The sequence below is a fragment of the Pseudomonas sp. GW821-FHT10C09 genome, assembly GCF_059415465.1.
Genome location: NZ_JBWKNG010000012.1, coordinates 1 through 57,671 on the forward strand (window position 1 = coordinate 1; position 57,671 = coordinate 57,671).

51 protein-coding genes (1 of these 51 running past the window's edge) are annotated in these 57,671 nt (G+C 59.3%); 20 read left to right on the forward strand and 31 right to left on the reverse strand.

Translation table 11 applies throughout. The annotated features are described in order from the left end of the window. The coding region (locus AC07N8_RS13950; protein WP_493144095.1) for a transposase domain-containing protein at positions 1–226 on the reverse strand (226 nt) is incomplete at its 3' end. A 296-nt stretch (positions 227–522) separates the two neighbouring features. Between AC07N8_RS13950 and AC07N8_RS13955 the strand changes: the two genes are divergently transcribed. Both AC07N8_RS13955 and AC07N8_RS13960 read left to right on the forward strand, forming a co-directional pair. Beyond that, positions 523–717 (forward strand): hypothetical protein, encoded by a 195-nt coding sequence (locus AC07N8_RS13955; RefSeq protein WP_310269953.1) that lies wholly within the window; start codon positions 523–525, stop codon positions 715–717. A gap of 100 nt (positions 718–817) precedes the next feature. Then, positions 818–1,000, forward strand: a complete 183-nt coding sequence (locus AC07N8_RS13960; RefSeq protein ID WP_483842681.1) for a hypothetical protein — start codon at positions 818–820, stop codon at positions 998–1,000. Here AC07N8_RS13960 and AC07N8_RS13965 read toward each other — a convergent pair. Next, positions 997–2,058 (reverse strand): AI-2E family transporter, encoded by a 1,062-nt coding sequence (locus AC07N8_RS13965; RefSeq protein ID WP_483842680.1) that lies wholly within the window; start codon positions 2,056–2,058, stop codon positions 997–999. The genes AC07N8_RS13960 and AC07N8_RS13965 overlap by 4 nt on opposite strands. Positions 2,059–2,235: 177 nt before the next feature. Here AC07N8_RS13965 and trhP point away from each other — a divergent pair, with 177 nt between their 5' ends. Beyond that, positions 2,236–3,561: a prephenate-dependent tRNA uridine(34) hydroxylase TrhP gene (gene trhP, locus AC07N8_RS13970; protein WP_493144098.1), complete on the forward strand. Its 1,326-nt coding sequence runs from the start codon at positions 2,236–2,238 to the stop codon at positions 3,559–3,561. Between the two features lie 196 nt (positions 3,562–3,757). On the opposite strand, the gene AC07N8_RS13975 is transcribed toward trhP, so the two are convergent. Further along, the gene (locus tag AC07N8_RS13975) at positions 3,758–4,621 is read right to left on the reverse strand and encodes a LysR substrate-binding domain-containing protein (RefSeq protein ID WP_059182490.1); all 864 of its coding nucleotides are present in this window, start codon (positions 4,619–4,621) and stop codon (positions 3,758–3,760) included. 97 nt (positions 4,622–4,718) lie between these two features. Here AC07N8_RS13975 and AC07N8_RS13980 point away from each other — a divergent pair, with 97 nt between their 5' ends. Continuing rightward, positions 4,719–5,636, forward strand: coding sequence for a DMT family transporter (locus tag AC07N8_RS13980; RefSeq protein WP_493144100.1), 918 nt, complete (start codon positions 4,719–4,721; stop codon positions 5,634–5,636). Between the two features lie 86 nt (positions 5,637–5,722). Continuing rightward, the gene (locus AC07N8_RS13985; RefSeq protein ID WP_493144102.1) at positions 5,723–7,111 is read left to right on the forward strand and encodes a surface-adhesin E family protein; all 1,389 of its coding nucleotides are present in this window, start codon (positions 5,723–5,725) and stop codon (positions 7,109–7,111) included. Positions 7,112–7,114: 3 nt separating this feature from the next. On the opposite strand, the gene AC07N8_RS13990 is transcribed toward AC07N8_RS13985, so the two are convergent. Continuing rightward, positions 7,115–7,831, reverse strand: coding sequence for a FadR/GntR family transcriptional regulator (locus AC07N8_RS13990; protein ID WP_483842676.1), 717 nt, complete (start codon positions 7,829–7,831; stop codon positions 7,115–7,117). 271 nt (positions 7,832–8,102) lie between these two features. Here AC07N8_RS13990 and AC07N8_RS13995 point away from each other — a divergent pair, with 271 nt between their 5' ends. Together AC07N8_RS13995 and gudD are read left to right on the forward strand one after the other, a co-directional pair. Next, positions 8,103–9,449, forward strand: coding sequence for an MFS transporter (locus AC07N8_RS13995; protein WP_483842675.1), 1,347 nt, complete (start codon positions 8,103–8,105; stop codon positions 9,447–9,449). Positions 9,450–9,473: 24 nt separating this feature from the next. After that, the gene (gene gudD / locus AC07N8_RS14000) at positions 9,474–10,817 is read left to right on the forward strand and encodes a glucarate dehydratase (protein ID WP_493144105.1); all 1,344 of its coding nucleotides are present in this window, start codon (positions 9,474–9,476) and stop codon (positions 10,815–10,817) included. 669 nt (positions 10,818–11,486) lie between these two features. Here the strand turns inward: gudD and AC07N8_RS14005 are convergent. Continuing rightward, positions 11,487–12,365: a LysR family transcriptional regulator gene (locus AC07N8_RS14005; RefSeq protein WP_493144106.1), complete on the reverse strand. Its 879-nt coding sequence runs from the start codon at positions 12,363–12,365 to the stop codon at positions 11,487–11,489. 162 nt (positions 12,366–12,527) lie between these two features. Between AC07N8_RS14005 and ampC the strand changes: the two genes are divergently transcribed. After that, complete coding sequence (gene ampC, locus AC07N8_RS14010; RefSeq protein ID WP_493144108.1) at positions 12,528–13,694, forward strand: class C beta-lactamase; 1,167 nt, start codon at positions 12,528–12,530, stop codon at positions 13,692–13,694. A gap of 61 nt (positions 13,695–13,755) precedes the next feature. Here the strand turns inward: ampC and AC07N8_RS14015 are convergent, their stop codons facing one another. The 4 genes from AC07N8_RS14015 to AC07N8_RS14030 form a co-directional block, all read right to left on the reverse strand. Continuing rightward, positions 13,756–14,157: a DUF6124 family protein gene (locus tag AC07N8_RS14015; protein WP_483842671.1), complete on the reverse strand. Its 402-nt coding sequence runs from the start codon at positions 14,155–14,157 to the stop codon at positions 13,756–13,758. A 165-nt stretch (positions 14,158–14,322) separates the two neighbouring features. Continuing rightward, positions 14,323–14,586, reverse strand: a complete 264-nt coding sequence (locus AC07N8_RS14020) for a hypothetical protein (RefSeq protein WP_483842670.1) — start codon at positions 14,584–14,586, stop codon at positions 14,323–14,325. A gap of 15 nt (positions 14,587–14,601) precedes the next feature. Beyond that, a complete protein-coding gene (locus AC07N8_RS14025) occupies positions 14,602–14,970 on the reverse strand; it encodes a DUF6124 family protein (protein WP_493144110.1) in 369 nt (122 codons plus the stop codon). 475 nt (positions 14,971–15,445) lie between these two features. Next, the gene (locus AC07N8_RS14030) at positions 15,446–16,018 is read right to left on the reverse strand and encodes a DUF4174 domain-containing protein (protein ID WP_493144112.1); all 573 of its coding nucleotides are present in this window, start codon (positions 16,016–16,018) and stop codon (positions 15,446–15,448) included. A 180-nt stretch (positions 16,019–16,198) separates the two neighbouring features. On the opposite strand from AC07N8_RS14030, the gene AC07N8_RS14035 reads away from it, so the two are divergent. After that, positions 16,199–16,567: a VOC family protein gene (locus tag AC07N8_RS14035; protein WP_493144114.1), complete on the forward strand. Its 369-nt coding sequence runs from the start codon at positions 16,199–16,201 to the stop codon at positions 16,565–16,567. Here AC07N8_RS14035 and AC07N8_RS14040 read toward each other — a convergent pair. The 4 genes from AC07N8_RS14040 to AC07N8_RS14055 all read right to left on the reverse strand — a co-directional run bounded on the left by AC07N8_RS14040 (position 16,564) and on the right by AC07N8_RS14055 (position 21,263). Next, positions 16,564–18,798: an ATP-binding protein gene (locus AC07N8_RS14040; protein WP_493144116.1), complete on the reverse strand. Its 2,235-nt coding sequence runs from the start codon at positions 18,796–18,798 to the stop codon at positions 16,564–16,566. The genes AC07N8_RS14035 and AC07N8_RS14040 overlap by 4 nt on opposite strands. Continuing rightward, positions 18,795–19,394 (reverse strand): biliverdin-producing heme oxygenase, encoded by a 600-nt coding sequence (locus AC07N8_RS14045; RefSeq protein ID WP_493144117.1) that lies wholly within the window; start codon positions 19,392–19,394, stop codon positions 18,795–18,797. The genes AC07N8_RS14040 and AC07N8_RS14045 overlap by 4 nt, the downstream gene beginning before the upstream one ends. Positions 19,395–19,584: 190 nt before the next feature. Beyond that, positions 19,585–20,370, reverse strand: a complete 786-nt coding sequence (locus AC07N8_RS14050; RefSeq protein WP_483842664.1) for a sulfite exporter TauE/SafE family protein — start codon at positions 20,368–20,370, stop codon at positions 19,585–19,587. 143 nt (positions 20,371–20,513) lie between these two features. Continuing rightward, positions 20,514–21,263, reverse strand: a complete 750-nt coding sequence (locus tag AC07N8_RS14055) for a hypothetical protein (RefSeq protein WP_483842663.1) — start codon at positions 21,261–21,263, stop codon at positions 20,514–20,516. 232 nt (positions 21,264–21,495) lie between these two features. Here AC07N8_RS14055 and AC07N8_RS14060 point away from each other — a divergent pair, with 232 nt between their 5' ends. Both AC07N8_RS14060 and AC07N8_RS14065 read left to right on the forward strand, forming a co-directional pair. Next, positions 21,496–22,317, forward strand: a complete 822-nt coding sequence (locus AC07N8_RS14060; RefSeq protein WP_493144120.1) for an aldo/keto reductase — start codon at positions 21,496–21,498, stop codon at positions 22,315–22,317. A 30-nt stretch (positions 22,318–22,347) separates the two neighbouring features. Further along, positions 22,348–22,818, forward strand: coding sequence for a DUF1810 domain-containing protein (locus AC07N8_RS14065; RefSeq protein ID WP_483842661.1), 471 nt, complete (start codon positions 22,348–22,350; stop codon positions 22,816–22,818). Here the strand turns inward: AC07N8_RS14065 and AC07N8_RS14070 are convergent. Then, positions 22,783–25,143 (reverse strand): DNA polymerase II, encoded by a 2,361-nt coding sequence (locus AC07N8_RS14070; RefSeq protein ID WP_493144121.1) that lies wholly within the window; start codon positions 25,141–25,143, stop codon positions 22,783–22,785. The genes AC07N8_RS14065 and AC07N8_RS14070 overlap by 36 nt on opposite strands. Positions 25,144–25,332: 189 nt before the next feature. On the opposite strand from AC07N8_RS14070, the gene AC07N8_RS14075 reads away from it, so the two are divergent. Next, positions 25,333–28,035, forward strand: a complete 2,703-nt coding sequence (locus tag AC07N8_RS14075) for an RHS repeat-associated core domain-containing protein (RefSeq protein ID WP_493144123.1) — start codon at positions 25,333–25,335, stop codon at positions 28,033–28,035. 93 nt (positions 28,036–28,128) lie between these two features. On the opposite strand, the gene AC07N8_RS14080 is transcribed toward AC07N8_RS14075, so the two are convergent. Then, a complete protein-coding gene (locus AC07N8_RS14080; RefSeq protein ID WP_493144124.1) occupies positions 28,129–33,072 on the reverse strand; it encodes an NEL-type E3 ubiquitin ligase domain-containing protein in 4,944 nt (1,647 codons plus the stop codon). Between the two features lie 365 nt (positions 33,073–33,437). Here AC07N8_RS14080 and AC07N8_RS14085 point away from each other — a divergent pair, with 365 nt between their 5' ends. Next, entirely contained in the window at positions 33,438–33,878 is a 441-nt protein-coding gene (locus AC07N8_RS14085; RefSeq protein WP_007944798.1) for a CBS domain-containing protein, read from the forward strand. Positions 33,879–33,908: 30 nt separating this feature from the next. Here AC07N8_RS14085 and AC07N8_RS14090 read toward each other — a convergent pair whose 3' ends face one another. Continuing rightward, positions 33,909–34,532 carry a glutathione S-transferase N-terminal domain-containing protein gene (locus AC07N8_RS14090; protein ID WP_483842659.1) on the reverse strand — a complete coding sequence of 208 codons (624 nt, stop codon included), beginning with the start codon at positions 34,530–34,532 and terminating at the stop codon, positions 33,909–33,911. A gap of 261 nt (positions 34,533–34,793) precedes the next feature. Here AC07N8_RS14090 and AC07N8_RS14095 point away from each other — a divergent pair, with 261 nt between their 5' ends. Continuing rightward, positions 34,794–35,156, forward strand: coding sequence for a hypothetical protein (locus AC07N8_RS14095; protein WP_493144127.1), 363 nt, complete (start codon positions 34,794–34,796; stop codon positions 35,154–35,156). An 80-nt stretch (positions 35,157–35,236) separates the two neighbouring features. On the opposite strand, the gene AC07N8_RS14100 is transcribed toward AC07N8_RS14095, so the two are convergent. Further along, positions 35,237–36,331 carry a DUF1615 domain-containing protein gene (locus AC07N8_RS14100; RefSeq protein ID WP_493144128.1) on the reverse strand — a complete coding sequence of 365 codons (1,095 nt, stop codon included), beginning with the start codon at positions 36,329–36,331 and terminating at the stop codon, positions 35,237–35,239. A gap of 246 nt (positions 36,332–36,577) precedes the next feature. Here AC07N8_RS14100 and AC07N8_RS14105 point away from each other — a divergent pair, with 246 nt between their 5' ends. Beyond that, positions 36,578–38,797, forward strand: a complete 2,220-nt coding sequence (locus AC07N8_RS14105; RefSeq protein ID WP_493144129.1) for a TonB-dependent receptor — start codon at positions 36,578–36,580, stop codon at positions 38,795–38,797. Between the two features lie 127 nt (positions 38,798–38,924). Next, positions 38,925–40,460, forward strand: a complete 1,536-nt coding sequence (locus tag AC07N8_RS14110) for an FAD-dependent oxidoreductase (RefSeq protein ID WP_493144131.1) — start codon at positions 38,925–38,927, stop codon at positions 40,458–40,460. Between the two features lie 29 nt (positions 40,461–40,489). Here AC07N8_RS14110 and hemB read toward each other — a convergent pair whose 3' ends face one another. The 3 genes from hemB to AC07N8_RS14125 all read right to left on the reverse strand — a co-directional run bounded on the left by hemB (position 40,490) and on the right by AC07N8_RS14125 (position 43,286). Beyond that, on the reverse strand, positions 40,490–41,464 hold the full coding sequence (gene hemB / locus AC07N8_RS14115; RefSeq protein WP_483842654.1) for a porphobilinogen synthase: 975 nt from the start codon (positions 41,462–41,464) through the stop codon (positions 40,490–40,492). A 250-nt stretch (positions 41,465–41,714) separates the two neighbouring features. Further along, a complete protein-coding gene (locus AC07N8_RS14120) occupies positions 41,715–42,557 on the reverse strand; it encodes a PhzF family phenazine biosynthesis protein (protein WP_493144133.1) in 843 nt (280 codons plus the stop codon). Between the two features lie 24 nt (positions 42,558–42,581). Beyond that, positions 42,582–43,286: a glutathione S-transferase family protein gene (locus AC07N8_RS14125; RefSeq protein ID WP_123432445.1), complete on the reverse strand. Its 705-nt coding sequence runs from the start codon at positions 43,284–43,286 to the stop codon at positions 42,582–42,584. A gap of 373 nt (positions 43,287–43,659) precedes the next feature. On the opposite strand from AC07N8_RS14125, the gene AC07N8_RS14130 reads away from it, so the two are divergent. Then, on the forward strand, positions 43,660–44,331 hold the full coding sequence (locus AC07N8_RS14130; RefSeq protein ID WP_493144312.1) for a histidine phosphatase family protein: 672 nt from the start codon (positions 43,660–43,662) through the stop codon (positions 44,329–44,331). 181 nt (positions 44,332–44,512) lie between these two features. Here the strand turns inward: AC07N8_RS14130 and mnmH are convergent, their stop codons facing one another. The 5 genes from mnmH to AC07N8_RS14155 all read right to left on the reverse strand — a co-directional run bounded on the left by mnmH (position 44,513) and on the right by AC07N8_RS14155 (position 48,999). Continuing rightward, positions 44,513–45,616 carry a tRNA 2-selenouridine(34) synthase MnmH gene (mnmH, locus tag AC07N8_RS14135; RefSeq protein ID WP_493144135.1) on the reverse strand — a complete coding sequence of 368 codons (1,104 nt, stop codon included), beginning with the start codon at positions 45,614–45,616 and terminating at the stop codon, positions 44,513–44,515. Beyond that, positions 45,616–46,650 carry a selenide, water dikinase SelD gene (gene selD / locus AC07N8_RS14140; protein ID WP_027925430.1) on the reverse strand — a complete coding sequence of 345 codons (1,035 nt, stop codon included), beginning with the start codon at positions 46,648–46,650 and terminating at the stop codon, positions 45,616–45,618. Before selD ends, mnmH begins: the two co-directional genes overlap by 1 nt. A 191-nt stretch (positions 46,651–46,841) precedes the next feature. After that, the gene (locus AC07N8_RS14145; RefSeq protein ID WP_493144138.1) at positions 46,842–47,798 is read right to left on the reverse strand and encodes a quinone oxidoreductase family protein; all 957 of its coding nucleotides are present in this window, start codon (positions 47,796–47,798) and stop codon (positions 46,842–46,844) included. Positions 47,799–47,826: 28 nt separating this feature from the next. After that, positions 47,827–48,000: a DUF1427 family protein gene (locus tag AC07N8_RS14150; protein WP_081744004.1), complete on the reverse strand. Its 174-nt coding sequence runs from the start codon at positions 47,998–48,000 to the stop codon at positions 47,827–47,829. A gap of 219 nt (positions 48,001–48,219) precedes the next feature. Further along, positions 48,220–48,999, reverse strand: a complete 780-nt coding sequence (locus AC07N8_RS14155; protein ID WP_483842649.1) for an AraC family transcriptional regulator — start codon at positions 48,997–48,999, stop codon at positions 48,220–48,222. 146 nt (positions 49,000–49,145) lie between these two features. Between AC07N8_RS14155 and AC07N8_RS14160 the strand changes: the two genes are divergently transcribed. Further along, the gene (locus AC07N8_RS14160; protein WP_483842648.1) at positions 49,146–49,373 is read left to right on the forward strand and encodes a DUF6555 family protein; all 228 of its coding nucleotides are present in this window, start codon (positions 49,146–49,148) and stop codon (positions 49,371–49,373) included. A gap of 78 nt (positions 49,374–49,451) precedes the next feature. Here the strand turns inward: AC07N8_RS14160 and AC07N8_RS14165 are convergent, their stop codons facing one another. The 3 genes from AC07N8_RS14165 to AC07N8_RS14175 all read right to left on the reverse strand — a co-directional run bounded on the left by AC07N8_RS14165 (position 49,452) and on the right by AC07N8_RS14175 (position 50,632). Beyond that, positions 49,452–49,619, reverse strand: a complete 168-nt coding sequence (locus AC07N8_RS14165; protein WP_493144142.1) for a metallothionein — start codon at positions 49,617–49,619, stop codon at positions 49,452–49,454. Between the two features lie 72 nt (positions 49,620–49,691). Beyond that, the gene (locus AC07N8_RS14170; protein ID WP_493144145.1) at positions 49,692–50,147 is read right to left on the reverse strand and encodes a DMT family transporter; all 456 of its coding nucleotides are present in this window, start codon (positions 50,145–50,147) and stop codon (positions 49,692–49,694) included. After that, positions 50,147–50,632, reverse strand: a complete 486-nt coding sequence (locus AC07N8_RS14175; RefSeq protein ID WP_007945307.1) for a DMT family transporter — start codon at positions 50,630–50,632, stop codon at positions 50,147–50,149. Before AC07N8_RS14175 ends, AC07N8_RS14170 begins: the two co-directional genes overlap by 1 nt. A 112-nt stretch (positions 50,633–50,744) precedes the next feature. On the opposite strand from AC07N8_RS14175, the gene AC07N8_RS14180 reads away from it, so the two are divergent. Next, a complete protein-coding gene (locus AC07N8_RS14180; RefSeq protein WP_483842646.1) occupies positions 50,745–51,680 on the forward strand; it encodes a LysR family transcriptional regulator in 936 nt (311 codons plus the stop codon). Between the two features lie 129 nt (positions 51,681–51,809). Here AC07N8_RS14180 and ctpM read toward each other — a convergent pair whose 3' ends face one another. Both ctpM and AC07N8_RS14190 read right to left on the reverse strand, forming a co-directional pair. Further along, complete coding sequence (gene ctpM, locus AC07N8_RS14185; RefSeq protein ID WP_483842645.1) at positions 51,810–53,492, reverse strand: methyl-accepting chemotaxis protein CtpM; 1,683 nt, start codon at positions 53,490–53,492, stop codon at positions 51,810–51,812. Between the two features lie 199 nt (positions 53,493–53,691). Beyond that, positions 53,692–55,008, reverse strand: a complete 1,317-nt coding sequence (locus tag AC07N8_RS14190) for a Na+/H+ antiporter family protein (RefSeq protein WP_185044997.1) — start codon at positions 55,006–55,008, stop codon at positions 53,692–53,694. Between the two features lie 293 nt (positions 55,009–55,301). On the opposite strand from AC07N8_RS14190, the gene AC07N8_RS14195 reads away from it, so the two are divergent. Beyond that, the gene (locus AC07N8_RS14195) at positions 55,302–57,449 is read left to right on the forward strand and encodes a methyl-accepting chemotaxis protein (RefSeq protein WP_493144149.1); all 2,148 of its coding nucleotides are present in this window, start codon (positions 55,302–55,304) and stop codon (positions 57,447–57,449) included. Positions 57,450–57,598: 149 nt separating this feature from the next. Here the strand turns inward: AC07N8_RS14195 and AC07N8_RS14200 are convergent, their stop codons facing one another. Continuing rightward, positions 57,599–57,671: the final stretch of a sensor histidine kinase gene (locus AC07N8_RS14200; RefSeq protein ID WP_493144151.1), read on the reverse strand. Its footprint extends 1,241 nt past the window's final position; the window shows 73 of its 1,314 coding nt (coding positions 1,242–1,314); its start codon lies off the right edge, out of view; it ends in the stop codon at positions 57,599–57,601.

Consider the following 57,671-nt stretch of genomic DNA (forward strand, 5'->3'; position numbering starts at 1 on the left):
TCAAACGTCTGGCCACCTCGTGAACCGGCTCGTCACGAAACAGCGCCATGCCGAGTACCAGCCAAAGCACTTGATCAGCGGGCAGGCGACGCCGGCGAATGGTGGCCTGACTGGAAAGATCCAGCGCAGAGGCTACCCACTCTATGGGAATGTTTTGGGTGAAGGTGCTCAGATCGCAGAAGTTGAAAAGGTCGCCGAGGTCGAGCAGGTCCTGTTGAACAGACATAAAAAATCCGATGCCAGAGGTCTGGCATCGGATTTTCGATGAAGCCTTGCTGAGACTCAAATACTTAAGTGAACAGCATTACGCCTCAACAGCGGGGCTTTTTTGTGACCGTTCGTCGGCGAACGTCTGGATAAATCGCGTCAAGGTCGCTGTGGGGACAGCGTCGGCGGCGCAAATTGGCAAGATTGAGTCGACCCGCCCTCGCCTTGCGCCAAACGGTCATATTTATGTCATGTCAGGTCCGCAAGCTGGGATCTGTCCGCAAATAACAGGTTGATAACAACAAGGACGACCTTATGCCCACGCAAAACCCGCACCGCAATGTCGGTTTGTGCACTTCCAGCAAGGTGTACGACGCCTTGACCGAACTCAAGCACCTGGAAGGCCATCGCAGTGCCAAGTTCCTTTCGCTGTTGGCCGAAAACCTGGTGCGCAAAGGCCTGCTCAACGAGCAGGAAGTGATTCACATGCTGGATCTGGTCGTCGACTGAGGCAAATACTCATCGGCGTCAATGACGACTATCGAAAGCGTTGATTGTCCGTTTCAGCGCCGGGTCCGTAAGGTAGCCCCATCGATTGATGGAGGTACTTATGTCCCAGGTTCAGATCATGTCCGTTGTTGGCAGCGCCGTTCCCGCACCGCTCAGAGAGCTGGGATTGCTCGCCTGCTGGTACCTGATGCAGGACGGTGAAGCGATCAGCGGTCCGCTCACTTCGCTGCCGGCTGCTCAAGCCTTGTCGCAACGCATCGGCCAAGGTCGCCTCAGCGCCTAAGGCAACTGCACCTTCGGTTTGGTTTCAATGAAGATGGCCCAGCTCGACATGAACAGGGCCGCGATCAGCGGCCCGATGACGAAGCCGTTGAGGCCAAAGATCGCCAGACCGCCGAGGGTCGAGATGAGGATCAGGTAATCCGGCATCTTGGTGTCCTTGCCCACCAGGATCGGTCGCAGCACGTTATCCACCAGGCCGATCACAAAAACCCCGTACAACCCCAGCACCACGCCCTGCCACATCGCCCCGCTGAGCAAAAAAAACGCTGCCACCGGCGCCCAGATGATCCCCGCCCCCACGGCTGGCAACAGCGACAGAAACGCCATCAGCACCGCCCAGAGCAATGCGCTCGGAATGTCCAGAAACCAGAAAATCAAACCACCCAACGCGCCCTGCGTGATCGCCACCAGCAGGTTGCCCTTCACCGTCGCCCGCACCACGCGATTGAACTTGAGTTGCAGCCGACGTTTCTGGTGTTCCTCCAACGGCACGGCCGCGCGAACTTTGCGTGCCAGCTCGGCGCCGTCACGCAGAAAGAAATACAGCAGGTAGAGCATGATGAAAAAGCCCACCACAAAATCAAACGTGACCTGGCCGAAACTGAATACCTGGGTGGCGAAGTACTCATTGCCCGTTACCGCACTCTTGATGATTTTTTCCCGCAGCCCGTTCAGCTCCCCCACTCCGAACCGGTCGAGCAAATGCTGAAAGAACGGCGGCAGGCTGTGCTTGAAGTGCGACACATACCCCGCAATGTCCAGCTCTCCGCTTTCGATGCTTTTGTACAGCGTCGCTCCCTCCTGAACCAGGAAGAAACCGAGGACGATTACCGGCAGGATCGCAATCAGCAGGCAAATACTCAGCGTCAGCAACGACGTCAGGTTGCGTTCCCAGCCCAGCTTCAGTTGCAGTCGACGTTGCATCGGCGCAAAGAGGATCCCGAGGATCACCGCCCAGAACACCGCGCCGTAAAACGGCAACAAAATCCAGATAAACGCAGCAGTCACCAGCCCCAGCAAGACCACCAGTGATTTGTTTTTTACGGTTTCTTCGTTCATGTCCGATCCGTGTCAGTGCGCAGGGACTCAGACTCCTGAAATGAAGAGCCGTCCTTATTGCTTAGTCCGCCACGGTTCGCGCGAGTGCCATCCGTTTGTTCATCAAGCATAGATCCAGATCAATGAACGCCGCCGGCAACGCGCTTACCCTCCACGGTTTTTGCGACTGCCCCTGCCATGACTCTTCTTGCCCCCGAACTGCTCGCCCCTGCCGGCACCCTGAAAAACATGCGTTATGCCTTCGCTTACGGCGCCGATGCGGTGTACGCCGGCCAGCCGCGCTACAGCTTGCGGGTGCGCAATAACGAGTTCGATCACGCCAACCTCGCCCTCGGCATTCAGGAAGCCCAAGCCCAGGGCAAGCGTTTTTACGTGGTGGTGAACATCGCGCCGCACAACGCCAAGCTCAAGACCTTCCTCAAGGACCTGGCGCCGGTGATCGCCATGGCGCCAGACGCGCTGATCATGTCGGATCCGGGCTTGATCATGCTGGTGCGCCGGCACTTCCCGCAGGTGCCGATTCATCTGTCGGTGCAGGCCAACACCGTGAACTGGGCGAGTGTCGAGTTCTGGCAGCAACAGGGCTTGAGCCGGATCATCCTGTCGCGGGAACTGTCCCTGGAAGAAATCGGAGAAATCCGCCAGCAAGTGCCGGCCATGGAGCTGGAGGTGTTTGTCCACGGCGCGCTGTGCATGGCGTATTCCGGTCGCTGCCTGCTGTCGGGTTACATGAACAAACGCGATGCCAATCAAGGCAGCTGCACCAACGCCTGCCGCTGGAAATATTCGGCGCACGCGGCCACGGAAAACCAGCTGGGCGAGATCGTCCAGCAGTATCAGCCCGAACCGACCCTGGGTATTGGCGCGCCCACCGGCCAGGTGTTCCTGTTGCAGGAGGCCAATCGGCCGGATGAGCTGATGCCAGCCTTTGAGGACGAGCACGGCACTTACATCATGAATGCCAAGGATCTGCGCGCCGTGCAGCATGTCGAGCGCCTGACGCACATGGGCGTGCACTCGCTGAAGATCGAAGGCCGGACCAAATCCCATTTTTATTGCGCACGCACCACGCAGGTGTATCGCCGGGCGATTGACGATGCCGTCGCCGGGCGTGAATTCGACCGCAGCCTGATGACCGATCTGGAGTCGCTGGCGCAGCGTGGCTATACCGAAGGCTTTTTGCGCCGCCATGTGCATGACGAATACCAGAATTATCAGCACGGCAGCTCGGTGTCGGAGCGACAGCAGTTTGTCGGGGAGTTGACCGGTGAACGCCGTGAGCGACTGGCGGAGGTCAAGGTGAAGAACCGGTTTGCACTGGGGGATCATCTGGAATTGATGACGCCCAAGGGCAACTTTCATTTCGATTTGCATCAGTTGCAGAACAGCAAAGGCGAGCCGATTGAAGTGGCGCCGGGGGATGGGCATACGGTGTATGTGCCGATTCCGAATGCGGTGGATCTGAAATTCGGGTTGTTGATGCGTGATGTTTGCGCAGGTTGAAATCAATGAGCCTGCACACACCCCTGTGGCGAGGGAGCTTGCTCCCGCTGGGGTGCGAAGCGCCCCCAAAAACTGCCATCGCGATACATCAGGCAGATCGCATTCTGTGGATTACGACGGCTTCGCCGCCGAGCGGGAGCAAGCTCCCTCGCCACAAAAGCCACTTGCCACATAAGCAGCGGTGTCCCTCCGATAATCACGCGAACTCCTCACGCAACATCGCCACAAACGCTTCTCGCGCCGGGTGAACCCCGGCGTTTTCATGCCAGTAAAACAGATTGTCGATGGCCGTCAGTTCAGGAAACTCAAACCCTGCACACCCCGCCCCTTTCGCGTACTGATCAAACACCCCTTTAGGCACCAGCGCGACGCCGGCCCCCGCGCTGACGCACCCGACAATCGCGCCATAACTGGCCAGGCTGACAATCGGCAGCGCCTGCCCCTGACGCAGTAACCAATGTTCCAGCGCCGCTCGGTACGGACAGCCCTGGGGCCACATGAACACGGTCTTGTCCTGCAAGTCCGCGATGCCACGCACCGGCCCCAGCGATGTCGAGGCAATCAGCAACAGCTCTTCGCGGTACATCGGCGTGCGCTTGAGTTGGGAGCGTTCGACATCAACGGCGACAATCGCACCGTCGAGCCGATGGTTAAGCGTGTCATCCAGCAATTGGCCCCAGGTGCCCGTGGTCAGTTCCAGCGCCACCGCGGGATAGCGCTTGTGGAATTTCGCCAACAGGCGCGGCAGCCGGCCGGTGGCCGAGGATTCGATGGCGCCGATGCGCAGCGGCCCGGAGGGGTCGGCGGATGGGTCCAGCGCGCGTTTGGCTTCAACGGTCAGCGCCAAAATCTTCGAGGCGTAAGACAAAAACGTCTGGCCCGCCGGGCTGATGCGCAGCCCCCGGCCCTCACGCAAAAACAGCGCCACGCCCAACTCCGTCTCCAGCGCCTTGATCCGCGCCGTGATGTTGGACGGCACGCAATGCAGCAACTCTGCGGCCCGGGCGATGCTGCCGACGTCGGCGACTGTCTTGAACATGCGAATCTGCGCCAGCTCCATAATCATCACCAAAAGTGAACAGTTTACGCAGTATAAGTCAGTTGTGGTGAACTGTTCAGCTTCAGATACTCGGCACATACACCCAAGGTGCCCGACCATGAAACCACTCACCCGCCCCGCTCACTCACCGCTCAAAATCATTCTGGCGATGGCCTTTGTCATCGCCTGCTGGGGCTATTCGCCGACCGGCATTCATATCGGCTTGCAGGCCTACGACCCCGGCCATCTGGCCTTGCTGAGGTTTTTGATTGCCTCTGTGTTCATGGCTGTCATTGCCGCGTTCAAAGGTATCAGCCTGCCCAGGTTTCGCGACCTGCCGCTGCTGATGGTGCTCGGTTTTTTTGCGGTGAGCCTGCATCACGTTGTCCTGAACATCGGCCAACAGCATGTCAGCGCCGGCGCCTCCAGCGTGTTGGCGCAGTCGACGCCGTTGTTCAGCACATTGCTGGCGCGTTTTGTGTTCAAGGACCGGGTGAGCTTCTGGCGCTGGGGCTGCATCGTGGCGGGGCTGCTCGGCGTGGTGATTGTGGTGGCCGGTGATCGCGGACTGGGGAGCGTCGACGTTCACGGATTACTGATCCTGCTGGCGGCGCTGTCGTGGAGTTTTTACTTTGCCTTGCAGAAGCATCAAACCGGGCGCTACGACGGCCTGACACTGGTGTGTTACACGGTGTGGTCGGGCTCGGCGCTGCTGCTGATCTACCTGCCGGGACTGGCCAGCGAGGTCGTCAGCGCACCGGCTCATGTGCAGTGGGCGGTGTTGGCGTTAGGCGTGTTTCCCAGTGCGCTGGCGTATCTGGCCTGGGCGTTTGTACTGGCGCACGTGGACTTGAGCCGCGCCACCATGACGCTGTACCTGATCCCGCCGACGGCGATGGCCATGGCGGCCTATGCCTTGGGTGAACAGCCAACGCTGACGGTCGGCGTCGGTGCCCTCGTGGTGTTGATCAGTGTGCTGGCGCTGAATCTCGAACGCCGACCTGCAGTGATCGCGGTGCGGCCCGCCCAGCCATGAAGCCAAGCGAAATCGATTCAAGAATCGCCGTGCGATGCCGACCTCCTCTGTTCACATGAACGTGAAGCCATCGCCAGGAAGTACTCATGAACCGTTTTGCTGTGGCCTGCGCGCTAGGGATAGTGTCGGGCTGCGCCAGCCACCCCCAGCCAACGTATCAACCGCCGGCATTGACCGTGCAATTGGTGTTCAAACAGGCACCGCTGGAAAACTCGGTGATGCGCGATGGCGACATCATCAGCTATCAGGTGCATACCCCGCCGATGTTGGCCAATGGCTTGCCGAGCGTTGTTCAATTGCAAACCGATTGCAGCACCCCTGACGTGAAAATGCTGTTTCTCGACCGATACTTTTCCGACAGACCGGATTCAAGTCGCGTTCATCAGCAACTGACACCGGAAGTGCCCAAGGTGCTGGCGGCCGAACTGACGCAAAACCCCTCGTTCGGCGAAGCCTGCGTTCGCGTGGCAGCGTCTGACTGGCGCATCGTCCAACGAAGCGAAGACCAGCGCTGGTTGATGATCGACGTCAACAGCGTCAAGACCGAAGGTGGCGTCAGTCATTTCTGGGGCGCCATCGACGAGCCCGTATTGCTTTCAGACAAAAGCAACATGGAGCTTTACGGGCAGTCCCGCGAACGTTACGAAGTGGATTGCACTCGCCAGACCTACCGCGTTTTAAGCACATTCAAACTCGGCAAGACCCATCAGGTGGCGTTGGGTGAAGTGCTGAACAATCCGGGGCAACATGCCTTCGCACAGGCTGGCGCAGCAGTCAGGCTGTTGTTGAATGCAGCCTGTGGCTCAACCGCGCAGCGCTCGACATTGCCCGCCTACACCTCACGCATCAAGACGCCGCAAAGCTTCACAGCAGCCCCTGTCCCTGCGTCGGTGCTGAAGGCGATCAACGACCTCAAGCTTTCACCGCCCGCCCGCACACTCAAGCGCGTGGTGACCCGATCCAGCACGTATTCGGGATCGGGAATCACATTGCTCCTGGACACCGACCCGCAGAGCGGCCAGGTGCGCCAGCGATGGAAGGATGCGCCGGTCGATCGCTGGACGATCTCGTTCCGCGGGTTGATCACCCTGGCTCAGCAGACCCCGCTGGCCGACAACCGACGTTCGCTCCCCACCTCCGGGGCCACGGATACCGTGCAACTCGGCTTCACCGGCGACTGGCAAAAAATGCCGGTGGGCGCCGCTCTGGAAATACGCACGGAAAAACGCGAGCGCCATACGCTCGACGGCGAAGGAACGCTGTCCGAACGGCTTCTGTGCACCGTGGAACGGGTATTCGAGGCGAGTCAGGTCAATCAGCAACTGCACGGCGGCGCCAAGGAAATCAGCTGCCGATTCGACAACGATCCGGCCACCAGTCGCGGCAGCAAGTATTACTACCTTGAGGAGTACGGTTACTTTTTCCGGGCCGCTTACCCAAGCGGCGCGACAACGTTGCTCGAAGTCGAAGAATAAAGTTCAGGCGCCACCCGTGGAAAAACGGTCGCGGCTGTTGGTCAGGTGCAGCCACATCGCGGCCCGCGCCGCGTCCGGGTCCTGGCGCTTGATGGCGTTTAGAATCGCCTCGTGTTCGAGGTTGGCGAGCTGCCCCAGCTTGCTCAAATCCGCCGCCCCGCGCTCGGCGGCGTTGACGCGGGTGCGCGGGATCATCGCACTGCCCAGGTGCTGCATGATGTCGGTGAAACACACATTGCCGGTGGCTTCGGCGATCAACAGGTGGAAACGCTTGTCGGCCTCGACGCAACTGTCGTTGTTGGCCAGCAAGCTCTGATAATCGTCCAGCGCTTCACGCATCTGCGCCAGTTGAAGATCCGTACGACGCGTCGCCGCCAGCGCCGCGGCCTGGGTTTCCAGGCCCATGCGCAGCTCCAGAATGCTGCGCACCCCCAATGCAGTATCGACGTTCAGTCGCAAGCCCTGCTCCGGCGCGCGTTCGATGACGAACGTGCCGATGCCGTGACGGGTTTCCACCAGCCCCGACGCCTGCAATTTCGAGATCGCCTCGCGCACCACCGTGCGGCTGACGCCGTGTGCCTGAACGATAGAGTTTTCCGACGGCAACTTGTCCCCCGGCAGCATCTGGCCAAGCAGGATGCTCTGGGTCAGCTTGGCGACCAGATCGTGCGCGAGGTTGTGGCTGCGCCTTGGGGCTGGCGTGTCGAGGTCATGTTGCATGGCGATGATCCGGAAACGGGGCTGACGGAATCGTAGCACCGCGCGGGATTGGGATCTTCAGAAAACAGCGTTCAACTTGTATGACAACACTCAACAACTGAACCGAATTTTGATAAGAAGTCCGCCCATCACTGCCAACAAAAGCATAAAAAATCACTTAAACGTCACCATTTTGTTGGACAAACCCCCTTGCGCATTAAAAAAACGCAGTTGTATGATGTCTATCAACAACGCAGCACCCCGCATAAAAATAATCAGTGGGAGAAACCAAGTGAATACATCCGTATCAGGGATGCACGACGGTGCCGATTCGGTCCTGAAGTCCGCCATCTCGAAAGTCAAACGCCATGTCCTGCCGCTGTTCGTCATCATGTTCATCGTCAACTACATCGACCGTGTGAACATCGGCTTCGTCCGCGCCCACATGGAACACGACCTGGGGATCGGCGCTGCCGCCTACGGCCTCGGTGCCGGGTTGTTCTTTATCGGTTACGCGCTGTTCGAAGTTCCCTCCAACATCCTCCTGCAAAAAGTCGGCGCACGCATCTGGCTGACCCGCATCATGCTGACCTGGGGCCTGGTGGCCGCCGGCATGGCGTTCATCCAGAACGAAACCCACTTCTACATCCTGCGATTCCTGCTGGGCGTGGCCGAAGCCGGGTTCTTTCCGGGGGTGATTTATTACTTCACGCGCTGGTTGCCAGGCGTCGAGCGCGGCAAGGCGATTGCGATCTTTCTCAGTGGCTCGGCGGTGGCCTCGCTGATCTCCGGCCCACTGTCCGGGTTGCTCCTGCAACTCGACGGTTTCGGGTTGCACGGCTGGCAGTGGATGTACTTCATTGAAGGGATGTTTTCGGTCGGGCTGTGCGTGTTCGTCTGGTTCTGGCTGGACTCCAAACCCCACGACGCCAAATGGCTGAGCCGCGAAGAACAGGATGCGCTGGTCAACGCCATCGAGGACGAACAGCTGGCCCGCGAAGCCGCGACGCCGATCAAGCCGTCGCTGGGCAAACTGCTCAAGGATCGTCAGATCATCTTGTTCTGCCTAATCTACTTCTTCATCCAGCTGACCATCTATGCCGCGACCTTCTGGCTGCCGAGCATCATCAAGAAGATGGGCGATCTGAGTGACATTCAGGTCGGGCTGTTCAACTCGATCCCTTGGCTGCTGTCGATCATCGGCATGTATGCCTTTGCTTCCCTGTCCGCCAAATGGAAACACCAGCAAGCCTGGGTGGCTGCTGCGCTGTTGATTGCCGCCGCCGGGATGTTCATGTCGACCACGGGCGGGCCGATCTTTGCCTTTGTTGCGATCTGCTTTGCGGCACTGGGTTTCAAATCCGCTTCGTCACTGTTCTGGCCAATCCCTCAGGCGTATCTGGATGCGCGGATTGCTGCTGGAGTGATCGCGCTGATCAACTCGGTGGGCAACCTCGGCGGCTTCGTTGCGCCGACCACTTTCGGCCTGCTGGAAGAACACACTGGTTCGATTCAGGGCGGCCTGTACGGGTTGGCCGCGACCTCGATCATCGCCGCAATCATTGTCTTTGCCGCACGTAACACACCGAAAACCGCACCGGCCGTTGCGCTGGGCAAACCAACGCCCAACCACGCCTGATCCGTTGTTTATAAGGACAAGAAAATGCACCCACAAGACTGCGCAAAAGCCCCGATCATCACCAGCATGCAAGTAGTTCCGGTGGCCGGCCACGATGGCATGCTGCTCAACCTGAGCGGCGCCCATGGTCCGTTTTTCACCCGCAATATCGTGATTCTCAAAGACAACGCCGGTCACACCGGTGTCGGCGAAGTACCGGGTGGCGAGCGTATTCGCCAGACACTGGAAGACGCCCGCGCGCTGGTGGTTGGCAGCCCGATCGGCACGTATCAGAAGATCCTCAATCAAGTGCGCCAGACCTTTGCCGATCGCGATGCTGGCGGGCGCGGTTTGCAGACGTTCGACCTGCGGATCACCATTCACGCCGTTACGGGTCTTGAGGCCGCCCTGCTCGACTTGCTCGGCCAGCATCTTGACGTGCCGGTCGCCGCCCTGCTCGGCGAAGGTCAGCAGCGTGACGAAGTGAAGATGCTCGGTTATCTGTTCTACGTGGGTGATCGCCAGCAGACAGACCTGGCCTACCGCAGCGAACCGGACGCCGATAACGACTGGTTCCGTGTGCGTCATGAGCAAGCCATGACCGCAGATGCTGTGGTTCGTCTGGCTGAAGCCGCCCACGCCCGCTACGGCTTCAAGGACTTCAAGCTCAAGGGCGGCGTGCTCAGTGGCGATGAAGAAATCGAAGCCGTCACTGCACTGGCCGAGCGCTTTCCGGACGCGCGCATTACGCTCGATCCGAATGGCGCGTGGTCACTCAAGGAAGCCATTCGCTTGTGCCGCGATCAGCACCGCGTTCTGGCCTACGCCGAAGACCCGTGCGGCGCGGAAAACGGTTATTCGGGCCGCGAAGTCATGGCCGAGTTCCGGCGTGCCACCGGGCTAAAAACCGCGACCAACATGATCGCCACCGACTGGCGGGAAATGGGCCACGCCATTCAGTTGCAATCGGTGGACATTCCGCTGGCCGACCCGCATTTCTGGACCATGCAGGGTTCGGTTCGTGTCGCGCAGATGTGCCATGAATGGGGCCTGACCTGGGGCTCGCACTCCAACAACCACTTCGATATTTCCCTGGCGATGTTCACACACGTCGCGGCGGCTGCGCCGGGTGAAATCACCGCCATCGACACCCATTGGATCTGGCAGGACGGCCAGCGCTTGACCAAGGCCCCGCTGCAAATCGTCGGTGGTTGCGTGCAGGTGCCGAAGAAGCCGGGGCTAGGGGTTGAATTGGACATGGACCAATTGGCCAAGGCCCATGAACTGTACAAAGGCATGGGGCTGGGGGCGCGGGATGACAGCGTGGCGATGCAATTCCTGATCCCGGGTTGGAAATTCGATAACAAACGGCCGTGCCTGGTGCGCTGACCTACTGCCGGTGTACTACCCCTGTGGGAGCGAGCCTGCACGCGAAGAAGCCGACACATCCAGCATGGATGTCGCCTGACACACCGCCTTCGCGAGCAGGCTCACTCCCACAGGGGACTGAGGTCGTACACAAATACCCGGCCCAACCGCAGAACCAATGTGGGAGAGAGCCTGCTCGCGAAGAAGCCGACACATCCAGCATGGATGTCGCTTGACACGCCGCCTTCGCGAGCAGGCTCGCTCCCACAGGGGATTGAGGCCGTACACAAATACCCGGCCCAACCACAGAACCAATGTGGGAGAGAGCCTGCTCGCGAAGAAGCCGACACATCCAGCATGGATGTCGCCTGACACTCCGCCTTCGCGAGCAGGCTCGCTCCCACAGGGGACTGAGGTCGTACGCAAATACCCGGCCCAACCACAGAACCAATGTGGGAGCGAGCCTGCTCGCGATGGGGCCGGCACATTCAACGTGGATGTCGCCTGACACGCCGCCATCGCGAGCAGGCTCGCTCCCCCAGGGGACTGAGGTCGTACGCAAATATCCGGCCCAACCACAGAACCAATGTGGGAGCGAGCCTGCTCGCGAAGAGGCTGGTACATCCAACATTGATATTGGCTGACACTCCGCCTTCGCGAGCAGGCTCGCCCCTACAAGGGTGGTGTTGGTTAATCCATTTTGGACGCTTGCAGTAACCACTCCTTGAACGCCGTCATCGCCGCCGTTTCGGGGCGCGACTGCAAGCGGGTGAGCCAGTAGCTGCCAGTGGTGATGCCGATGGCGAACGGTTGTTCAATGGCACCCGCCGCCAGTTGGCGGGAAAACATCAGCGGCGGCGCCAATGCAATGCCTGCACCTTGAAGTGCGGCCTCCATCATCGCCAGCGATGAGTCGAACACAATATTCCTGGTGGGTGCCGTGTTGGGCGGTAACCCGCAGGCCAAAAACCATTCAGGCCACTCGTCGGTACGGTAGGAACGTAACAACGTTTGTTTCAACAGATCCTCAGGCGCGTTTAGCTGCCGAGCAAGTTCGGGAACGCACAGCACCGACAGCGGCGCTTCGATCAACCGCAACGCTTCAATCCCGTGCCAGGCACCAGCGCCAAAACGAATGGCGTAATCCAGCCCTTCAGCGGCCACATCCACCCGATTGTTATTGGTCGACAGCCGTAAATCTATGAACGGATGTTTCTCCTGGAAGTCCGCCAGCCGCGGCAACAACCACCCGACCGCAAACGTCCCCACTGCCCCCACTGTCAACACATCCCGATAGTGCCCGCCCTCGAATCGCTCAAGTGTTTCGGCGATTCGGTCAAAGGACTCACGCAGTACCGGCAGCAAGGTTTCACCCTCACTGGTCAGCATCAACCCGCGCGGCAGGCGTTTGAACAGTGTTACGTTAAGTTGGGCTTCGAGGCTTTTGACCTGATGACTCACCGCCGCAGGCGTAACGAACAACTCCACCGCTGCCCGAGTGAAACTCAAATGGCGCGCGGAGGCCTCGAAAGCGCGCAAGGCATTCAGCGGCAAGTGAGGACGAATCATGCCAACTCCATAGATTTTCTAATGGCTCACCCGAGATATCGTCGTTTGTCGACGCTCGGCGGACTGCCTAGATTTGGCTCGCCTATCAGGTAGCCCGATTTGCAAGAGCGCATGGAGTGTAGCGGGTTAACATCATCACAACTCATGAAGAGTGGATCAGAAATGTTCAAACACAAACTGCCAAGGCTTAAGTCCTACGGTGCTTTCGCACTTTTCCTCGGGACAGCCTCCTGTTTGGCGGCGACACCGTCCGACCAGCAACTCGAAATCCTGGTGAACGCCGCCGTCGGTCCGGTCATGCAGCAACAAAACATTGCCGGGCTCGCCATCGCGATCACTCAAAATGGACAGCAGCATTACTTTAATTACGGCGTAGCCTCGAAGGAAGATCGCCAACCAGTGAGCAAGGACACCTTGTTCGAAATCGGCTCGGTCAGCAAAACCTTCACCGCCACGCTGGCCGGGTATGCGCAAGCCAACGGCAAACTGTCCCTGTCCGATACTGCCAGCACCGTTTTACCAGCATTGCACGGCAGTGCGTTCGACCGCATCAGCGTGCTGCAACTGGGCACTTACACCGCTGGCGGGTTGCCGCTGCAGTTCCCCGACGACGCTGACCATGCAGACACGATGCTCAGTTACTTCAAACAGTGGACGCCGGTTTACCCTGCTGGCACCCATCGCCTGTATTCGAACCCGAGCATCGGGCTGTTCGGCTATCTTGCCGCCCACAGCATGGGCCAGCCGTTCGATAGCCTGATGGAAAAAACCTTGCTGCCGAAACTGGGCCTCAAGCACACCTACCTCAAGGTCCCGCAAGCGCAAATGGGGCTCTACGCCCAGGGTTACAACAAGGACGACAATCCCGTACGTGTCGGGCCGGGCGCGCTGGATTCCGAAGCCTACGGCGTGAAAACCAGCGCCTCGGACCTGATTCGATATGTTGAAGCGAACATGAAACCGGCAGCACTGGAAAAGCCATTGCAGCAAGCCATTGCCACCACCCACACCGGGTACTACACCGTGGGCGATACGACACAGGGGCTGGGTTGGGAGTCCTACCATTACCCGGTCACGCTGGATCGGCTGCTCGCCGGCAACTCGACCGAGATGGCAATGCAAGCGCACGAGGTCAAGTGGTTGAATCCGCCGCAGCCGCAACCGGAAAACGTGTTGCTCAACAAAACCGGCTCCACTGGCGGCTTCGGTGCCTACGTCGCGTTTGTGCCCTCCAAAGACATCGGCATCGTGATCCTGGCCAACAAAAACTACCCGAACCCGGAGCGGATCAAAATCGCCCACACGATATTGAGTGCCTTGAGCGAATAACCGGTAGCAACAGAAAAATGGGTGACCCTTTGAGGTCACCCATTTTCGTTTTTACGCCTGTTTAATGCCGGGTCTCTGGCTCACCGGCAGACGCTTCCCTATCCGCCGCAAGGTTGTCCCGCGCCTGAGCCACCAACAACTCGGCGACCAAGGCCAACTGCTGAATCGAAAATATTTCACCGCGGTTCGGCGCTTCAAGTCTGGCGGCAAAATTCTCGAGCAGGGCCGTCAGCGACGCGAGGGTATCGCAAGCTTGTTTCAGTAGCGTCCGCGTGTCGACCCCGGGGGCAATGGCGAATATAGGCTGGGGCGAGGAAATAATTCTGGGGCGTGGAATGACCGCTACTACGGCGGTACCGCACACTTTCACAGACGCGGGATGCTCGGTATCGTCAGGGGTTTCTGCTTGAGGCTTGCTGAACTTTTTCACAGGCGAGGCTCCTTTTTTCACGGGTGTTTTCATCCTTGGGTCCCTCGATGTCGCGGACTTCCACGAAGGCTAGCGGTGTGGGCTGACAGACACCAGTTCATCAAGTGCGACACAACTTGAAGGAAATTTCCGACGCCCGTGAAGGCGGATACTTCACCCGCAAAAAAAATGGGCGATCGCTTGGATCGCCCATTGTTGTTACTGCGGCTGCAATCGTCGTCCGATCACATCCATCAAATCACAGCCATCACGCAGCGGAATCGCCAACACTCGCGCGAAATCCTGCAGCAACAAGGCATCACGACCCATCCCCTCGCCCACGGACAAGGTTTCCAGCAGTTGGGTCACGCTACGAATGCGATAGGCCGCAGTGTCATGCAACACATCCACCGGCGCATCCGTATCAATCAGCAACGACGCAATTTGGCAATCGATGCCCGTAATCGGCATATATCTGGCCATCAGTGATTTCCTCTCTCAATGCTGTACCGGTGGCTGAACGACAGGCGCTCCTTCGGGTGGATCAACGTTATCCAGCGCCTGGTTCACCAACAACTCGGCAATGACCGCCAACTGCTGAATCGAGAGCGCGACGTTACGTTTCGAGCTTTCCAGTTTGCAGGCCAGATCCGTAATCAGGACATTCAGCGATGCCAGGGTTTCGCAGGCATGACTTAGCAGGGTTGTTGAATCGACGCCCGGAGTGATCGTGAAGACGTGGCTGATCGGGTCGGTATGACTGGGGTTTCGCAAGCGAGCGCTGACGGCGCGTTCTGTGGTTTCGGAAAGATCGAGCGGATCGGTATCTGTCGAAGTTTCGGGAGGATTTGGAGTGATCTTTTTCAATAGTGAAGCTCCTTTAAAGTAATGGAGCTACCCATCTCACTTCCACATGAGGGTGGCAGCTGAACGCAGGTGTGGAAGACCAGGCTAAAGGAGAACCTGGCGCACTGGAGAGTGCCCCGCGAACAGCCGCCATAACATGACAATGTTGGCATAAAATACCGCCATCATGTGTTTTGGCCGTTCAGGCTCCTTTATACAACGACAGACTTCCACATCCGACCGCTGATTTTGCAGCGGCCCGACTAAGATATCGGCAGGGAGGGAGGCGCACCAGTTCACGAAGTACGACACGTCTTGAAGGAAATGTCCGAAGCCTGCGCACTTCGTCCTAGGACGTACCGATTTTGTAGCTGCTGACGAAGCCTGCGCGGCAGTCGTGAGTTATTAGTGCATGACGCGACAGGTGGGGGGCTGCTTCGCAGCCCAGCGGGAGCAAGCTCCCTCGCCACAGGTATGGAGTTGTTCAGAGGACCTTTCAGTCATCCGGCATTTCAGGGGGTTTGGTCGGTTTGGCGGGTTTGCCATTCTTGGTGGCCTTGGTGCCTTTTGCGCCTTTGACCGGCTCCGCCTCTGCAGGCGGGGTCACTACCGGCGGTGCGGTGGCTTCTTTTTCGGTTGCTGGCAGGGCGTCGATGGTGTCGAACACTTTCTTCAAATCGACCGATTTTGACTCATCCCCCGAACTCTCAAGCTTCTTCTCGCCATCCTTGCCGATCAGGATCACTTTGGGCAGCGCCCCCGCACCGAGTTTCAGGGAGCGGATCAGCGCCATGGTGTCTTGCTGACCGAGGTCCTTGCCGTCGAGCTGACCGAACATGTTCAGCACGCTGTACACCCGGATATTGCGTTGGGCGATACCCTCCTTGTTGGCCGGATCGTCCAGTGACTTTTTCAGCCCGACCCAGACCGGATCGACGGTGCTGGGCGCAATGATAATCAAGGGCCGGGACCGGCCTTTTTCGATATCCAGCGGTGAATCACTTTCGGCTGCGAACAAGGGACCGGCGAAAGCCAGCAAGGTTGTCAGGGTCAAAAACCTGATGAGCATGCGCATCTCCTTTTGATAACCACGCTCTAATGATTGCGCATCGCGGCGTTCGTTCCGGGTGACGCACCGCAATTGTGTTTCGCCTTGACCCAAGCTTAGGTCAGGGCGGTCATTGCGCAACAGACTGAGCTAATCTGATCGCATATAGCGCTCCACCTGAACCGCCGTGAGGACGACTCCATGAGCGCTCAGCTGAACCACACCATCGTCTGGTGCCGCGACAAGCAGATTTCCGCGAATTTCCTGACCGAACTCCTCGGCCTGCCCGCCCCCGAGCCTTTCGGCCCGATGCTGATCGTCACATTCGACAACGGCGTGTCCCTGGACTTCTACAACAACGAACCACCGATTGCATCGCAGCACTATGCGTTTCTGATCGGTGACGACGACTTCGACAATGCCTTTGCGCGCCTGCAAGCATGCGGCCAGCCGTGGTGGGCGGACCCGGGCAAGCAGCGGCCGAAAGAAATCAATGATGATGCCGGAGGACGGCGGGTGTATTTCGATGACCCGGACGGGCACCTGCTGGAGATTTTCACTCGGGCCTAAGCAACCACAGTCACCAGTGCCGGAATGGAAAAGGTGAATTCGCTGCCGACCCCAGGCTCGCTCTGCGCCCAGAGTTCACCGCCATGGGCCCGCACGATGGCGCGGCAGATGTACAAGCCCAGTCCGCTGCCGTTGGGGTTACCTTCACGGGTCGACCAATAGCGTTCGAAAATGTGCGGTATATGCGCGGCAGGGATTCCGTTGCCATTGTCGCGCACCGAAATCAGCACCTTGTCACCTACCTGCCAAGCCGTAACGTCAATGCGCCCACCGGCCGGGGTGAACTTGATCGCGTTGCCCAGCAGGTTCGACAGCACCTGAAACAGCCGCTGGGGATCGGCGTCGAAGCTCAGCCCTTGGGCGCTGGTGCAGTTGAGTTCGATGTTTTTGTGCGAGGTCAGCGTCACCAGCAATGCACACGCCTGCTCCAGCAGGTCGACGACATCCAGCGGCTTGCGCTCGAGCGGGTACTGACCGGCGTCGAGTTTCGACTTGTCCAGCAGGTCGGCGATCAGGGCGTTCATGCGTCCAGTCGCGCCCTCCATGGTGTCCAGCGCCGCATTCATGCGTCCGGTGTGCTTGCCTTCGTCTCGGGCGACCAGGCGCTGCATCATGCCGCACTGCATGATGATAATGGTCATCGGATTGCGCAGGTCATGGGACACCACCGCCACCAGTTCGTCACGCTCGCGAACCGCTTCATGCTCGCGGTGGACCTGCCGGGCCAGGTCATTCTCGATCGCATTACGGCGCAGCTCGCTGGCCGCGTAATAATCCGCCGTGCTCCACTCTTGCGAGCGTCCCTCTACCAGCTTTTCCCACAAGGCAAACGAGGTTCGCGGTTGCAAGCGGTTGTCACTGCCCGCACTGAAATGCTCATCAGGATTGCCACTCCACTTCATGCTGGAGCGCAGTTGCGGCCTGAACCACAGGACGCCGTTGTCCGTTGGCTTGGGCAGCACGAAGGCCAGCAGACCGCTGGCCACGTCGCTATAAAGCGCACTCGACCCGTGGCGATTTTGCAAGGCGTCGGTCATCAGTGGCTCGCCGCTCTCCAGGCATTGCTCGCGCACCCACAAGTACAGCGCCCGCACCTGCTCAACCGACGGGCACTCACCGAACAGTTCGAGTCGATCTTCGATCAGCACCGCCACGCCGCTGGCATCGGTCAGTTCCTGCAATTGATCCGGGTGGTTGATCAGCCCCTGCAGCACATCGTCGTCAGCCAGGCGCATCGCCGCCGTCAGTTCTTGGATCAAGCGCGACTTCTGTTCTCGCTGCTGCTGTTCGTTGCGGGTTTGCAGGGCCGTGATCTGCATGCTGAGCAACTGGGCAATGGCTGCGCACATCGTGCGCACTGAATGACTGACCAACAGCGGTTGCGGATGGGCACAGGTGATCAGCCCCCAAAGCTGTTCATTGGCCAGCAGCGACAGGCTCATGGAACCCCGTACGCCCATGTTTTCCAGGTACTGGCAGTGCACCGGCGACACGCTGCGCAACAGTGAAAAACCCAAGTCCAGCGGCTGTCCGGTGTCCGGGCGCAGCACCGGAAGGATCGGCACCGGCACATAACGCGCATCCGCAATCACCCGAATCCAGTTCAGGCGATACAACTCGCGAGCCTGCGGTGGAATGTCCGATGCGGGGAAACACTGGCCCAGATAACCGGGTAACACGCCGCCCAGCGCTTCGCTGATGACTTGCCCGTGCCCCGCCGGCTCGAAGCGATAAATCATCACCCGGTCGAAGCCGCTCAGCAGGCGAAGTTCATCGACGCTGACGGTGTACAAGTCTTCCAGTGTCGTCGCCGCCTGCATCCGCCGCAGGGCCCGCAGCAGGATAGCGGTATGGTCCTGAGCGGCGTCGAGCAGCGGTTCGAGTTCAACAATGAGCACGCCATCATGACGGCTGAGCGTTGCGTTGAAGGGCCGGCCTGCGATCTCCAGGACCACGGGATTTACGTCTTCCAGACAACTCGACAACAGCGCCTGACGCACCTGCTCTGCCGCTGTGTGGCCCACCACTGTCGTGAACGGTCGCTGCAATACAGCCGCGGCGCTTTGATCGAACACCTCTGCACAATTACGACTGACCTGCTGGATGAGCATTGCGGGCTCACTTAACGTCAGCAGCACGCCGTGCGGCTGAATCGCCCCCGGCACCCGGATCGCTTCACTGGCGCATTCGGCGAGCGCGGCGTCGAGTTGTTCATCGGTGAGGCGGTTCATACCAGGACCTCGCAATGCTCAAGCCAGGCTTCGAAGGCCTCGAACGTCGCCTGCGCCGCTACCACTGAACCTGTCCGTTGAAGCGGACTGCGCATCTCATACAGACACGCCAGAAAAGCGCGCCACATCAGCCCGGTCGCAGTGCCATACACCGCAAAAAATCGACCGCCCTGATGCTCATCGATTCCGAGGCGTGAGTACACCCCGCTACGCAACGATTGCCCTCCCAACGTGGCGCCCTCAAGGACATACAACACCCCCAGCACATCGGCGATGGCGGCGGTCTGAAAGGCAAATGTGCACAGCGGAATGGCATCGATAGCCGCCGCATCGAGCCCCAAGGCATACAGGTCAGCCTCAAGCGACGGGGTTTTGATGCGAATCAGCCAATCCAGATCGGGAATGGTCATTGCCATCTGGAACAGCAGGGTTTCCAGTGGACGATAGAAACCGTAATAGGCCTCGATCAGTCGCGTATACAACAACCGGTCAGCGGTGAAGAAAGGAATGCGCAGTTCCAGCGCTTGATGCTGGCGTGTCGTGGCGGCGCGCAGTTCGCTGAGAATCAGCGGCAGGTGTTTCGGCGGGGCCTTCACGACGGCGTGTCGAGGCAATAACCGGCGACGAGGAGGTGAACATCAGCGATAGGGATTAACGCGAACACGAGCCACCTCTTCCTTGTCGATCACGGGGGAATGCCGACAAGTCACTCGCAGGCGAATGATGGCTGGCTTTCCACCGTAGCACCTAAAGGAGGATGGGGTCTGTTTGTTTGAGAAAGCCTGCTTAAAACGCCAGTTTGTAGCCAATCAGGACCAACATCGTCGCCAGGCAAGGACGCAGCACTTCATCGGAAATCTTGCCGGTCAAATGACTGCCCAACCAGATCCCTGGCAGCGAGCCGATCAACAAGAAGCCCAGCACGTGCCAGTCCATGTTGCCCATGCTCGCGTGGCCCAGCCCGGCGACCAGGGTCAGCGGCACGGCGTGAGCGATTTCGGTACCGACGAGGCGCCGGGTTGGCAGCAGCGGATACAGGATAAACAGGGCCACAGTGCCCAAGGCGCCCGCACCGATGGACGTCAGCGCAACCATGGTACCCAGCACCAGGCCGGTGATCACCGTCATGCCGTTGAGGCGTTTGCCACTGGGGTTGTAGTTGCCACCGGCGCGCTTGTGAGCGAAATCGAGCAGGCGCTTCTTGAACAGAATCGCCAGCGCGGTGGCGAACAGGACGAACCCCAGCGCCTGCTTGATGATCGCATTCATGGTTTCAGGCGCGGTGTGCAAGCTGCTCAGGAACCACAGCGTCAAGGCCACCGCCGGCACGCTGCCAAGGGTCAGCCAGCCGGTAATCGCCCAATCGATGTTGTTGTTTTTCCTGTGGACCAGCACGCCGCTGGACTTGGTGATCGCCGCGTAGAGCAGATCGGTACCGACCGCCGTTGCGGGGTTGATGCCGAACCACAGCAGAATCGGGGTCATCAACGACCCGCCACCGACGCCAGTCATGCCAACAATAAAGCCAACCACCAACCCGGCAACGACCAACCCGATGTTCACTAAATCCATTGATACGTCCACAAAGACCGCAGGAGAAATCTGGCCCGCAGCATAGCGATTTTTCTTATAACCACTTATATCGATGCGAACTATCGTTATGCCTGAAACTTTTGCCCACCCCGCTCCCACAGGGATGGGGTTTGTGTCGGGGTTTATTGCACCGGCAGGAAATTCAGGAACAGCAGGCTTTGCGCGTAGTTCAGGCCGATGCGCCGGTAGCGTTCGTCGAGCATCTGCGTCAGCAAGTCCAGTCGCGCGACGATCTTGCCGAACTCCACGGCGAAACTCAGGTTGCTGCCCTCCTCCGAGATCTCGTTGGAGAACAGCAACGGTTCGCCTTGTTTGTTTTGCCGCTGACTGAGAATCCACGTGGCGATCTCGATGTTGCGCGCGGCGTTGCTGACGAACGTCGGGTTGATCGCATCCGTCATGTAGAACTCCAGGCGATTGCCGTGCGCGGTCACCAGCATGCTGCCGATGGCATAGATGAAAGCACCGACGCGGTCACCGAGAAACTCCGGGCTCATGGCATACCTGAGCGCCGCCAGGTCTTTTTTGCCGCCGAGGGTGGGCAGCGGCTGTTGCTGCTCGATGGCCATGCGCACTTGCTTTCCAGCGGTTCGGGCATCAAGGAAACCGGATTTCTTCAGCTCCTCGGGGTTGCGCCGGTAAAGCTTGCTCATCAGCACATAGAGGCTGTCGAGGTTGTCACGCATCGCCAGGGTGGCCATGCGGTCGACGCTGGTCTGCAGAAATTCCTGGGGACGGCCTTCGCGGAACTGGCTGACGATGTCGTTGCCCTGTTGCTGGCTGCAACCACTGACAAAGAACATCGCCAAGCCAGCCAGAAGCCAGCAACGGCGGCGGATCGGTGGGGTGACGCGGGGTAACGCTCGAGCCATGGGTTCTTGGACTTGGGCATGGGCCAGCGGTGGGGATCGCCGCCGGCTGCCCAAGGATAGAGCCACCAATCCCAAAAAAGTGCAGTGCCGGTGGTCCGTGAACCAACCCTTGGCCGGCCAAAAAGTGATATTTCGTCGTGTTCGCTTTTACCTGGATTGTGGCGCTGCATGGAACCACCGGGTTATTTTGCTGCCAACTGAGTATCCCCCGAGATGCGCACAGGAGGTTTTCATGCAGTTCCTTGAACTGGCCGGCGCCAACGTACCGGTCATTGGCCAGGGCACTTGGCACATGGGTGAGGACAGCTCGGCACGCAACCGTGAAGTCTCGGCCCTGCGCCTGGGCATCGAGTTGGGCATGACGCTGATCGATACCGCGGAAATGTACGCTGAAGGCGGCGCCGAAGAAGTGGTCGCGCAAGCCATCAGCGGTGTGCGTGACCAAGTCTTTGTGGTCAGCAAGGTCTACCCGCACAACGCCAGCTGCCAAGGCATTCCACAGGCTTGCGAGCGCAGTCTGCGGCGCCTGAAAACCGATTACATCGATTTGTACCTGCTGCACTGGCGCGGCCAGTATCCCTTGGAGGAAACCGTCGAAGCCTTCGAACGGCTGCGTGAAGACGGCAAGATCGGCCGTTGGGGCGTGTCCAATTTCGATCTGGACGACCTGCACGAAGTGCACTCGTCCACCTGTGCCACCAATCAGGTGCTCTACAACCTGGAGGAGCGCGGCATCGAATTTGATTTGCTGCCCTGGAGCCAAAAACATCAGCTGCCATTGATGGCGTACTGTCCTATCGGTCAGGGCGGTGAATTGCTGACGCATCCGACGCTGATAAAGATTGCCGCCCGTCACGGGGTGACACCGGCTCAGGTTGCGCTGGCATGGATCCTGCGGCAACCCGGCGTGATCGCCATCCCCAAAGCGGTCAAACCTGAACACGTGCAATTGAATGCGCAAGCCGCGCAAGTGCGGCTCGAACCCGGGGATCTGGAGGTGCTGGACCACGCGTTTCACGCGCCACAACACAAACAGCGATTGGCCATGGTCTGAGCCATCGTCGTATTGTCAGAGGGTTTTTGCATGCGAAGCACCGATCAGCTCGATGCTTTTAACTTGCCACGTTTCGTCCAGGCTCAAGACCCGGTCTTTGAGCGGGTTCAGGAAGAACTGAGTGCCGGTAAAAAACGCCGTCACTGGATGTGGTTCATTTTTCCGCAGTTTGCCGGGTTGGGCGGCAGCGAGATGTCCCGCTACTTTGCCATTCGCTCCGAAGAGGAAGCCTTGGCGTATCTGGAGCATCCTTTGCTGGGGCCTCGACTGCGAACGTGCACGCAATTGGTCTTGAACATCAAACAACGCTCGATCTCCGAGATTTTCGGTCATCCCGATGACCTCAAGTTTCACTCTTCGATGACGCTGTTTGCTCAGGTCGCCCCCGATGGCAGTCTCTTTCATCGGGCCCTGGAGCAGTATTTCCACGGCATACCGGATGACTGGACGCTGTCGTTGCTGGACTTAAAACAGGCCCATTTGCCCACCAATCAGGGTTGAGAAGTCGTCGTCGACAAACGGCAGGATCGCGTCCGCCACCGGTTGCAGTTGCCGGGTGACGTAATGGTCGTAGTCGATGGGCGCACTGCGTATCTCCAGCGGCTCGGGCCCGGCGACAGTAATCACGTAGCTGATCCAGCCACCGTTCTGGTACTGGCGCGGACGGCCCTGGCGGTCATTGAAGTCATCAGCAATGCGCGCGGCACGCACATGCGGCGGCACATTGCGCTCGTAGTCGTCGAGGGTACGGCGCAGACGCTTGCGGTAGATCAGACGGTCGTCGAACTCGCCGGCCAGGGTCTTTTGCACGTAATCGCGCACGTAATCCTGATACGGCTTGCGGTGGAAGATCCGCGAGTACAGCTCCTGCTGGAATTGCCGGGCCAGTGGCGACCAGTCGGTGCGCACGGTTTCCAGGCCTTTGTAGACCATTTCATCGGTGCCATCGGCGCGGGTGACCAGGCCGGCGTAACGCTTCTTGCTGCCCTCCTCCGCGCCACGGATGGTCGGCATCAGAAAGCGTTTGTAGTGAGTTTCGAATTGCAATTCCAGGGCACTTTCCAGCCCGTATTCGGCTTGCACATGTTCGCTCCACCACTGGTTGACGTGGTCAACCAGCGCGTGGCCAATCTGCGCAGCTTCTTCCTGACCGTGGGCGCGGCGCAGCCAGACGAAGGTGGAGTCGGTGTCGCCATAAATGACCGTGTGGCCCTGGGCTTCGATCAGCTGTCGGGTGCGCAGCATGATCTCGTGGCCACGCAAGGTAATCGACGAGGCCAGGCGTGTGTCGAAGAAACGGCAGCCGCTGGAGCCGAGCACGCCGTAGAAGGCATTCATGATGATCTTCAGCGCCTGCGACAGCGGCGCGTTGTGTTCGCGCTTGGCGGTTTCGCGGCCTTCGGCGACCCGGGCGACGATGGCTGGCAGGCAATGCCGGGTTCTGGAAAAACGCGCCCCGCGAAAGCCCGGAACGGAGTCGCTGTCGTCGGGATGCTGCAGGCCTTCGATCAACCCGACCGGGTCGATCAGGAAGGTGCGGATGATCGACGGATAGAGGCTTTTATAGTCGAGCACCAGCACCGACTCGTACAGGCCCGGCTGCGAGTCCATGACAAAACCGCCGGGGCTGGCCTGCGGTGACTTGCCGCCCAGGTTCGGCGCCACAAAACCCTGACGGTGCATCAGCGGCATGTACAGGTGAGTGAACGCCGCCACCGAACCACCGCTGCGGTCCGCTGGCAAACCGGTGACGCTGGCGCGCTCCAGCAGGAAGGTCAGCAGTTCGGTCTTGGCGAAAATCCGTGTGACCAGTTCGCAATCCTTGAGGTTGTAGGTGGCGAGGGCCGGTTTGTCCTCGGCGAACATGCGGTTGATTTCGTCCATGCGCTGGTACGGTGTGCTGATCGCCTTGCCCTCACCGAGCAAGGTTTGCGCGACGTTTTCCAGGCTGAACGAGGGGAAATTCCAGGTTGCCGAGCGCAGGGACTCGATGCCGTCGATGATCAGACGCCCCGCGGCTGCCGCGAAGTAATGGTTGCGGCTGCCGTGTTCGCGCCACTGCATCTCTTCGCCGCCGCGCCCTAGCTTGAGCGGTACGCCCAGGCGCCGGGCGTGCTCGTGGAGAACGCGCAAATCGAACTGCACGACGTTCCAGCCGATGATCGCGTCCGGGTCATGGCGGGCAAACCATTCGTTGAGCTTTTTCAGCAGCACGGTTCGCGAGTCGCAGTATTCGAGCTGGAAGTCCACCGCGCTGGCGTCGCCATTGGGCGGCCCGAGCATGTACACCTGGCGCTCGCCGCAGCCTTCCAGGGCAATGGAATACAGCTCGCCTTGTTCGGTGGTTTCGATGTCCAGCGAGACCAGCCGCAGGTTGGGCCGGTATTTCGGGTCGGGTTTCATCTGCGCGTTCAGCAGCAGACCGTCCGCATCGGGTGTACCGCCAAAGATCACCGGCGCCGTGATGAAACGCTCCATCATGTAGCGCTCGGGCGGGCGAACGTCGCCCTCGAACATCTCGACGCCGCCCTTGCGCAGCGCGGTTTCCAGGCGCATCAACTGACCGTGCTGCTGACAATACAGGCCGAGCACCGGGCGATGCTCGAAATCCAGCAGGGCCAAGGGTTTGAGCTCGACGTTTTTCTCGCCGCGCAGCACCTCTTGCGCCTGTTCGCGCTGGGCGGCAGGGATGAACGCCACCGACGGTTGATGAGGCAGGCGGATGCGCCGGGGACCGCTGTCGGTCGCCAGCCAGAACTCGACTTCCGTGCCGGCCGGGGTGTCGCGCCAATGCCGGGTCAGGACGAAGCCCTGCTGTAAATCCACCACTGCAACCTCGATATTTGATTCAGGTGAGGATTCTACGCGTCATTGCGCAATGGCGTGGCAGCACATGAATTGAGCCCCCCTCTGACCTGTCAGGTCTGACAGGTTACGCACAACGTCTTCGTTGATAGCATCGAAACATCCGACTCTTTTCCAGTACCGGTGCATGGCATCGCAGGAACTTGAAAAATGAATTTCACCGGGCATCAAAACACCCCCTCGGTTGTCGTCAATGACGGCCGCGGCCTGGTGATCGCCCAGGTCGCCTATCTGCGCAAGACTGACGGATCAGTGGAGTCGCTTATCACCCGACACGGGTATGACCTCGCGGGCAGGCTGACAACGCAATGCGATCCACGCCTGGCTGGCTCACCCGGACCTAACCTGACGAAAGTCTTCGGGCTATCCGACCAGTTGCTGAAAATCGACAGCGTCGATGCCGGTTGGCGCCTGACCCTCCCGGGCTTGGCGGGTGAAGTCCTTCAACACTGGGATGAGCTCGGCAACCACTGGAGAAACACTTACGATGGAAATCTACGGCTATTGACCGTCGATGAAAACACTCAGGCCAATGTCGAAATTTTCAGCTACTGGCAGGGCGATGCGCCCCCTGAAAACAATGTGCGCAGGCAGTTGCAAAAGAAAGTCGACCCAGGTGGTTCAATCGAGTTCAACAGCTTCAGCCTCAACGCCTTGCCTTTCAAAGAAACCCGCACAATGCTCAGCGGCGATGTTTACTCCACACAATGGACCTACAACGCACAAGGTCAGCCACTGAGCCAGATCGACGCGGGCGGCCATCAGCAGCACTCTCGATACGACATTACCGGGCAGCTCAATAAGGTGACCCTGCAAATCGATGACGTCACTCCCGTGATGGCTGTCCTTGAAGATGCTCAGTACAACGCCGAGGGTCAGGTCATCAGGCAGGTCACCGGCAACAAAGTGGTCAGGACCTGGACTTATGACCCGGCAAATGGAAGGTTGCACAAGATGGAGGCCGGTATACCCGGTCAGGCCCTGCTGCAAAATCTGGAGTACACCTGCGATCCGGTCGGCAACGTGACGGGCATCACCGATCACGTTTTTAAACCCGTGTTTTTCAGAAACCAGTTCATTGATGGCCGCCGTGAGTTCATCTATGACTCGTTGTACCGTCTGAGCAGCGCCACCGGCCATGACGCCACCCCGACAGCTGACGTACCGGGCCGTCCATCGCCGAGCGATCCCAACAATCATCTCAACTATAAACGAGACTTCACGTACGACGAGGGCGGCAACCTCATCCAGTTGACCCATTCCCGTGCAGTGGGCGGTTACACCCACCAGATGTACATTGACCCCTCGAGCAATCGTGGCGTGCGCTGGAAACCGGATGACTCACCACCGGACTTTGAATCGTTGTTCGACCGCCACGGCAATTGCAAGACTTTGCATCCGGGACAGACCTTGCACTGGAATAGCCGCAACCAACTGTCATCCATAACGCTGATCGAGCGAGAGTCCGGTCTCGACGATAAAGAAACCTATCGCTACAGCCATGGCGAACGCGTCTATAAACGCCACGAAACCCATACGTTGTCGACCACTCACTTCCAAGAGGTGCATTACCTTAACGGACTGGAGATACGCACCCGCGAAACGGGTGAATTACTGCATGTCATTACCTTGCCCGCCATTTTGGGCAGCGTGCGTTGCCTGCACTGGGTCAGTAAAAAACCCGATGGTATCGATAATAATCAGGTGCGCTACATTCTCGACGACCCACAAGCTTCAAGCCTTATGGAACTTGACCAGGACGCCCGCCTTATCAGTCATGAAGAATATTATCCCTTCGGCGGTACTGCCTTTCTGACCGAGGGTCCGGCACCTGGGATCAGCTATAAAACCGTCCGTTACTCAGGCAAGGAGATGGACATCACTGGACTTTACTACTACGGGCAACGCTATTACGCATGGTGGTTGCAACGCTGGGCCAGTGCAGACCCTGCGGGGGATGTGGATGGGCTGAATCTGTATGCGATGGTACGTAATAATCCGATGACATTCGTGGATCAGTTTGGGCTGGGCTCAGATTTCGCGGAGCATATGAGCAACCGGACAACGTCCATCAAGACAACCAGCATCGCTCACCCTGTGCCCGCTAAAAAAGGAAAACCTCATGAATACGCAGAAGTGCTGAACAAGCATTATGAAATTCATCCGGATGCCAAATTTTCAAAGAGAGCACTCTCTAACCTTGACGCCCATGCGGGTGCTGAATACTTCGATGGAAACCCGGAAAACACGATAACCATCACTGACATGTTCAACACAAAGCTACCGGTGGAAACTATTCCCGGCGTTTCAATTTATAAACCACGCAATACGGCACTTGCCGAAAATAATCCGACAGGATTCGGCATATTATCGATAGCTGGCGAGCAATTTTTACCCGCCGCTAACGACATTTATAAAACGGCCTACAACGACAAGACCTACCCGGTAAAAATCTACAAGGCGAGTACCCATGAAACATTGGATATGAGTGGCGTTGAATATGAAGCCCGCCCTCTTCACCCGCTCACCGAAGAATTAATCAGCAACCATATCAGCCAAAGCAACGGGTACATCCCGCAAGGTTTTGGCGCCCCTGGATTGCATGCCGAGGTCAAGGTCTTAAATACGCTTGCATTACTGATCCCCAATCTTTCTGACAACTTGGACAAGTTGACTATCTACACCCAGAAACTGGCACAGGTAGAAGGTGCCACTGCCTTCCCGGCTTGTTATAACTGCAAATACATATTGGCCAGCTCCTACAACGGTGGCCCCGGCGTGAATGTTCCAACAGGACGAATCGATCTGGATTACGACACGTTTAATACGGCTGTCAGGGAGTATCCACATTGAACCTGACTCACACGCGCATTACCCAGTAACCTGTATCAGGCGACGCTCCCAAGTGTGGGAGCGTCGCCCGTCAGATTTGACTGAGCAGTCATCTCAGAAATCAGTTGCGTCCATGGCGGTGCGCGTCAGCGTCCTGAGCAACGTTTTGCGCTCTAAAGCCAACGTGAAAAGTTCACGTTCATAATCCTGCTGCGACACCGCGCCGGCCAAATACCTGTCGTGCAATGCCGCTGATTTATCGTTATACACAGTCGCATTCTGCTCAATCGCCGGCGTAAATCGCCCTTTCAGATACTTGCGCCAAAACCGCTGTTCGATGATCTGATTCACCAGACCGTCTCCAGCCTCCAGCGCCAGAATCGACTGGTACGCCTGATCTATCTGCACATCGTCGACGCCGGCAATCTCCCGGAACCGCATGCCCCGCGATTGCCACGGCAGTTCCAGCCGATCCGCCAACCCCGTCTGAAACGCCAGGTAAACTTCCACCTCATCAATAGTCCCGGTCACTTCACCGTCTTCATCGACGGCCTGAAAGGTTTCCCCTGCCTGCAATCGGCGCTGGATAGTAGCGCGGGCAATTTCGTTAACCTGATCCAGGCGTGCCTTGCCCTTGGCCAATCTGACCAGGCGGGCTTCGATCTGCTCAGGACTGCCAGCCAGATACGCTTCATGGATCAGTACTTTGCCCCCCATTTCATTGAAAATCTGCGCACCGGCGTCTGCGCACGAATCAGGGTTGCTCGCCATGCGGAACAACTCTTCACGCAGCGACGTGTTTTCCGAAGCGGCGTCGAGCATTCGCCACACCCGTTCTGTGAGCCCCGGTCTGTAAGCGTCGTCGACGTAATCGGCTGATTCGGCAAGTTGTTCCAGTACTTCGAAAAACCCTTGGGCGTTTGGCTCTCGCTCAAGTTCGTCCCAGTTTTTTTGCCTGACTTCACGCGGCTCGGCAGCCAAGTCTTCAATCCAGTAACCACTGGTTGCCTCACCCTTGGGCGGGTAACTGCGAGTCGGGTCGTAACCCACTGAACGCATAGTGTCCTGAAACTGCTGCCGGCTTTGATCGGTGAGCTGATCGCGATTCAAGCGGGTTCTGGCAACAAGACGCGCCTGCTCCGAACCGGGGGCGACATGAGGTATCTGTTCGATCGGGTTGCCTTGCAAGTCCAGATCAAAAACGCGCGGACGTGGTAACGCAAACAAACCCACGGGCCAATCGACAACCCCTGTATTGTGCAAATCCAATTGATTCAACTCGGGCATCCTGCTGATATCCGGCACCCGACCCAACATTGGATTATTGCCCAGATTCAAGACTTGCAAATGCCTCAACCCGCCCAAATCAACCTTGCTTTGAACCGTCAGCGTCATTTGGTTGTTGGAAAGATTCAAATGCTCGAGCATCGGCAGGTTTGCTTGTAACAGTGGAGGTACTGCCAGAGCGTTGTCACTCAAATCAAGTGTTCTCAAGTTCGGAAAATACTCAAGAAAACCGGTGATATCGGTACGCAACTCAACATGGCGAAACTGCAGTGCACTGACGTGACGAAAGTCCGCGTCCAATGCCGGCAGATACTCCAGAAAATCACTCGGCCAATGGAAGTTCAGATCGAGGGTGTAGCCTTGCGGCAACACCTCCCCCCCGGCCTGCCAGCATTGTTTGATAGCTTTGGCAAAGCGTCCTTTGTGATAACGCTGATCCATTGGCAAAAGCTCGCCTTTCTCAACCGCCACCCAGCTATCAAGCGCCTTGCCAAGCCCTTCAAACTCGACCTCTCGCGCCCTGATGGCGTCAACGGCCTGTGCTTGAGTCGCAAATGACTGCATGAACTCGGTATAGGTGTCGGTCGTCGTGCCCGGATAGAGCGTCTTGAAGCGTTCCACTGGAGAGGATGCCACGCTTGGCCCAACCTCCAACGCCTCATAACCCTGCATCCCCCCCCTCAACCGCATGACAGCAGGATCATAGGCAGGCTTGCGAACCGGGTGCTGAACAAGCACCTGGCGAAAGTCTTTCTGCGCCAACGGCGTCTTTTGCAGGGCTCGCTTTAAATAAGCCCCTTGGCCGATTTCGTAGCCCAGGGTTTTGCGACTGGAATCAGGCAACGCCTGTAAGACCGAGGTGTAGATGTCATCGAAACCGTGCAAGGCGTTACCCTCGGCGTCATAGGCCTGAAAAGCCCCCTCATCGCCCAGCACCAAAATTTTACGTTCTAACACCTCCAGCGGCCCGACACTGTCGAGCAGCGGACCGTCGACCGCCGTACTGCGGATTTCGACACGAAGATTGTGCGGCCACCCCGTCAGCGACTCCAGGCTGTGCAATACCAACCGTGCGCTATCGATGCTTTCACTGGTTTTCAAATACAACCCCTCGTAGCTGCGCAGAACACGCAACTCAAGCATTGCGGCCCGGGCAGACTGTCGAAGACGCAACGGTATTTGCCGCCCTTCACTCATTTGCAGTCGTTCCGCGGACGTGGCGTCGATCAACAGTTCGTCCACAATCGTTCGCGGAAGCTGAGCAAAGTCGTTGCGCAACAATTGAACATGTGGACTGACATTCGTATCGCCTGCACGCTCGAAGAGCCTATAGCGGGAATCGACCAATGCAGCTGTTCTGTCCTTGGCCAACCCGGCAATCAGTCCACGCAACCGGGAGGCTCGCACTTCAAGGGCAATAGGTCCCATACCCGTTTCTTCATCGAGCAAGATTCTGATTTGCGACTCGTCCAGGCCCCGCAGCAGTGTTTTTGCCAGGTCGGCAGAACCGACCTTCGACTCTCTGATTTGCAACAGCGGGCCCGTGGCCGACTCCGGAACATGCTTCCAAAGCACCTGACCCTCACCGTCCAGTAACTCGATTGCACGAAACTGCGGCCATTTTCCATGGCGCGTCAGCAGTTCCAGCTGGGTCTTCATATCCGCCATGCCAAATACCTCAGGGTCCTCGCTGTTCATCTGCTCGATGAACGTCTGAATCTCCTGGTCGGCCTTGAAGCGTCGGATCGTTTCGACCAGCAATGCGGGCGGCTGCTCATGCTCGACATGCAGCTTGCGCAGTACGTCATCTTCCACCCCGCTGACCCGGCGAATCTGCTCAAGGGTCTGATCGGAAAATGCCTCGACGCTGTGCCCCAGACGCCGCATAAGCGTGACTCCGCGCCACGCCTCGGGACGCTCGGCTTCGTGGGTCCAGGCGCCAACGCCGTTATGAGCGAGCCGGGGTGAATAGGCATCGGCTCGGTCAGGGTGTTGAATGCGGTACTGACCGGAACCAGGTTCCTGCCTGATTTCAAGGCGCTTGTTGTCCAGCACCAGTACATCCTTTCCCTGATGCCGATAAATCCCCTTGGCGTCAGGTCGAGCACTCTCCCCCACGTTCACCGGTAACGCGTAACGCTCAAGGTCCGGGTTCCATAACCGTGATTGTCCATTGGCCATCACCACGACTTTCATGCGCCCGATAGATGGAGATGGCTTGAATGGCAGCAGTTCACTTAGCAGCTTGCCACCTACCGCGAATGCGCCTAGCTGGACGAGGTTTTCAACCACACCGAAGAAATGCTCGGCGGCTTCAATTCGCAGTCCTTCTGACCATTCGATAATGCCTTCGAACGTTTCATCAAGCAGTTGATAGACGGTATAGGCCAGCATCAACTCGCCCAGCACAGGCACAAAGGGCGCGGCCACCAGTGCCGCCACTTGAACAACGGCCATGGCTATTTTCTGGAAGCTGTCCCATCGAGCCCAACGGGACCGCTCGTCCTCATCGTCAGTGGGAACCGCTCTGACCCTGGCGTCGTTAAGGATTTTGTTCAGTTTCTGATGGAAGTCATAGGTCCAGAAATCGTCGCTGACTCGATCATGAGTCATTGGCAAATGCGGATTCTCAACGGGTTCAGGCCGCCATACCGGAGTTTGTTCAAACGGTAGCGGTTTGTGCCATTGAACCTTGGAAATCTTGTCATTGAGCTGGAAAAAGAAAATACCCCGTTGCTGATGCGGGATAAACCGGCTGAAAAAACGCTGGTAATCCGGTTCCCGCAGTTGAGCCGTCAGCTCGGCAGCGAAACGCGCCAAGGACGAATACTGTTTGACCGGATGTTCAGGATCGTGAGGAACATAAGCGATGATGTGCTCGGTGGCGCGGCTACGATCAAGGTCCGCAGCGATCAGAACGATGTCCGCAAGCTCAACGTCCATCATGGTCATGCGATAGCAAAGCACCCGCTGACCGTGCAACGTCAAAGTGCGATGCCCCTCCACCAGCTTCAGGAGCATGTCGTGGGTTTCCAGATCAATGTCTTGTTTCATCAGGGCCAGGACACTGGCAGCACGTAGCGCATCTTTATGGCTGGTTTGAATTTTATTTTTCAACAGCGTCCGTGCCACCGGGTTGTCAAACCCCATGAATTCTCGGAGATAAGTCTGATACTGAGCACCGATGTCCAGCTCACGACACAGCGCGGCAAAAGCCTCGACCGGCATTCTTGACTTGATCGACACACTGTCGAACTGCCCGGTATCTGAAGGTCTGGTAATGAAACCACTCGCTCGATCAAAATAACCGGGCCGGGTTTCTTTAACTTCGAAGTTATGCAGTGAAGCCTCAAGCAGCGACAACGTTCGCACATCAAATCCGGTGACTATCCCTTGGGGACAGTAGAGCCGCAGATAGGTCTTTCTGACATCCAGCACAATCTTGTATTTATCATTCAGAGCCGTAATTAAACGCGTTTCGGCAAAGGTTTCTATATCCTGAAGTTTGTTGAGCGTCTTTTCACTTGCAGTATGTGAAATCCAACTGGCCTCTAGCGCTACTTTCAATTCACCTCGTCGTTGTAACGATGCATTTTCATACCCCGGCATCACCGAGCCCGCCGCGCGACTTAAAGCCGTGCGATGCTCGGCGCCAGTACTACTCATCCAGCCAGGAACGGCCTGAGCAATAAATTCTGCATGTAAACGCTGATTTACAGACTCGGAAAATAAACGCCGTGCACGTTGATTGTTTGTTGGAGCATTAGACATTGAACTTGTCATCCATGAGCATTTGAATGAACTAGGCTATTGCATTTTCCGTTGTGCATTCCCACACATCTGTTTCAAGACTTTATCAGCAACACGTTCAACGAACTTCCCCATCAGCCAACTATCAGCGCCGCGACATGCCGAAACCGATCTGTCTGGTCACTCACGCCTTCTCTGGCCTTTACCACCCGGCCAATCGTCTCCTTCCTGCCCGGTTACACGCCTTTATCGAACGGATACCTACGGTTTACCGAAGAAAAACCGCTGAATGGCGTTTTTTGAGTGTTATCTGCCGCTTTCTCTCTTGCCCTCAGCGCTTGGGTCTACGATTCTTCAAGAACAACGACAACACCCGAGAAGCCACCATGAAAACCGTCGCCCAACTGCTCAAGCTCAAAGATCAGAAGAATCAGGAAGTGCACCAGATCAAACCTGATCACATGGTGCTGGAAGCGCTGATGAAGATGGCCGAGAAAAACGTCGGCGCCTTGCTGGTGGTGGAAAATGACGAGGTGCTGGGCATCATCAGTGAACGTGATTACGCACGCAAACTGGTGCTGCATGGCCGTTCTTCAGTGGGCACGCCAGTGCGCGACATCATGGTGTCCCCGGTGATCACCGTGGACACCCATCAAACCGTCGATACGTGCCTGGGCATCATGTCCGACCGACGCCTGCGCCACCTGCCGGTGGTGGAGAATGGCAAGTTGATTGGCTTGCTGTCGATCGGCGACCTGGTGAAGGAAGCGATTGCCGAACAGGCGGAACTGATTCGCCAGCTGGAGCAATACATCCGCGGCGAGTAATCCGGATACACCACAATTGTTATTGGGTGTTCAGACTGGCCAATGCCGGGCGAAGACCGGTGCCAGTGTCGGGTGCCGGTCGATGCGTTCCAGCCACGCGAAAAAACCGGGACGGGTGTTGCGTAAATGCTCCCGGCTGCCGGCCCACCGCGACACCACCGCCGCCAGCACATCCAGTGCGCCCGGCGTCTCATCCCCCAGATACAACTCGCCGGAAAACTGATCGGCAAACAGCTCCCAGCTCCAGTGCAATCGCGCGCGGGCGCCGGCCATGAGGTTTTGCCTGGACGCCTCATCCGTCTCGGCCAGCCAGCGTTCGGGGTAATCGATGATGCCGATGGCCGCGTAGCAATTGCTGACGATGTACGTCAGGCCGCGGATCGCCTGATCGCGGTCGGCGGCCAGTGTCGGCAACAGGTTCGACTTGGGAAAGGTCAGCCCGAGATGAATCAGGATCGCCGCACTTTCGGTCAGGATGCTTCCATCGGGCAATTGCAGCGTTGGAATCTGCTTGAGCCGGTTGAGCTTCTCCAGTGCCTGGGCAGCCTCCGAGGACAATTCGACGTCGATAAAGCGGTAAGGAATTTCGCACAGCTCCAGCGCCGCTTCTATCGCCGCCGCGCCGGAGTTCTGGTGTCCATAGAGTTGATACATGGTGCGGCTTCCTGGCGAGACGGGAATGGGGTCATTAGAGGCGTCACCTGCCGGTCGTGGTGATCCAGCTAATCAGTGTAGAAGCGTCGATCCGCCCCACCTGCACCATCCGACGACTGAACCATCACGCCCGCGTGGGGCAACTCACAAGGTCTATCAATACTGTCGATGTTCACCATCACATCAATGAAGTTCTCATAAAAAATCCACGGCGTAACATCCGCTCCATACCAACCAATAAACACCCCGGAGCACACCATCATGAAACGCCAAACCCTCATCGCTATCGCTTTCTCGGTCTTTGCAGTTAACGCTTTTGCCGCAACCTCTGCTCAACCTGTGGTCGCTGAAGGCGGCTCGGATCGTCTGATTGAAAGTCGTGTGGCTGAAGGTGGTTCGGATCGTTTGATCGAAAATCGTGTAGCCGCTGATGGTTCGGATCATCTGATGGAAAACCGCGTAGCCGCTGATGGTTCGGATCGTTTGATCGAAAACCGCGTAGCCGCTGATGGTTCTGACCATCTGATGGAAAACCGCGTAGCCGCTGATGGTTCCGACCGTCTGATGCAGAACCGCGTTGCCGAAGGTGGTTCCGACCGCCTGATCGAAAGCCGCGCTGCATAAATGCAGGGCTTTACCGCAGTACTCAATGAAAAACCCGGCCTGACCCGCCGGGTTTTTTTACGCCTTTCGTTTGATCAGGGTTACTGGCCAGCCCGCTTCATACAACGCAGATAACGCTCATCGACCCGTTTGGCAAACCATGCCGTGGTGAGCTTGCGGGTGATTTTCGGGCTTTGCAGTTCGATCCCCGGCAACACGGCGCGAGGCAATGCCCTGCCCTCGGCCTGATCGGCCAACGCGAACACTCGCCGGTAGAGTTCCGTCTCCTCGAATTTAAGGCTTTTGCCCTCCTCCAATTGATTGCGAATGGTCGTATTGCGCATCCCCAATTGCTTGCCGAGGCTGCGCACCGCCACTTCCGTGGTGCCGGGCATGATCGAGTCATAGCGGACCAGGTCGCCATCCAGCGCCAACGGGATACCTGACACCCGGCTCAACGCATTCTGAAACGCCGCATTGCGGCTGGCGTACCAACCGGCATTGAAATCAGCGAAGCGATACAGCGGTTGCGTGTAGCTCACCGGGTAACCGAGCAAGTGAGCGATGCCGAAGTACATGCCGCCGCGCCGGGTGAATACCTCATGGCGAATCGAGCCTTCCACCGGGTACGGATAGTCCTTCGCCTGCTGTTCGGCGAACTCGATACTGACTTGCATCGGCCCGGCGGTGTGTACCGGATTGAAGCCACCGAACAAGGTCTTGCCCAAGGGCACCATGCCAATGAAATCATCGAAAATCGCACTGAGTTCCTTTTCACTGCGCGCCGCGTTGAGGCGGTCGCTGTAGCTTTTGCCGTTGGGCGATTTCACCTGCAGCGCACCGCTGATCACCAGGCTGGGGATGTGGACTTTAGCGGCGCGACGGTCGATTTCGTCCCGAGCGATCTTGCCCAGGCCCGGCACGGGCGGGTCGACCTGAAAGGTGGATTCCTGCTCGGTCACGGCGAGCACCGAACACAGGTTTTGCGTGGACGGATAGATCTTCTGGGCCGCGAAGGCGGCGTAGATGTCCGTGGCCCACCCTTGGCGATCCGTGGTTTTGGCCGGCAGCAGGCGCACGATTTCGGCCTTGACCTCGGCGGGCGGGCGCGCTGGTTGTTCCTGCGGGCGCTGAGTGCCGCAACCGGCCAGCAGCAACAGCGCCGCGCCTCCCATGATCAATCGATTGGCTTGCATGGTGCTCCATCAAATCCGTTGAGCCGGGTTAACCATACGACCAATGGCATGGCGCAGGCTATGACCCCCGCTGCAGGCCGCTGTTCCCCGCAATCCGTAGCAGCTGTCATCTCGAATGATGACAAATTGATTGCGAAACGTTACTGAGAAATCCTATCATTTGCGCCTGGAGTCGCATTTGCGCAAGGAGTTCCCGCGCCGTCACTTTCTTTTTTCTCGTCGGCGGCGCTCCGCCAGGAATGAAACATGACCACTGCAGCCCGACTTGGCGTGCCCTTTCGCCCCTCCCTTCTCGCCTTGTTTTGTTCCCTGTCTGCCACTGCCTACGCCGCCACGCCAGCGACACCTGCACAAAACGGCAAGCCCCTGGTGCTCGACAGCGTCAACATCAACGCCACAGCCCCTTCGCCGTCAGATTTGCCCCCGGTGTTTGCCGGCGGCCAGGTCGCTCGCGGCGGGCAATTGGGCGTGCTGGGCAATCAGGACATCATGGATGTCCCGTTCAGTGTGTCGTCCTACACCGAGCAATTGATCCAGGACCAGCAAGCCGAAACCGTCGGCGATGTCTTGCTCAACGATTCTTCGGTACGTCAGGCCACCGGTTTTGCCAACCAGGCCCAGGTGTTTGTGATTCGCGGACTGCCGCTCAATGGCGATGACATTTCCTACAACGGCCTGTACGGCGTGCTGCCGCGCCAGATCATTTCCACTGACGCACTGGAGCGCGTGGAAGTCTTCAAAGGCCCGAACGCCTTCATCAACGGCGTCACCCCAACGGGCTCCGGCATCGGCGGCGGCGTGAATTTGCAACCCAAGCGCGCCGGCGACGTGCCGTTGCGCCGTTTCACCACCGACATCAGCAATGACGGTCGCGTCGGCGAGCACCTGGACCTCGGTCAACGCTTTGGCGAAGACAACCGCTTCGGCGCGCGGGTGAACATTGCCCAGCGCGAAGGCGACACCGGCATCGATGACGAGAATCAACGCTCCAAACTGTTCGCGATCGGCCTGGATTATCGCGGCGATGCATTGCGCATCTCCGGCGACTTCGCCTACCAAAAACAACGCATCAATGCCGGCCGCAACTCGGTGTTCCTGGGCACCGCCACGCACATTCCGGACGCGCCGTCGGCCGACACCAACTACGCGCCGAAATGGGGTTTCACTGAAATCGAAGACACCTTCGGCATGCTTCGCGCCGAGTACGACCTGAACGACAGCTGGACCGCGTACGCCGCAGGGGGCGCCAAGCACACCCGTGAAGTCGGAAACTACAACTCGACCACCCTTACCGACAACCTCGGCAGCGCCACCACCACTGGCTCGTTCATCCCCCATGATGAAGACAACACCAGCGCCATGGCCGGCCTCAACGGTCGTTTCCAGACCGGTCCGGTCAGCCACAAACTGAACTTCGGCCTGGCCGGGATCTGGACCGAACAGCGCAGCGCGTTCGATTTCGACCTGACCAAATACCCGAACAACATCTACCACCCGGTGCAAACGCCGGCGCCACAGGGCGGCCTTTCCGGTGGCGACCTGAGCGATCCAGGCATCACCGGCAAAACTTTCGTGCGCAGCGGCGCGGTGTCCGACACCCTGGGTTTCTTCGATGATCGCTTGTTACTGACGGTCGGCGTGCGTCGCCAGCAGTTGGTTGTTCAAGGCTATGCCTACGCGCCGTACGGCTCCGGCAGCCGCACTTCCTCCTATGACGAATCCATCACCACGCCGGTCTACGGCATTGTGTTCAAACCCTGGGAACACGTTTCGCTCTACGCCAACCGCATCGAAGGCTTGGCAGAAGGCCCGACATCGCCGACCTCGGCCGGGGGGCGCGTGGTCATCAACGGCAACCAGTCCTTTGCACCGGCACGCTCGAAACAAATCGAAGCCGGGGTGAAAGTCGACATGGGCACCTACGGCGCCACCCTCGGTGTGTACCGCATCGAACAACCCAGCGACGGTTTCACCCAGGTCATCGACAGCACCACAGCTGTCTTCATACGTGACGGTGAACAGGTCAATAAAGGCGTCGAGCTCAACGTCTTCGGCGAGCCGATCGAAGGCCTGCGCCTGATCAGCGGCCTGACCCTGATGGACACCGAACTGAAGAAAACCGCTGGCGGGCTCAATGACGGTAATCAAGCCATTGGCGTGCCAAGCTTCCAGTTCAACGCGGCCGTGGATTGGGATGTACCGGGCCTGCAAGGCGTAGCGCTGGACGCGCGGATGTTGCGCACCGGCGGCCAATACGCCGACGCGGCCAACAACCTCAGCCTGCCGACCTGGAACCGCTTCGATGCCGGTGCGCGGTACGCCTTCAGGGTCCAGGAGAAAGACGTGACCCTGCGTCTTGGCGTCGACAACGTGGCCAACAAGAAATACTGGGAATCGGCCCTCGGCGGCTACCTGACCCAAGGTGAGCCACGGGTCGCGAAGATGTCCGCCACCATCGACTTCTGATCAACCACGGCTCAATGAAAAGGCCCCGCAGCTTCATGGCTGCGGGGCCTTTTTCCGTTGGGCGGTCAGCCTTCCGGTCGGCTGCGACTGAACCATACTTGAGCCAGTCACCGAGGAGGACAGGCTCATGCATCGTAGTGACGTACTGATCGTCGGCGCCGGCCCGACCGGGTTGGTCCTGGCGCTGTGGTTGAGCAAACTGGGGATCCGCGTGCGGATTATCGACAAGACGTCGGCGCCCGGTACCACGTCGCGTGCGCTGGCGGTCCAGGCGCGGACGCTGGAGCTTTATCGCCAGCTCGACCTCAGCGAAGCCGTGGTGCAAAGGGGTCATCGCGTGGCGGGCGCCAATTTCTGGGTCAGCGGTGAATCGGTTGCACGGTTGCCACTGAGCAACATCGGCGCTGGCCTGACACCCTATTCGTTCATGGAAATCTTTCCACAAGACCAGCACGAACGACTACTGATCGAGCGTCTTGAAACCTTCGGCATCAAGGTGGAACGCGGCACCGAACTGGAGGACTTCGAGGAAACCGGCGATGGCATCACCGCCCACTTGCGCCTGCCCGATGGCCAACAGGAAACCTGCCAGGCGTGTTACCTGGCCGGTTGCGACGGCGCCCGTTCGATCGTGCGTAAAAAGCTGGACACCGGGTTTCCCGGTGGTACCTACCAACAGATTTTCTACGTGGCGGATGTGCAGGCCAGTGGGCCGACACTCAACGGCGAACTGCACGTGGACCTTGATGAAGCGGATTTCCTCGCCGTGTTCCCGCTGGCCGGCGAAGGTCGCGCCCGGTTGATCGGTACGGTGCGAGACGAGCGTGCCGACCGGGCGGAAACCTTGCGCTTTGAAGACGTCAGCAGCCGGGCCATCGAACACATGAAGGTGCAGATCGAACAGGTGAACTGGTTCTCGACCTACCGCGTGCATCACCGGGTGGCCGATCACTTTCGCACCGGCCGTGCGTTTTTGTTGGGCGACGCGGCCCACGTTCACAGCCCGGCCGGGGGCCAGGGCATGAACACCGGGATTGGCGATGCGATCAACCTGGCGTGGAAATTCGCCGCGGTGTTGAGTGGCGGTGCCGAGGCCAAACTGCTCGATACCTACGAAACCGAGCGCATCGCTTTTGCGCGCAAACTGGTCGCCACCACCGACCGCGTATTCAGTTTCGCCACCGCAGAGGGACGTTTGGCCGATGTGCTGCGAACACGGCTGGCGCTCTTCGTGATTCCCAAAATGGCCTCGTTCGAGACGTCTCGCGAGTTCCTGTTTCGCACGGTCTCACAGATCACCCTGAACTATCGCGGCATGCCGTTGAGCACCGGCGTTGCCGGGCACGTTCACGGCGGCGATCGCCTGCCCTGGGCGCATGATGGCGAGGGCGACAACTTTGAATCGCTGAGGAATCCAACCTGGCAGGTGCACGTGTATGGCGACACCAGCGACGAAATGATCGCTTGGTGCATCGAGCATCATCTGCCCTTGCATGTATTTGACTGGCGACCCGCATTTGAAGCGGCGGGGTTGGGGCGTAACGGGTTTTACCTGCTGCGCCCGGATACGTATGTGGCGATTGCCGAGACGTGTTCCGATCCGAAAGTGATTGAGCGGTACTTCAAGCACCACGGGATCCGGCCGTACTTCGGAACGCCCTGATTCAACCCAAATCAACTGTGGGTTGGGGTTTAGATGCCGGCCAGAGCCAGGTCCATTGCGAAGTAGGTGAAGATCAAATCCGCGCCGGCGCGCTTGATCGCCCCAAGGCTTTCACGCACCACACGGTCCTCATCGATCGCCCCCGCTTGCGCGGCGAACTTGATCATCGCGTACTCGCCGCTGACCTGATACGCCGACAGCGGCAAACGCGAGACCTCGCGGATGTCGCGGATGATGTCGAGGTAGGCGCCGGCCGGCTTGACCATCAGTGCATCTGCGCCTTCCTGTTCGTCCATCAGCGATTCGCGCACCGCTTCGCGGCGGTTCATCGGGTTCATCTGATAGCTTTTGCGGTCGCCCTTGAGCGCGCTGCCGCCGGCTTCACGGAACGGGCCGTAGAGCGCCGAAGCGAACTTGGTCGAATAGGCCATGATCGCGGTCTGGCTGAAACCGGCGTCATCCAGCGCCCGGCGAATCGCCTGGACCTGCCCGTCCATCGCCGCCGACGGGGCAATCACATCAGCACCGGCCCGAGCAGCGGCCACGGCTTGTTTACCAAGGTTGATCAGGGTCTGGTCGTTGTCGACTTCGTGGTTGTGCATCACGCCGCAATGGCCGTGGTCGGTGTATTCGCAGAAACAGGTGTCGGACATCACGATCATTTCCGGCACGGCATCCTTGGCGATCCGCGACATGCGCGACACCAGGCCGTTGTCGCTCCAGGTGTCGCTGCCGCTGCTGTCCAGATGATGCGACACGCCGAAAGTCATGACCGACTTGATGCCGGCGCGGGCGTAGCGCTCGATCTCGCCGGCCAGTTTCGATTCCGGAATGCGCATCACGCCGGGCATGCTTTTGATCGGCACGAAGTCGTCGATTTCTTCCTCGACGAAAATCGGCAGCACCAGGTCGTTCAGGCTGAACTCGGTTTCCTGGAACAGGCTGCGCAGGCTCGCATTGCGGCGCAGACGGCGTGGACGTGCTTCGGGGAACTGGCTGGACATGGGCATTCCTGAAAAACGGAGGATGAGACTAACGTCGTAGGGGGCAAAGCTTATGCCCTGTGCGGAGCAAGACACAAACCTCAGGCGCGGAACAAACCCTTACCGGTTCGGCAATAATCCCCAAATCCAACACAAAACCCTGTGAGAGCGGGCCTGCTCGCGAAAGCGGTGTGTCAGTCAAATAAAATGTTGGCTGTCACGACGCCTTCGCGAGCAGGCTCGCTCCCACCGGTTTAGATTTCATACAGGGTTAAAGTGTCAGGGTGCCGGTGATGCAAGTCACCACCGATCCACCAATCCAGATTTCATCGCCCACCTGATCCACCTGAATGCGCCCCGCCCGTCCCATCGTCAGGCCCTGGCTGACCACATAGGACGCCGGCGCCAGCCCTTCGGCCAGCAACCACTGCGCAATCCCGGCATTCAAACTGCCGGTCGCCGGGTCTTCCGGCATGCCGTCGCCGGAGATGAAGGCCCGTACTTCGAATTGCGCGTCATCGCCATCACGCTCGGGATTCCACGGTGCGATCACGCCAACCGCCAGACCCAGCATTTGCGAATGATCCGGTTGCAAGTCCAGCACTTGCTGGCGGTCCGCGACCATCACCGCCAACCAGCCGGCACCGTTATCCACCCACTGCGCCCGGACAATCGCCCCGACCTCCAGACCGAGCCCGCATCGCACGCGCTCCACCAGTTCGGCGTCCACCGGCCCGGTGTTGATCAGGGGTGGCGCAAGGAAGGCCAGCTCCGCGCCCTGTCGACGGATCCGCACCAGCCCGACGCCGCACTCCTGAATGATCTCCTCGCCCTTGGGCAGGCCCCCCGCCTCAAGCCAGGCATGGCAAGTGCCCAGGGTCGGATGACCGGCGAAGGGCAACTCGTTGAGGGTGGTGAAGATCCGCACGCGATAATCGGCCCGCGGATCGCGCGGCTCCAGCACGAACGTGGTTTCACTGAGGTTGGTCCAGGTCGCGAACGCCGCCATTTGATCATCACTGAGCGCGTCGGCCCCGAACACCACCGCCAACGGATTGCCCTTGAGGGCGATGCGGCTGAAGACATCTACTTGCTTGAAATCGAATGAACGCATGATCTTCCTTGTTCGTGAAGCATTCTATTTAGGGTTGGGGATTTCCAGTCCGCGGATCACCGCCGGCCGCGCCAGAAAGCGTTCCAGCACGCGCGTGACGTTCTTGAAGTCCTTGATGCCCACCAGATCGCCGGCCTCATAGAAGCCGATCAAGTTGCGCACCCACGGGAACGTCGCGATGTCGGCGATGGTGTAGCGCTCGCCCATGATCCAGTCGCGCCCTTCAAGGCGTCCATCCAAAACTTTTAACAAACGTTTACTTTCCTCGACGTAACGGTCGCGGGGGCGTTTGTCCTCGTAGTCCTTGCCGGCAAACTTGTTGAAGAAACCGACCTGGCCGAACATCGGCCCGATGCCGCCCATCTGAAACATCAGCCATTGAATCGTCTCGTAACGCGCAGCCGATTCCTGCGCCAGCAGTTGCCCGCTCTTGTCGGCGAGGTAAATCAGAATCGCCCCGGACTCGAACAATGGCAGGGGTTTGTCCTCGGGACCATGAGGGTCGAGGATCGCCGGGATCTTGTTGTTGGGGCTCAACGACAAAAACTCGGGGGACATTTGATCCTGGGTGTCGAAGCCCACCCGATGCGGCTCGTAGGGCAGCCCGATCTCTTCGAGCATGATCGAGACCTTGACGCCGTTGGGGGTCGGCAAGGAGTACAGCTGGATCCAGTCAGGGTATTGGGCCGGCCATTTTTGGGTAATCGGGAACGCAGACAGATCAGTCATCGCTAGCCTCCATCGCCAAAGAAAGGGTTGAGCATAATCCAGGATCGCCGCCCGCAGGTTGCGAACTTTTGGCGTTATCGAAATCGCTGATGATGACGATCAACAGATGTCAGCCTTCGCCAACGCCTCTACGTGTAGGGTGTCCATAATTTCGCAACATCTTGTCGATAACCTTGACTGCACCCCGTTCAAGGTTATCGATAAAGTGCCGCGCACCCGCCGGTATCGAACCAAACAGGCTCAGAGGACTCTGAGAAATGCCCTTTCGGACACGGACCGGCCCAACGACATGGAAAACACCCGAAGCTGGGAGCTGGTGGTGTAAAGGTTTGTCAGCCTTAACTGAATGCGCTGAAGATCCCTTATTCACATGATGAACCTGTCCAGATTCACCAAACGCTTCAAACACCGTGCGTATATTTTTCTGCCGGCACTGCTGGCGACGAGCGCATTGTTTTTGTCGCTGGAGTCCAGCGAAAGCCGCGCCCAACCGGCGGACGGCACCCAGACCCTGGTGTTCCTGCGTCACGCAGAAAAACCCGAAGGAGGTCTGGGTCAGCTCAATTGCCAGGGCCTCAACCGCGCCATCGACCTGGCGACCTTGTTGCCGGAAAAATTCGGCAAGGCCAACTACGTATTTGCCGCCAACCCGACGCGCAATGTCGAGGAAGGTGAACTGGACAATTCCTACAGCTACATCCGCCCCCTGATGACCATCAGCCCCAGCGCGATCAAGCTCGGCTTGCCGGTGAACATCAAGTTCTCGGCCAACGACACCAGCGACCTGGCGAACGAATTGCTCCACGACAAGTACCACAACTCCATCATCTACACCGCCTGGTCCCACGGCTACCTGCCCGAGTTGATCAACAAGGTCGCGGGAGATGCGGTCGGCGAGAAACAGAACATCTCCGAGGACTGGGAGTCCAGCGACTACGATTCGGTGTACGTCCTGACCCTGACCTGGCACAACGGCAAGGCCAGCCTCGTCAGCCACAGTTACAAGCAAGGGCTGGATAACGGCTCGCAGACTTGCCCGACCTAAGCGGTCGGCAACTTGCCGGGTTGATCGGGGTTGCTTTGCTCCGAGATTTGTAGCGGCTACAAGGGCCTCTTCGCGAGCAAGCCCGCTCCCACAGTTGATCTTCAGTGAACACAGATTTTGTGTCCCTCCAAGATCCAGTGTGGGAGCGAGCCTGCTCGCGAAGGGGCCGGCAAACACTGCATCAACCTGGCTGGTTACCACGCTCCCGCAGGTACTCAAGAACCGCTGCCTTCTCCCCCGCAAACTCAATCCGCGCGCCTTTCTTCTCCCGCTGAAACGCATACATCGGGTCGTAATACTCGCGCAGCAACCCTTCGATCCAGCCCCGGTGCAAATCCACCGCGCCGCTTCGGCCCTGCTCTGCCAAGGCCTCTTCCATCAGGATCAACATCCGCCGATGGCGTTCGCCGCCCAGGCGTTTCTGCACGTTGTTGAGGCTTTCCAGCAAGCGCTCGGAAAACCGCGCAAACCCTTCATCGCCATGTACACCCATGAACTCGGCACACAAGTCCACCACGTAGTCGCGCAAAATCCGCTCGACGCGCCCTTCAAGGCTGTCTTCCAGCCAGACCATCGGAAATTGCTGCATGCCCTGATACAGCGGCAATGGCAAGGCGCAACTGCCGACCGCCCGGCTTTCGTCTTCCAGCACAAACTGCTCGATGCCATGGGCGCGCTTTTTCAGCACATCCACCGCCAGACGGTTCTCGAAATCAATGTTGGACGGCTGTCCGGTCGCGCGCTTGCCGAAGCTTGAGCCGCGATGATTGGCGTGGCCTTCAAGGTCCAGCCCATTGCTCAACTGCGTCAGCACCTCAGTCTTGCCGGTGCCGGTCATGCCACCGAGCAAGACGAAATCGCATTGGGTAACGGCCTGATCAAGGGTGTCGAGCAAGAAGGTGCGCATCGCCTTGTAGCCGCCACCGACCCGGGGATAGTCAATACCGGCCTCGTCCTTGAGCCACTGCTGGACGATCTGCGAGCGCAAACCGCCGCGAAAGCAATACAAATACCCCTCAGGGTGCGCCCGGGAAAAATCGGCCCAGGCCTGGATGCGCTCAGCCTTGATCTCGCCGGACACCAGTTGATGCCCCAGCGTGATGGCCGCCTGCTGCCCGTGCTGCTTGTAGCACGTGCCGATGCGCTGGCGCTCGTTGTCATTCATCAGTGGCAGGTTGACCACACCGGGGAATGAACCCTTGATGAACTCCACCGGCGCGCGCGCATCCATCATCGGCCGGTCGTTCAGGAAGATCTCGCGGTAATCGGTGAAGTCGATCGACATCAAAACACCTCAACCGCGTGTGTCTGTCGCTCAACCAGTTCACCGATCGGTTCCAGGTTCAGGCCCAGTTCGGCCGCCACCGCGAGGAACCGTTCATTGCCCTCGGGCGTGACCGCAATCAGCAGGCCACCGCTGGTCTGCGGATCACACAGCACGCGTTTGTGCAGTTCCTGGAGACGTCCCAGTTTGCTGGCGTAGCTGTCGAAATTACGCAGCGTCCCGCCCGGCACGCAGCCTTGCTCGAGGTAATACTCGACGCCCGGCAGGCGCGGCACGCGGTTGTATTCGATGCGGGCGGTCAGTTGGCTGCCGTCGGCCATTTCCACCAAGTGCCCCAGCAAGCCAAACCCGGTGACGTCGGTCATCGCGGTCACGCCGTCGAGCTTGCCGAAACGGCTGCCGGGTTTGTTCAGGGTGCACATCCAGTCGCGGGCCAGGCCGATGTCGGCGGTGCGCAACTTGCCCTTCTTCTCGGCGGTGGTGAGGATGCCGATACCCAGCGGCTTGGTCAGGTAGAGCAGGCAGCCGGCGGTGGCCGTGTCATTGCGCTTCATGTGGCGCTTTTCCACCAGGCCGGTCACGGCCAGGCCGAAGATCGGCTCTGGCGCATCGATGGAGTGCCCACCGGCCAGCGGGATTCCGGCCTCATCGCAGACCGAGCGGCCGCCGCGAATCACTTCCCGGGCAATCTCCGGCGCCAGCACATTCACTGGCCAGCCGAGGATCGCAATGGCCATCAACGGATCGCCGCCCATGGCGTAGATGTCGCTGATGGCATTGGTGGCGGCGATGCGGCCGAAGTCGAAGGGGTCGTCGACGATGGGCATGAAAAAGTCAGTGGTCGAGACGACGCCGCGCTCTTCATCAATGGCGTACACCGCCGCGTCATCGCGCGAAGCATTGCCGACCCAGAGTTTGGGGTCGAGGTTCTGCGCCCCGCTGCCGGCCAGAATCACTTCCAGGACCTGGGGCGAGATTTTGCAACCGCATCCTGCGCCGTGGCTGTATTGGGTCAGACGAATCGGCTCGCTCATGGGATGCACCTTGTGGGATCAATGCGGCCGATTCTAGCAGACGAGGTTGATGGCGACTGTGCTGGCCTCTTCGCGAGCAGGCTCGCTCTCACAGTAGATCTCCGTCATACACAAAATCTGTATTCACTGAAGATCAAATGTGGGAGCGAGCCTGCTCGCGAAGGGGCCGGCACAACCAGCATCAGTGCCGGTTATGGCAACAGAATCACCTTGTCACCGCTGCCCTGATTCACTTCGGCATACCGCACCAACCCTTGCGCCAACGGTGATTCAAACAACCCTTCCGGCAATGGCAACAAATCCTGATCGAAGAACTGGCCGAACTGATCGAGCATTGCCGCGCATGCCTGAACCCCATACAGCAACGAGTTGATCCCCACCACCGAGCCCCCCTTGCGGTACAGCGCCAGTGCCGGCAGTTGCACCATGCCGTCCACCGGCGCGGCGATGATGGCGATGCGGCCGAAGGTTGCCAGCGCCGCGACCGAGGCCGGGAGCCAGAACCCGGTGGTGTCGAAAATCACGTCAGCGCCGCCGGCATACACAGCGTTCACCTGAGCGCCCAAGTCTTCAGGCTTATCCAGCTGCAACGTCTGATAGCCCAGAGCCTGCAATTCCTTGACCTGCTCCGGTCGCCGCGCCGCCGCCAGCACCTGGGCGCCGCGTACCTTGGCCAGCGCCAACGCCGCACTCCCCACCGCCCCGCCGCCGATCACCAACAAGCGCGTTTGCGCCGTCACCAGGCTGCGCTCCAACGCATCCCACGCCGTGGTGTAGGGCACGCCGAGGCTGGCGGCCTGGGCGAAACTCAGGTGAGTCGGCTTGAGCGCCACGCCGTTGGCCGGCAGCTTGACGAATTGCGCATGGGAGCCGTCGGCAAAGAACCCCAGTTCACGCCCGGTGCCCCAGACTTCCTGGCCGATCAACGCCTGCGGACCTTCAACCACGACACCGGCAAAATCCCGACCGGGGATCCGTGGCAACGTGGTGTAAGGGAAACGTCCCAGCACGTTCTTCACATCGCTGGGGTTGAGGCCGGCGGCCTTGATCTGCACCAGCACTTCATCGGCGCCGGGAACCGGGGTGGGCACGTCAACGTAGCGCAAGGCCGAGAGGTCGCCGGTTTTGTCGAACTGCAATGCTTTCATGAGCGTTTCCATGGAATAAATGAACGGTTCAGGAGATCCAGCCAGCGACCAATTGCCGGCCCATGGGCCACAACTTTTCACCGGCCAGCATGCCGAGCAGCCCGACCAGTGCGATGGCCGGCGGTGCGGGGGAACGAAAATCCAGTGCGCCGTAGAGCAAACCGACGCCCAGACCGATGACCAGCGAGATGAGGTAGCTCATGGCGGACTCCGGGGGCAATGAAGACAGGCCTGAAGTCTAGTGCGAGGTGGAAATGGGCACCGGCCAAGTGCTTCTGAATTTCGGCCAAAGCACTAAAGAGACAAACCGTAGCCCTGTGGGAGCGAGCCTGCTCGCGAAGGCGGTCTTTCATTCAACATTGATGCTGAACATGACGGCCTCTTCGCGAGCAAGCTCGCTCCCACAGGGTTTTGCCAGCGGCTACAAGGTTTGGTGATGGCTGGAAAACTGTGAAGGCGCGACGCCCAGTTCCCGGCGGAACATGTCGCTGAAACTGCTCGGTGAATAGCCCAGCTCGCGGGCGATTGCGCTGACCGGCACGCCCTGAATCAGCTCTGCGACCGCCGTCGCCAGTTGCACCTGCCGTCGCCACTCGGCGAAGCCCATGCCCAAACTGTCCTTGAACAACCGCGCCAGGGTACGCACGCTGGCACCGGCGTTTTCAGCGTGTTGTTCGAACGGGATGTCCAGCGATGGCGCGGCCATGACCGCCTGACAGAGGTTCATCAGGCGCCGGTCGGAATCATCCGGCAACGGGATTTTCAACAGAGAACGCCTGGCTCGTCTAAGCTCCAACAGCGCCAGGCCGACCAGCGCTTCGTAATACTCCGGAGCCCCTTCCTCGCCCTGCTCCACCAGCCCGACGATCAGCTCCCGCAGCAGACCGCCGACCTCAATCACCTGAACACTCTTTTCCAGTGTGGCCGCCAATGACGGTCGCAGGTAGATGTTGCGCATCTGCAAGTCCGAGACCACACGAATCCCGTGAGGCACGCCCGGCGGTAGCCATACCGCCCGTTGCGGCGGTACCACCAGCGCCTCATGGGGCGTTTCAACCCACATCACGCCGCTCATTGCATACAGCAATTGGCCCCACACATGCTCGTGCGGCTCGATAAACAAGCCGCGCGGATAGGTGCGCGCCAGCGGTTGCACGGGCACATCGGTGTCACTCAGATCAGGGGGCGCGGCAAGGGCCATGGGGCAGCAATCATTGAGGTTTTCAGGTCTTGCATGGTAACCAGCCCACGGCCTTGTCGCCACTGGCCGCCGCCGTCTGACAATAAGACTGAATTTTCCGTAACCCCAACGATCCTTCTATTACCACAGGGAGGAATACGGGCTTTATGAACAACGCAAAACTATTCGTCATTGAATACACCCTTCATGGCGTCCCCAAGTCATTCATCATCCGCCTGGACAAGATGGACAACGCGGAGGCTTGGCATTGGGCAAGCTGCGACGCCGGAGTGGGCAGGATCCCGCGATTCGGCCGAGAGAAGGTGCAAAAGACCAGCAAACCGATGGCGGAAAAGTTCGGGGTCGAGAATGTGAAGTGGCGGCCGACGAGTTAATAAAACAGAACAAATGAATACCTGTGGCGAGGGAGCTTGCTCCCTCGCCACACTCATCCTTCTGATCAGGTTTAAGCACTACTTCTCATGAGCACACTTGCAGCCCTTGCTGGAGCATTCTTCGCCATTCGAATGGTGATGGGCGCAGGCTTCGCAACAATAGTGTTTACCGTGGCGCGCTATCGGATGCTCGCCCAGCTTGCACGAGCATTTGGGACAATCGCAGATACTGTCACTGCTGATCATGAGTCGGACTCCATTGGTGTGGTCGTCGGGGTGCCGCACACGCGGCCCGTCTTACCAGTGTAGGAGTTTGTGTCAGGCCTGCCGTGTGCTGCTGCGATACATGAACACCAACGCCAGCCCCAGGCACACCATCGCCACGATCCGGCTGTGGGACAGGTCGATGGCCGGATTGCCCAGCCAGCCGAAATTGTCGATCAGCATGCCCATGCCCAGTTGCCCGACGATCACCGCCACGGTCGCCACCGCCGTGCCGACCTTGGGCACCGCGCCGACCATGACCATCATGTACACCACGCCGAACAGAGCGCCACTGAGCTGCCATTTCGGCACGTCCAGCAAGCTCACGGCCTGCGCCGGCTCGAAAAACAGGATCAGCAGCCCGGTGACCACCGCGCCCACCACGAAGGTCAGCAAACTGCTGCGCAACACGCCAACCGTTTCGCCCAGACGGCCATTGATCGCCGCTTGCACACTCAACACCGCACCGGCCGCGACAATCACGGCCAACAAAATAATCAGATTCATCATCAACCCCGAGCGATCAGAACAAGTGCCACGACAATCAACAGCAACGCCAGCCAGCGTTCACCGTTGACCTTTTTGCGACTGGCGCCGAACCAGCCAAAGTGGTCGATCAGCACGCTTTTGCCGACCTGCCCGCAGAGGATCGCGATCATGGTCATCGCAATGCCGATGTGCGGCGTGGCCAGGGTCAGCACCACCACATAGATCGGCCCTAGAAAGCCACCGATCAACTGCCAGCGCGGCAAGGTGTTCAACGCCGGGCCCTGTTGCGGGCCGCTGAACAACAGCAGCAAAAACAGAATCGCCGAACCGACCCCGAAGATGCTCAACGTCGCCCACAAATGCCCGACCTGAACCCCGAGCGGCCCGAGCAAACCGGCCTCCACGGAAAGGCCCATGCCGGCGAGAATCACCAGCGGCAACAGCAATAGCCGCAGCCCTGGTTTGGTCGCGGGTGTGACCGCGGTGTCGATTGAAGACGCTTGCATAAGGGAAACCTGCCTGTAGAAACAATGGCCGGCATTATCCGGTGGCAGAGCTTTGCGATAAATGGGAGCATCCTGACAACACTTTTGCGCAACACGCACAGCGGGACGAACCATGCACGGTCTCAACGAACTCGGATTCAAGGCACTTCGGCTGTTTGTCGCCGTGCTCGACCACGGCAGTTTTTCCGAAGTGGCGCGGCGCGAGGGCCTGGCGCCCTCTTCGATTTCCCGACAGATCCAACTGATGGAACAGGCCCTGAGCCAGCAATTGCTCTACCGTCACACCCGCGCCGTCACGCCCACCGAAGCCGGGCGCATGCTCGGTCATCATGCGCGACTGGTGCTGGTGCAACTGGAGGAAGCCGAGCAAGCCTTGCAGGAACAGCAAAGCGAACCGAGCGGACTGGTGCGGATCAACGCCCCGGTGGTGTTCGGCCAACGGCACCTGACCCCGTGGCTGGGACAATTGTGCGAGCGCTATCCCAAGTTGCAACTGGATATCCAGCAAACCGACCATTACATCGACCCGCTGCAAGAAGGCGCCGACCTGCTGTTTCGCATCGGCCCGCTGCACGACTCCAGCATGCAGGCACGGATCCTCGCGCCGCACCGCTTTCAAGTCGCCGCCAGCCCGGCCTACCTCGAACGCCACGGCACGCCGCAACGCCCTGAAGACCTCGCGGCGCATCAATGCCTGGCCTACAAAGGTGCGACCGGCTTGCAACGCTGGTTTTTCCGCAAGGATCAGCAAGACTGGACGCCCTACTCGGTCAAAGGGCCGATCACCGGCAACCACGCCGACACCTTGGTTCAAGCGGCTGAGCAAGGGTTGGGGCTGGTGATGTTTCCGTCGTGGCTGATTGGTGAAGCGGTGCGCGAAGGCACGCTGGTGCCGGTGCTGGGGGACTTTCAGGTATCCAACAGCCTTGAGCCGCAGCAGATTGCGGTGTTATGGCCGGGCAGCCGACGGTTGTCGGTGAAGGTGCGCACGGTGATTGATTTCTTTGTCGAGTGCTTTGGGCCGATTCCGTACTGGGACAGACCGTAATCACCTGTGGCGAGGGAGCTTGCTCCCGCTTGAGTGCGCAGCGCTCACAAGATTTTGGGGCTGCTGCGCAACCCAGCGGGAGCAAGCTCCCTCGCCACAAAGGCTCGCTCCCACAGGTTTTGTGTGGTGTCAGATACGGAACTGGCCGACCAGTTTGCCGAGGCGCTGGCCGAGGTCTGCCAGGCTGCGCGACGTCTGCGCACCGAGTTGGGTTTCATCCGCCACATTGTCCACGGCAACCGCGATCTGATGCACGCTGCGGTTGATCTCTTCAGCCACTGCCGTTTGCTCTTCCGCAGCGCTGGCGATCTGTGCGTTCATCGAATTGATAGTGCCGATCAACTGCGCCATGGTGTCCAGTGAGGCGCCCGCCTCGTTGGCCTGCGCTGAAGTGCCGTCACCCGCTTCACTGGAACGGCGCATGGCTTCCACCGCCGATTGGGTGCCAGCCTGCAAGCGGTCGATCATGCTCTGGATTTCCTGGGTGCTGATCTGCGTGCGACTGGCCAGCGCCCGCACTTCATCGGCCACCACCGCAAAACCACGGCCTGCTTCACCGGCGCGTGCCGCTTCGATGGCGGCGTTGAGCGCCAACAGGTTGGTCTGATCGGCAATCGAACGGATCACCCCGAGCACGCTGACAATCGACGACACGTCTTTTTGCAAGCTGTCCAGGGATACGCCGCTGCTGCGGATGTCGTCCACCAGCGCATGAATCTTGACGATGCTGCCCGCGACCACGCGTTTGGCGGCCTGACCTTCTTCGTCGGTCTGCTGCGCAGCGACTGCCGCGTTTTGCGCACTTTTGGCCACTTCCTGCGCCGCTGCCGACATTTCGTTGATCGCCGTGGCGACCTGATCGGTCTCATGACGCTGACGTTCCATGGCCTGGTCTGAGCGCTGGGCCTGATCGGACACCTGGTTCACCAGCCCAGTCAGTTGTGTGGTCATTTCGGTGATCTGACGCACGAGGCTGTGGATCTTGTCGACAAAGCGGTTGAACGAGCCCGCCAGTTCACCGAGTTCGTCCTGGCTGGTGATGGTCAGGCGACGGGTCAGGTCGCCCTCGCCTGCAGCGATGTCATCGAGGTTGGCTTTCATCATGTTCAACGGGCGCAGGATGGTGTTGGCCAGCAGCATGCCGACCGCCGCGATCACCAACAGCACCACCACGGCAATCCCGACGATGCTCAGCAGCACGCCTTCCATGCGCTCCTGAACCTTGGCTTCCACCAGCGCGACTTGCGCTTCGATGCCGTCGAGGTTGACCGACGTACCCACCGCCATGTCCCACTTCGACAGGTATTCGGTGTAGCCCAGTTTAGGCACCAGCACTTGGGTGTTGCCGGGCAGTGGCGAGCTGTATTGCAGGTAGTGCGTCCCGTCCTTGGCGACTTTCACCAGGTCGCGGTTGACGTAGACGCCGTTCGGGTCGCGGTTGTCCTTGAAGCTCTGGCCCACGCCTTCGGGGCTGTTGGCCTTGAACAGGCGAACCGTGTTGGAGTCGTAGCCGAAGAAGTAGCCTTCCTTGCCGTAGGTGATGCTCGACAGCAACTTGATCACCTGCGCCCGCGCGGCATCATCGCCGGGGGCGGCGGCGTCGTAGAGCGGTTTGATCGTGGTCATGGCCACGGCCACGTAGCTTTGCAGAGTGGCCTTGGCGTCGTTGAGCAGGCGCTGGCGCGTTTCCTCGACTTCCTTGTGCGCCTGTTCCTGAAGCACGAACAGCGTGGTCAGGCTGATAACCAGGGCAAAGAGCAACACCGGGAGAACGGCAAGGGACAGGACTTTAGCCTTCAGGCTCATGCGCATGACGGTTCACTCTTTTGGTTTTGTTGGCGTGGTTAAAGGCTTTAACGGCACGCCGGGCCAAAAGTTGAGCGCGGCCCCCTGTGGGAGCGAGCCTGCTCGCGAAAGCGGTGTGCCAGTCGATGTTGATGTTGACTGATACACCGCTTTCGCGAGCAGGCTCGCTCCCACATTTAGTCCACTGTGATGAGGGAGAACGGGGTTAGAGAATCATCGCGGCCACCCAACCAAACGCCAGCAGCGGCAGGTTGTAGTGCAGGAACGTCGGGACCACGGTGTCCCAGATGTGGTGATGCTGGCCGTCGATGTTCAAACCCGAGGTCGGGCCCAGCGTCGAGTCAGAGGCTGGCGAGCCGGCGTCACCCAGGGCGCCGGCCGTGCCGACGATGCAGACGATGGCCAGCGGGCTGAACCCCAGTTGCACGCACAGCGGCACGAAAATCGCCGCCAGGATCGGCACGGTGGAAAACGACGAACCGATGCCCATGGTCACCAGCAAGCCGACCAGCAACATTAACAGCGCGCCGATGCCCTTGCTGTGGTTGATCCACGAGGCCGAGGATTCCACCAGCGTCTGCACTTGGCCGGTGGCTTTCATCACTTCGGCAAAGCCGGAGGCGGCGATCATGATGAAGCCGATCATCGCCATCATCTTCATGCCTTCGGTGAACAGGTCATCGGTTTCACGCCACTTCACAATGCCCGACACCGAGAAAATCAGGAACCCGGCCAGGGCGCCGATGATCATCGAGTCCAGCAGCAACTGAATAATGAAGGCCGCCACAATGGCCACGCCCGCGACCATCAGGCTCAGCGGGTTGTACTGCACCGCGACCTGTTCGACTTGCTCGATTTTTTCCAGGTCATAGACGCGCTTCTTGCGGTAGCTGAAAAACGCCACTGCTAGGCCGAACACCATGCCCAGTGCCGGGATGCCCATGGCGTGGGTGACGTTGATGCCGCTGATGTCCACACCGCTGCGGGCGACGTTGGCCAGCAGAATCTCGTTGAGGAAGATGTTGCCGAAGCCCACCGGCAGGAACATGTACGGGGTGATCAAACCGAAGGTCATCACGCAGGCAATCAAGCGGCGATCCAGTTGCAGCTTGGTCAGCACGTATAAAAGCGGCGGCACCAGTAGCGGGATAAAGGCGATATGTATCGGCAGAATGTTCTGCGAAGCGATGGCCACCACCCACAGCAAACCGATCAGCAGCCACTTGACTTGACCGCCACCGCTGGCGTGTTGCCGATCGACCATCGCCAGGGCCTTGTCCGCCAGGGCATGGGCCATGCCGGACTTGGCAATCGCCACGGCGAACGCGCCGAGCAGGGCATAGGACAACGCCACCGTCGCCCCGCCGCCGAGGCCGCTGTTGAAGGCTTTGAGCGTGGCGTCGATGCCCAGGCCACCGGTCAGGCCACCCACCAGCGCGCCGACAATCAGCGCGATCACTACGTGCACGCGGGACAGGCTGAGAATCAGCATGATGCCGACCGCGGCGATTACAGCATTAATCATCGTTACCTCAAGGCAAGCGAAATGAGCTCAGCCGGCAGTCTGCGAAGAGCCGCCAGCGGATCAAGGAATGAGTTTTATTAGAGGGCGCGCACTGTGCCGCAGAGTGGGCCCGGTGTCAAAGCGCGAGGGTCTGGCTGAGGTGTTACGGACTGTGATGTCCATGTGGCGAAGGAGCTTGCTCCCTCGCCACAAACCTGGTGGTTTCTTAATTGTAACCATGGATAAAGAAAGCAGATTTGCGGCCGCTACAGTGCAAAGTCTCAGATATTTATCGAATAAAGGACGTCTCCATGTCACTAAGACAACTTTCCATCCAATGGAAAATCACCCTGCTGGCCGGGCTTTGCCTGGCCGGCATCGTGACCCTGCTGGTGGGGCTTTCGCTGTACCGCATGGAGCACAGCTCCGCGATGGTGAAAGCCTCAAGCATGGAGATGCTCACCGAAGCCGCCCAGGCGCGGATCGAATCCCAGGGTGAAAACCAGGCGCTGCTGATTCGCCAGCAGTTCATGGATGCCTATCAATATGGCCATGGTTTCTCGCGTCAGGTGCTGTTCCTGCGTGATCAGGCGGAAAAGCGCTTCCTGGACGCCTTCGACCTGCGCGAAGACCTGACCCGCCAGGTCAAGTCGGCCCTGCAAGCCAACCCCGAGCTGCTCGGCCTGTCGCTGGTGTTCGAAGCCAATGCGCTGGACGGCAAGGACGAACTGTTCAGCGGCCAGGCGGAACTCGGCAGCAACGACAAGGGCCGTTTCGCCCTGTACTGGTCACAGCCGACTCCGGGCAAAGTGAAATCCATGGCGCTGCCGGAAAGTGACATGGCTGACACCAGCACCGGCCCCAGCGGCGAACCGGCCAATGCCTGGTTCACCTGCCCGCGCACGTCGCTCAAGCCGTGCGTGATCGAACCGTACTTCTACGTGATCGACGGCCAGAACGTGCTGATGACCAGCATCGTGTTCCCGCTGATGGTCAACGGCAAAGTGATCGCCTCGCTGTCGGTGGACATCAACCTCAACAGCCTGCAGGCCATGAGTCAGGGCGCGAGCAAAAAGCTCTATGACGGCCAGACCAACGTCAGCATCCTCAGCCCGGTCGGTTTGCTCGCCGGCTACAGTGCCGACGCCAGCAAACTCAGCCAGCGCCTGGACAGCGTGGACAAGGCCAACGGCGCCGAGCTGATCCGCATGCTCGCCGGCAGCAGCAAAACCGAAAGCCTGCACAACGATCACCAGTTGAAAGTGCTGGCGCCGTTCCAGCCGATTCCCGGCGGAAAATCCTGGGGCGTGCTGCTCGACGTGCCGGAAAAAGTCCTGGTCGGCCCGGCCGAGATCCTGAAAAAACAACTCGACGACAGCAACACCACCGGCACTCTGGTCGAGCTCAGCCTCGGCGTGCTGGCCGCGTTGATCGGCCTGTTGCTGGTGTGGCTGATGGCCCGCAGCGTGACCAAACCGATCCTCGGCGTGGCCCACATGCTGGAAGACATCGCCAGCGGCGAAGGCGACCTGACCCGGCGCCTGGCCTATGACAAAAAGGACGAACTGGGCCAATTGGCCGGCTGGTTCAACCGTTTCCTCGACAAGCTGCAACCGATCATCGCCGAGGTCAAACGCTCGGTGCAGGACGCGCGCAGCACGGCGGACCAGTCGTCCGCCATCGCCACCCAGACCAGCGCCGGCATGGAGCAGCAATACCGTCAGGTCGATCAGGTCGCCACCGCGTCCCACGAAATGAGCGCCACCGCCCAGGACGTCGCCCGCAGTGCCGCGCAAGCCGCGCAGGCGGCCAAGGATGCTGATCAGGCGACTCGCCGCGGGTTGACCGTGATCGACCAGACCACCACCAGCATCGACCACCTCGCCGCTGACATGAGCGCGGCCATGGTGCAAGTCGAAGGGCTGGCGGCGAACAGCGAGAAAATCGGTTCGGTGCTGGAAGTGATTCGCGCGATTGCCGAACAAACCAACCTGTTGGCTCTCAACGCTGCCATCGAAGCCGCCCGTGCCGGTGAGGCCGGACGCGGTTTTGCCGTGGTCGCCGATGAAGTGCGCAATCTGGCGCGCCGCACTCAGGAATCGGTCGAGGAAACCCGCCTGGTGATCGAGCAATTGCAAAGCGGCACCCAAGACGTGGTCGGCTCGATGAACAACAGCCATCGTCAGGCTCAGGGCAGTGTCGAACAGGTCAGCCAGGCCGTGACCGCGTTGCGCCAGATCGGCGAGGCGGTGACGGTGATCAGCGACATGAACCTGCAGATTGCTTCGGCGGCGGAAGAACAGAGCGCGGTGGCGGAAGAGATCAATAACAACGTGGCAACGATTCGCGACGTGACGGAATCGCTGTCGGGGCAGGCGAATGAATCGGCGCGGGTGAGCCAGTCGCTGAACAGCCTGGCAAATCAACAGCAGAGTCTGATGGATCAGTTCCGGGTCTGACCCGGCTATCGCGTCAGCTGAAGATCAAAATGTGGGAGCGAGCCTGCTCGCGAAAGCGGTGTGTCCGGTAACAGAGATGTCGACTGACACACCGCCTTCGCGAGCAGGCTCGCTCCCACAGGGGATTTTTGGTGGGGTTTGGATTGGGGTCAGCGTTTGGGGAGTTCGATCACGACCTTCAACCCGCCCCACTCGCTCTCCTCCAACCGCAGTACCCCGCCC

Bases quoted from the DNA above. Each gene is read 5' to 3' on its own strand.
- AC07N8_RS13955 (WP_310269953.1), top strand. From the start codon at position 523: ATGCCCACGCAAAACCCGCACCGCAATGTCGGTTTGTGCACTTCCAGC.
- AC07N8_RS14035 (WP_493144114.1), top strand. From the start codon at position 16,199: ATGAGCGCTCAGCTGAACCACACCATCGTCTGGTGCCGCGACAAGCAG.
- AC07N8_RS13975 (WP_059182490.1), bottom strand. From the start codon at position 4,621: ATGGAGCTGGCGCAGATTCGCATGTTCAAGACAGTCGCCGACGTCGGC.
- AC07N8_RS14030 (WP_493144112.1), bottom strand. From the start codon at position 16,018: ATGCTCATCAGGTTTTTGACCCTGACAACCTTGCTGGCTTTCGCCGGT.
- AC07N8_RS14095 (WP_493144127.1), top strand. From the start codon at position 34,794: ATGAAACGCCAAACCCTCATCGCTATCGCTTTCTCGGTCTTTGCAGTT.
- AC07N8_RS14085 (WP_007944798.1), top strand. From the start codon at position 33,438: ATGAAAACCGTCGCCCAACTGCTCAAGCTCAAAGATCAGAAGAATCAG.
- AC07N8_RS14020 (WP_483842670.1), bottom strand. From the start codon at position 14,586: ATGGCCAGATATATGCCGATTACGGGCATCGATTGCCAAATTGCGTCG.
- AC07N8_RS14055 (WP_483842663.1), bottom strand. From the start codon at position 21,263: ATGGCTCGAGCGTTACCCCGCGTCACCCCACCGATCCGCCGCCGTTGC.
- selD (WP_027925430.1), bottom strand. From the start codon at position 46,650: ATGAGCGAGCCGATTCGTCTGACCCAATACAGCCACGGCGCAGGATGC.
- AC07N8_RS14175 (WP_007945307.1), bottom strand. From the start codon at position 50,632: ATGCAAGCGTCTTCAATCGACACCGCGGTCACACCCGCGACCAAACCA.
- AC07N8_RS14125 (WP_123432445.1), bottom strand. From the start codon at position 43,286: ATGACTGATCTGTCTGCGTTCCCGATTACCCAAAAATGGCCGGCCCAA.
- AC07N8_RS14155 (WP_483842649.1), bottom strand. From the start codon at position 48,999: ATGGCCCTTGCCGCGCCCCCTGATCTGAGTGACACCGATGTGCCCGTG.
- AC07N8_RS14040 (WP_493144116.1), bottom strand. From the start codon at position 18,798: ATGAACCGCCTCACCGATGAACAACTCGACGCCGCGCTCGCCGAATGC.
- ctpM (WP_483842645.1), bottom strand. From the start codon at position 53,492: ATGCGCATGAGCCTGAAGGCTAAAGTCCTGTCCCTTGCCGTTCTCCCG.
- ampC (WP_493144108.1), top strand. From the start codon at position 12,528: ATGTTCAAACACAAACTGCCAAGGCTTAAGTCCTACGGTGCTTTCGCA.
- AC07N8_RS14195 (WP_493144149.1), top strand. From the start codon at position 55,302: ATGTCACTAAGACAACTTTCCATCCAATGGAAAATCACCCTGCTGGCC.
- AC07N8_RS14065 (WP_483842661.1), top strand. From the start codon at position 22,348: ATGCGAAGCACCGATCAGCTCGATGCTTTTAACTTGCCACGTTTCGTC.
- AC07N8_RS14160 (WP_483842648.1), top strand. From the start codon at position 49,146: ATGAACAACGCAAAACTATTCGTCATTGAATACACCCTTCATGGCGTC.
- gudD (WP_493144105.1), top strand. From the start codon at position 9,474: ATGCACCCACAAGACTGCGCAAAAGCCCCGATCATCACCAGCATGCAA.
- AC07N8_RS14100 (WP_493144128.1), bottom strand. From the start codon at position 36,331: ATGCAAGCCAATCGATTGATCATGGGAGGCGCGGCGCTGTTGCTGCTG.
- AC07N8_RS13980 (WP_493144100.1), top strand. From the start codon at position 4,719: ATGAAACCACTCACCCGCCCCGCTCACTCACCGCTCAAAATCATTCTG.
- AC07N8_RS14105 (WP_493144129.1), top strand. From the start codon at position 36,578: ATGACCACTGCAGCCCGACTTGGCGTGCCCTTTCGCCCCTCCCTTCTC.
- AC07N8_RS14110 (WP_493144131.1), top strand. From the start codon at position 38,925: ATGCATCGTAGTGACGTACTGATCGTCGGCGCCGGCCCGACCGGGTTG.
- mnmH (WP_493144135.1), bottom strand. From the start codon at position 45,616: ATGTCGATCGACTTCACCGATTACCGCGAGATCTTCCTGAACGACCGG.
- AC07N8_RS14150 (WP_081744004.1), bottom strand. From the start codon at position 48,000: ATGAGCTACCTCATCTCGCTGGTCATCGGTCTGGGCGTCGGTTTGCTC.
- AC07N8_RS14050 (WP_483842664.1), bottom strand. From the start codon at position 20,370: ATGGATTTAGTGAACATCGGGTTGGTCGTTGCCGGGTTGGTGGTTGGC.
- AC07N8_RS14005 (WP_493144106.1), bottom strand. From the start codon at position 12,365: ATGATTCGTCCTCACTTGCCGCTGAATGCCTTGCGCGCTTTCGAGGCC.
- AC07N8_RS14130 (WP_493144312.1), top strand. From the start codon at position 43,660: ATGAACCTGTCCAGATTCACCAAACGCTTCAAACACCGTGCGTATATT.
- AC07N8_RS14180 (WP_483842646.1), top strand. From the start codon at position 50,745: ATGCACGGTCTCAACGAACTCGGATTCAAGGCACTTCGGCTGTTTGTC.
- AC07N8_RS14120 (WP_493144133.1), bottom strand. From the start codon at position 42,557: ATGCGTTCATTCGATTTCAAGCAAGTAGATGTCTTCAGCCGCATCGCC.
- AC07N8_RS13965 (WP_483842680.1), bottom strand. From the start codon at position 2,058: ATGAACGAAGAAACCGTAAAAAACAAATCACTGGTGGTCTTGCTGGGG.
- AC07N8_RS14165 (WP_493144142.1), bottom strand. From the start codon at position 49,619: ATGATCAGCAGTGACAGTATCTGCGATTGTCCCAAATGCTCGTGCAAG.
- trhP (WP_493144098.1), top strand. From the start codon at position 2,236: ATGACTCTTCTTGCCCCCGAACTGCTCGCCCCTGCCGGCACCCTGAAA.
- AC07N8_RS14060 (WP_493144120.1), top strand. From the start codon at position 21,496: ATGCAGTTCCTTGAACTGGCCGGCGCCAACGTACCGGTCATTGGCCAG.
- AC07N8_RS14090 (WP_483842659.1), bottom strand. From the start codon at position 34,532: ATGTATCAACTCTATGGACACCAGAACTCCGGCGCGGCGGCGATAGAA.
- AC07N8_RS14015 (WP_483842671.1), bottom strand. From the start codon at position 14,157: ATGAAAACACCCGTGAAAAAAGGAGCCTCGCCTGTGAAAAAGTTCAGC.
- AC07N8_RS14075 (WP_493144123.1), top strand. From the start codon at position 25,333: ATGAATTTCACCGGGCATCAAAACACCCCCTCGGTTGTCGTCAATGAC.
- AC07N8_RS14080 (WP_493144124.1), bottom strand. From the start codon at position 33,072: ATGTCTAATGCTCCAACAAACAATCAACGTGCACGGCGTTTATTTTCC.
- hemB (WP_483842654.1), bottom strand. From the start codon at position 41,464: ATGTCCAGCCAGTTCCCCGAAGCACGTCCACGCCGTCTGCGCCGCAAT.
- AC07N8_RS14145 (WP_493144138.1), bottom strand. From the start codon at position 47,798: ATGAAAGCATTGCAGTTCGACAAAACCGGCGACCTCTCGGCCTTGCGC.
- AC07N8_RS13985 (WP_493144102.1), top strand. From the start codon at position 5,723: ATGAACCGTTTTGCTGTGGCCTGCGCGCTAGGGATAGTGTCGGGCTGC.
- AC07N8_RS13990 (WP_483842676.1), bottom strand. From the start codon at position 7,831: ATGCAACATGACCTCGACACGCCAGCCCCAAGGCGCAGCCACAACCTC.
- AC07N8_RS14170 (WP_493144145.1), bottom strand. From the start codon at position 50,147: ATGATGAATCTGATTATTTTGTTGGCCGTGATTGTCGCGGCCGGTGCG.
- AC07N8_RS13960 (WP_483842681.1), top strand. From the start codon at position 818: ATGTCCCAGGTTCAGATCATGTCCGTTGTTGGCAGCGCCGTTCCCGCA.